Genomic DNA, 42,698 nt, shown 5'->3' on the forward strand with positions numbered 1-42,698 from the left:
CCTCGGCAGCGGCGAAAATTACACGAAGGTTCTGGAGCCGCTCGCCGACAAGCTCAACGCCGCACTGGGCGCGTCGCGGGCGGCCGTGGACGCGGGCTACGTGCCCAACGATTACCAGGTTGGCCAGACCGGCAAGATCGTTGCGCCGCAGTTGTATATCGCGGTCGGCATCTCGGGCGCGATCCAGCATCTCGCGGGCATGAAGGACTCGAAGGTGATCGTGGCGATCAACAAGGACGAAGAAGCCCCGATCTTCAGCGTGGCCGATTACGGCATCGTGGGCGATCTGTTCACCGTCGTGCCGGAAGTCGAGAGCGCCCTTTAATAGAGCGCGGGGCCGCCTGCAATGGCAGCGCGGTTGGTTGGAGTGGTGGGTGGGGCAGAGTCTGATTAGCCGCGCGCCGCCGCTGTCCCGTGCCTTTGCGCAGGTAACGGGTTCACATCGAATCAGGGCGAGCGTCGTTCCTCCGGGCGCTGCGAGGCGCTTTGCCGCCTGGACGCGGATTCCGGAGAATGGGGAGGGCGCGCCGCCCGCTCACGGGCGGCGCTAACGTGACGCGCGTATCAGGGCGCCGACGCAGGCTGCGCGGGCGCCGCCGCTGCGCCTGGCGCCGAAGCGGCCTGTGCGGGCGCAGTGGCCGAAGCCGCCACGGGCGCGGAAGCCGATTGCGCGGCAGCCGCAGCGGAAGCCGGTTGCGCGGGCGCCGCTGCCGCCGCGCCGCTCGCCGCCGTTGCCCCAGCCGCACCAGCCGCACCCGACGTTTCACCTGGATCCTCGTAGTTCGGCAGCCCGTTGTTCGAACCGCCCGATCCACCTGGAGCGCCCGGAGCGCCTTGGGCACCCGAACCACCCGACTCACCCGGATCCTCGTAATTCGGCAGCCCGTTGCCCGACTTCCCAGCCGCCCCTGCGGCACCTGTGGCCCCTGCGGCCCCGCCCGACGTGCCCTCGCCACCCTCGGCACCCGGCTCTTCGTAATTCGGCGGCGGCGCATTGTTGTTCTGCGAGCCGCGAATCAGCGATTCGCGTTGCTGGCGGTACGCGTCACGCACGAACGAATACGGGTCGAGCGCCGCCTGCTTGAGCAGGTCGGTGGCGCCGAGCAGGTCGGAGCGCACGCTCACGAACTGCGCGAAATACATCGGGTTGCGCACCGCGGGCTCGATGTAGTTGAGGACGTTGAATTTCACGTCCACGCCCATGCCGATGCCATCGCGAACGTCGCTCGGCCCGAACAGCGGCAGCACCAGGTAGGGGCCGGCCGGCACGCCGTAGTGGCCCATCGTCAGGCCGAAGTCCTGATGGTGCTTCGGCAGCCCGGCGAGCGTGGCGAAGTCGATCAGGCCGCCCAGACCGAAGGTCGAGTTCATCGCGAGACGCATGAGGTCTTCGGTGGCGTCGGTGATCTTCAGCTGCAGCAGGTTGTTGGCGAAGTTGCTGACGTCGCCCAGGTTCGAGAAGAAGTTCGAGATCGCCTGGCGCAGCGGCTGGGGCGTCACCTTCTGATAGCCCTTCGCGATCGGCTGCGCGACGTAGGTATCGAGCTTGTCGTTGAACGTGAAGATTGCGCGATTCGCGGGCTCGAACGGGTCGCCCGGCTTGCGCTCGGGACCCGTGGCGCAGCCCGACGTCACGAGGAGCGCCAGGCTCGCCGCCGCCATGGTGAGCGCGGCTTGTTTCTTAATCATTGATCGATCCCCTGGATTTGCGATCGTGCGCGTTTTGCGCGCGGCTTGCCCATCAGCACCGGCTGGAACACCACGGCGCCAATCAGCGTACAGAACAAGGACAGCGCGAGCAGCTTGCCCATGCTCGAGGTGCCCGGATGATGCGAAAGCCACAGGCTGCCGAACGCCGTGGCCGTGGTTGCGGCCGAGAACAGCACCGCATGTGTGAGGCTCGAATGCAAGAGGCCGGTCTGCCCCGCGCGCCAGGCCATCACAAAGTAGATTTTGAACGCCACGCCCACGCCTAGCATCAGGGGAAGCGCGATGATGTTGGCGAAATTGAGTTGGATACCGAACACAACACACAACTCGAGCGTCACGAGCGCCGATACCAGCAGCGGAATCAGCGTGCGCAGCACGTCGCCGAAGTGGCGCAGCGTGATCCACAGGAGCGCCGTGATGAGCAGTACCGACCAGCCCGCCGCCTGGAAGAACGCGAGGATGATCACGTTGGCCGAATGCAGGACCGAGATCGGGCCGCCGATGGCGTTCGGCTCGGCCTTTTTCACCGCGTGCGCGAAGCGCGCGAGCATGGTGTCGTCGTTGGGATCGACGCCCGCCGGCACGCGCGGCGCGATATCCACGATCGCCTGGCCCGTGATGGGCGAGACCCAGTCGTCCACCATGGCGCGCGGCAGGTTCTCGCGCGTGATGGGCGAAGGCTGCAGCAGCCGCGCGAGCTGCGCGAAAGCGAGCTTGAGCGGCAGGCTGAAGGCCGCTTCGGCGCGATCGCGCGTGGCGGCGTTCGCGTTGGCGAGCTTCATGAGGCCGTCGGAGAGGTGTTTCGCCTCGGCGGCGCCCGGCCCCGGGTGATCGCCTGCCGCGAGCGCGAGCTGGTTGGCCGCGCGCTTGAGGATGTCCACGCGCACGGCGTCGGTGACGGGCGTGGACGGCTGCTGCGTGAGCGCGGGCAGCAATTGCTGCGCGGCGCTCGCGATCAGCATGAGCTTTTGCTGCTGGTCGTCCGGGATCAGCGCGCTGAGCGTGGTGGCGCGGGCCACTTCGGGCAGCTTGGCGAGCTTCGCGGCAATTTTGTCGGCTTCGGCCAGGTTGGGCGCGAGCACGCTCACATCGTTGATCGAGATGACCGGCGAGTTCTTGAGCGCGATGAGCGTCGCCATCGACTCGGTATGCGGATCCTTAAGATGCAGCGGATTGAAGTCGAAGCGCAGATGCAGCAGCAGCGGCGTCGCGCCCAGCACCACGATGAGCGTGCCGATCAGCACCGGTTTGCGATGCTCCGCGAGCCACCTGTCCACGGGCGCGAGGAACGCGAAGCCGGGCGAGGCGCGCTCGCCCTTGGGCTTGAGCAGGCGGATGAGCGCGGGCAGCACCGTCATGTCCGCGAAGTACGCGACGAACATCCCAACGCCCGCGATCTGGCCGAGCTCGGAGAGGCCTTTGTAGGCGGTGGGCAGGAACGAAAAGAAACTTTCGGCGACGGCGATGGCGGCCAGCGTGAGCGGCACGCCGATGGTGCGCGCGGTCTTCAGGAGCGCGGCGTCGAGGCGGTCGTCCTCGAAGCGTTCCTCGCGGTACTTCACGCCGAACTGCACCCCGAAGTCCACGCCGAGGCCGACGAACAGCACCATGAACGCGACCGACAGCATGTTCAGCGAGCCGATCATCTTGAGGCCGAGCGCAGCGGTGATGACGAGGCCGATCACGAGCGTGATGAGCACGGCGGCGATCAGGCGGCCCGAGCGCAGCGCGAGCCAGAGGATCACGAGCACGACGACGGCCGTGATGGCGCCGTTCAGGGCGGCGCCGTCCTGCACCGAGGCGAACTCTTCGTCGGCGAGCGGCTGCTCGCCGGTCAGGCGCACGCGCGCGCCGAATTCGCTGTCCAGATGCAGCGAAGCGGCAGTGTCGCGGATCGCCTGCGAGGCGCTCGCGCCGGCTTTGAGCGCCTCGAAGTTCAGCACCGGCTGAACAGTGACGAACGCGAAGGCGGGCTTCGCGGCGGCATCCTGGTCGACGAGCGCGCGCCACGAGAACGCGGCCGGCTTGCCGGCGAGCACCTGGTCGACCACGTCGGCGGCGCTGCCGAGCAGCGAGGCCATTTGCGGCAGCTTCACCTGGCCGATCGTGAGCGGCAGCTGCAGCGTGGTCGTGAGCGTGCTGGCGAGGCCTGCCAGGCTCGGATCCTTCGCGAGCTGGTTCACGAGCGGGCGCGCCTGCACGAGCTGGCCGGTGGTAGAGAGGACCGTCTGGGTGGACGGGAACAGCAGCCCGTTGTGCTCGAAGAACGGGCCGCCCGCGGGCTGCGAAACGGCGCTGAATTCGCGCGAATCCTGCTTGAGGGCTTCAGCGAGCTTGTCGGCGGCGGCATCGGCGAGCTCGGGCGCCTGCGCCTCGACCACCACGAGCAGCGACGAACTGCCGTTCGGAAACGCCTTGTCCTTGGCGTCGCCGAGCACGGCCCATTCGCCCTTGTTTTCGACGAGGCCGCTCACGTCCGTGTTGATCTTGAAATGCTTCGCGACGTACACGCCGCTCACCACGGCGAGGACGAGTGCGATTGCGATGACCCACGCCGCGCGGCGTACCGACCAGGCGACGAGGTGAATGATGAATGGCTTCAGCATAAAGGCGAGGAGGCCTTGTCTATTGACTGTTCTTGACGGGAAGCGCTCAAGTATACCGGCCCCGCTCATCGCGGCGCGCCTCGCGCACACGAGCCCATGCGCCAAAGCCGTTATACTGGCCCGGTCGGGGCGGGATCGGGCCTCGGGTGAGGCCGCCGATCGAAGCTTTTTGCGTGCTGCCGTGCCGGCGCCCGTTACTCACTGTTCGAAGACGCGTATGAAACGTTATCTGACCGCATTCCTCGCCGCCGCTTTCCTGTCGGGCGTTTCTGGCGCCGCCCTCGCGCAGTCCTCGCCGGACGCCATCGTCAAAAGCGCGGTGGAAGGCACCGTGAAAGCGATGCAGGCCGACCCGCAGGCGCGCGGCGGCGACATGAACAAGATCACGAGCGTGGTCGAGACCCATTTCGTGCCGGCCACCGACTTCCAGCGCACCACGCGCATCGCGATCGGCAAGGCATGGACCACGGCCACGCCGGAGCAGCAGCAGAAGTTGTATGAGCAATTTCAGCTCCTGCTCGTGAAGACCTACGCGTCGTCGCTTTCGCAACTGCGCGACGCCCAGGTCACCTTCAAGTTCTCGCCGTCCAACACGGGCGGGGGCGCGAAGGACACCGTCGTGCAATCGCACGTGATCAGCAACGGCGGCGACGACGCCATCGATTATCGCCTCGCGCGCACCGCCAACGGCTGGAAGATCTACGACATCAACATGATGGGCGCGTGGCTCATCCAGGTCTATCAGACCCAGTTCGCCGACCAGATCGCCAAGGGCGGCATCGACGGGCTCATCAAGTACCTCATCGAGCATAACGCGCGCAGCTAAGGCGTCGCGCTCGCGCGGCGGCTGCCACGCCGCTTCGCGCTTTGCTCGTGACAGACGGCGCGTCCTCCGCAAGAGGCGCGCCGTTTGCATTTGCTGCGAGTACGGGCCGTGGCGTTCAGGCGCCTTCAGGCGCCTTCAGGCACCCGCGCGCTTCCTGCGGTTCTCCACCGCGAACTTGATCAACTCCGCCTGACCTTCGATGTCGAGCTTGCGCTTGAGATTGAGCCGGTGCGTCTCGACCGTGCGCACCGAAAGCCCGGCGCGCTGCGCGATCTGCTTGCTCGACAGGCCTTCGGCGAGGGCATCGAGAATGTCCAGCTCGCGCGGCGTGAGGCGCTCGATGGGCGTCTCCTTGAGCGATGCCTGGAGCATGCGCGCGCCCAGTCCCGCGCTGAAGTAGGTCTGCCCCGCCAGCACCGCCTCGATCGCGCGCACGATCTCGGTGGCCGGCGAGTCCTTCAGCACGTAGCCGCTCGCGCCCGCGCGCACGGCTTGCGTCACGTACTCGACGTTCTCGTGCATCGAGAGCATCAGCACGCGGATGGCCGGAAAGCGCTCGTGAAAGATGCCCGCGAGCGCAATGCCGTTCATGCCGGCCATGCCCACGTCCATCAGCGCGAGATCGGGCTCGAGCGCGGCGGCGAGCTCGATGGCTTCGTCGGCGTTGCCCGCCTCGCCCGCGACTTCGAGACCCGGCACGGCTTCGAGGCGCGCGCGCAGGCCGTCGCGCACAAGCGGATGATCGTCGACGAGCACGAGGCGCGCCGGTTTGCCTGGTTCGTTCATGGTGTCTTTTCTTCTCTTGTAGCGTCGTTCAGGGCGTCTCGCGCGATGCCGCGCCGGCGGCCTGCGCCGTCGTGTGTGCCGTAGCGTTTGCCATGCCGGCGGGCCGCATCGGCACCCAGGCGGCGACCACGGTGTGGCCCGGCTTCGAGCTGAGCGAGAGCCGCCCGCTAAGCGGCTCCAGCCGCTCGCGCATGTTGCGCAGGCCCATGCCCGCGCGCGGATCGGCCAGCGCATGCGCCACGTCGAAGCCGCGGCCATTGTCGGCGATGGTGAGCGTCACGCTGTTCTGCGCGATCTCGAGCGTGAGCGCCGCGCGGCGCGCGCCGGCATGCTTCACGATGTTGGTGAGCGCTTCCTGGGCGATGCGGAACAGCACCGTGTTCACGGCGTCGGGCAGGGGCGCCGCGCCCATGTTCGTGCGCGGGCCGCCGCCGGAGCGGGCGCCCGACTGCGTGAAGCCGATCTCCATCTCCGACTCCTCGGCCAGCTCGCGCGTCAGTTGTTCGAGTGCGGCGGCAAGGCCGAGGTCGTCGAGCATCGCGGGGCGCAACGCGTGCGAGATGCGGCGCACTTCGCGCAGCGTGTCCGAGAGCCGCGCGAGACCGGTGGACAACGAGGCTTCCGCCGCGGGGACGCGCGCCTCGCCGCGCTCGAAGCGCGCGAGCGCCGACTCCAGCAGCAGCTTCGCGGAAACGAGCATCTGGCTGATGCCGTCGTGCAGCTCGCGCGACAGGCGCGCGCGCTCCTGCTCCTGCGATTGCACCACTTGCTGCGCGAGGCGCTTGAGCTTCGCGTCGGTGCTGCGGTACTCGCTCACGTTGAGCACGAGCGCGCCGAGCGCGAACACGCCCACGCCCGCGAGGGCGATGATGCCGAGCCACTGCAGCGTGCGCTCGATATTGGCCGAGGCGCGCTCGTCGATATGCGCGAGCGCGGAGTCGACGTCGTCGAGATAGATGCCGGTGCCGATCATCCAGCCCCAGCGCGGCAGCGCGACCACGTAGCCGAGCTTCGGCGCGAGCTTGCCTGTCGACGGCCGGTGCCACATGTAGCGCACGAAGCCGCCGCCATGCGAGGCGGCGCTCACGAGCTGCTGAATCGTGAGCGCGCCTTGCGGGTCGCGCAGGTTCCAGAGATCCTGGCCGACGAGGCCGGGCTCGCGCGGATGCATGAGCGAGCGGCCGTGCATGTCGTAGACGAAGAAGTAGCCGTCCGGCCCAAAGTCCAGCTTCTGCAGCACGGCGAGCGCGGCGCGCTGGCGGGCGGCGAGCCCGGCGGGCACGGGCAGCGCGGGCATGGGTAGCGCGGGCACGGGTAGCGCGGGCACGGGTAGCGCGGGCACGGGTAGCGCGGCGGCGCTGGCTGCGGAGGCGGCATCTGCGGAATTGACGGCATTGACGGCATTGGCGCCTGGGGCGGCTTTATCGCCAGCATCGGGCGCATACAACGGCGCGATCGCGCTCGTCGCGAGCTCGACGTAGTGGCGCAGCTCGACTTCCTTGCTCGACAGATATGCCGCCTGCATCGTGGCATGTTGCGTGCGCGCGAGCGCGGTCGCCTGCTGCCGCACGCCGATCCCGATGCTGGCAATGGCGGCGAGAAACGGCACCACCGCGAGCAGGAAGATCTTCGTCTTCAGGCGGTCGTTGAAGAAAAATGGGGCGGGCATGGCGGCGTTCGAATGCTGAGTCTGCAAGCATACCCGGCGGCGGCGCGCGGGCCTCGCGACGTGCGTCGCGCACCCACATTTTTCAAGATTGCCGGGCGGGCGATGATGGCGGGCGGCGGCGAGCGGGGCGCTGCGTGACCTCTCTCGCCGCGCCGAACGGAAGCAGCGCCGCTCGTGCCTCCGTCGCAGGCATCGTTCGATGCCGGCTGGGTTCTTCTTCCACCGAGCGGCCCCGACTCCAAAGCACCATGACACGACAAACAACAACGATCCACGCCCTGCTCGCTGCCGCCGGCGCCGCGCTGTTGCTCAACGCCTGTGGTGGCGAATCCGAGGCCCGCACGATCACGCAAACGGACCTGGCCGTGCCGCAAGTGATCGCCCATCGCGGCGGCACGGGCGACGCGCCCGAAAACACGCTGGTGGCCATCCGCGCGGCGCTCGCCCATCGCGCCGACGCCATCTGGCTCACCGTGCAATTGAGCAGCGACGCCGTGCCGGTCCTCTACCGCCCCGCCGATCTCTCCGCGCTCACCGACGCGCGCGGCACGGTGGCCTCGAAGACCGCCGCGGAGCTCGCGCGCGTCAACGCGGGCTGGCAGTTCAAGATGCAGGACGCCACCGGCCACGACGTCTATCCCTACCGCAGCGCGCCGGTCGGCATTCCCACGCTCGCCGAGGCGCTCGCCGCGATTCCGGCTGACGTGCCCGTGATCCTCGACATGAAGGCCTTGCCCGCGCAGCCGCAGGCGGCCGCCGTGGCGCGCGTGCTGGACGAAGCCGGCGCGTGGGAGCGCGTGCTGCTCTATTCGACCGATGCGAGCTACCAGCAGGCCTTTGCCGCCTGGCCTCGGGCGCGCCAGTTCGAGTCGCGCGATGCAACGCGCGGGCGTCTGGCCGAGGTCGCGCTCGCGCATCGCTGCGAGGCGCCGCCGCCCGCGAATGCGTGGACCGGCTTCGAATGGCGTCGCCAGGTCGATCTCGTCGAGCAGTTCACGCTGGGCGAAGCGCGTTCGACCGTCGCCGATGCACAACTCTGGACAACGCCGGCAGTCCAGTGCTTCCGCACCAATCCGGGCGTGCACATCGTGGCGATCGCCGTGAACACCGAAGCCGACTACAAGGCGGCGGCCTGCGCGGGCGTGGACGCGGTGCTGGCCGACTCGCCACGGCAGATGGTGCCGCTGCGCGAGGCCTTGCGACGCGGCTACACCTGCCCTTGAGGACGCAACGACCTACGTAGTTGTACGTAGGTCGCTTACGTAGTTGTGCGCTTGTGGCAGGCGGTGCGAAGGCGAATACTACACGGCCATGCAGTGGGCATTGATCACCCATCGACCTAAAACCATAAAACAGGAACAGGAGACGGCATGAGTCGGACATCCAGCCTTATCGTCTGGACGCTAGTCGCGCTGCTTGGCGCGTTCGCGTTCGGCACCATCGCGCTCGCGCACGGCGAGCGAATCAGCGCACTATGGATCGTGATCTGCGCCGTGTGCGTCTACCTGATCGCGTATCGCTTCTATAGCCGCTTCATTGCGAGCACGGTGCTGCAGCTGGACGGCTTGCGCATGACGCCCGCCGTGCGCCACAACGACGGGCTCGACTACGTGCCCACCAACAAGTACGTGCTGTTCGGCCATCATTTCGCGGCGATCGCAGGCGCGGGCCCGCTGGTGGGCCCGGTGCTGGCCGCGCAGATGGGCTACATGCCCGGCATGCTGTGGATACTCGCGGGCGTGGTGTTCGCGGGCGCGGTGCAGGACTTCGTGGTGCTGTTCCTCTCCACGCGCCGCGATGGCCGCTCGCTCGGCGACCTCGTGAAGATGGAGCTCGGACCGATCCCCGGCGTGATCGCGCTGTTCGGCACCTTCCTCATCATGATCATCATTCTCGCGGTGCTCGCGCTGATCGTGGTGAAGGCGCTCACGAACTCGCCGTGGGGCACGTTCACCGTGGCCGCGACGATTCCCATCGCGATCTTCATGGGCCTCTACGTGCGCTACATTCGCCCGGGCAAGATCGGCGAGATCTCGATCATCGGCTTCGTGCTGCTGATGGCGTCCATCGCGTTCGGCCAGCATGTGCACGATTCGCCCACGCTCGCCGCCATGTTCACGTTCACGGGCACGCAGCTCACGTGGATCCTGATCGGCTACGGCTTCGTGGCTTCCGTGCTGCCGGTATGGCTGCTGCTCGCGCCGCGCGACTACCTCTCGACGTTCCTGAAGATCGGCACGATCCTCGCGCTCGCGATCGGCATCCTGATCGTCGCGCCGGAGCTGAAGATGCCGGCCTTCACGAAGTTCATCGACGGCACGGGCCCGGTCTGGTCGGGCAACCTGTTCCCGTTCCTCTTCATCACGATCGCGTGCGGCTCGGTCTCGGGCTTCCATGCGCTGATCTCGTCGGGCACGACGCCCAAGCTCCTCGATAACGAAGCCAACGCGCGTTTCATCGGCTATGGCGCGATGCTGATGGAGTCGTTCGTCGCGATCATGGCGCTCGTGGCCGCCTCGGTGATCGAGCCGGGCGTGTACTTCGCGATGAACGCGCCGCTCGCCGTGCTCGGCACGACGCCCGACGCCGTCGCGCATACGGTGGGCCAGTGGGGCTTCATGCTCACGCCGGAGATGCTCACGCACACCGCGCAAGCCGTGGGCGAGACCACCATCGTCGCGCGCGCGGGTGGCGCCCCCACGCTGGCCGTGGGCATGGCGCAGATCCTGCATCAGGTGATCGGCGGCGAAGCGATGATGGCGTTCTGGTATCACTTCGCAATCCTCTTCGAAGCGCTCTTCATCCTGACCGCCGTGGACGCGGGCACGCGCGCGGGCCGCTTCATGCTGCAAGACCTGCTCGGCACGTTCCACCCGGCGCTCAAGCGCACGGAGTCGTTGCCCGCGAACCTGATCGCGACCGGCTTGTGCGTGGCCGCCTGGGGCTACTTCCTCTATCAGGGCGTGGTCGATCCGCTCGGTGGCATCAACACGCTGTGGCCGCTCTTCGGCATCTCGAACCAGATGCTCGCCGGCATCGCGCTGATGCTCGCGACCGTGGTGCTCTTCAAGATGAAGCGCGAGAAGTTCGCATGGGTCACCGCCGTGCCCACGCTGTGGCTGCTCATCTGCACGCTCACGGCGGGCTGGCAGAAGATTTTCGACAGCAATCCGAAGGTGAGCTTCGTCGCGCACGCACAGAAGCTTTCGGCGGCCATCGCGGACGGCAAGATCGTCGCGCCCGCGAAGTCGCTCGAGCAGATGCAGCGCATGGTCTTCAACGACTATGTGGACGCGGCGCTCTCGGGGCTCTTCATCTTCGTGGTGGTGAGCATCGTGGTGTATGGCCTGATTGCGATTGCGCGCGCACGCCGGATCGACCGTCCGACCGTGCAGGAAACGCCGTATGAAGCGATGCCGGCGGGCGGCGCGGCAGTCGCGGCGAATCGCGTGCATTGAGCCAGCGCCACGGACTAGACGGAGCACATCATGTTCTCGGAACTTCGCGACAACGTGCAGACGGCGGGCCGCTATCTGGGCCAGGCCATGCGTCTGATGGTGGGGCTGCCGGACTATGAGGGCTACGTCGCGCACATGCGCGCGACGCATCCCGACCAGCCGCCGATGACCTACGAGGCGTTTTTCCGCGAGCGGCAAAACGCGCGCTATGGATCGGGCGCGGGGAAATGCTGCTGAGGGCCGATTGAACGCAGACGTTCGCTAACCTGACCACCTGGCCATGTACGATACGAAGCGCGACGGCGAAGGCCGTCGCGCTTTTTTATCTTCGGGGCGAATCGCCACCGAAGCGGCGCGTGCTTTTGCGAATCGGCGCGCTTTTGAAGAACGCCGTGGGCTGAGCTTGCCGCGTCGGCACGCATCGGCGCGAAGCGGCATGACAACGGCGCTACGCCAGCGCGAACGGCGCGCTCAATTCCCGCAGCACTTCGCCGTTAACCTGAACGAGATTCCACACCCATTCGACGCGTGACGCCGCGCCTGGCGTCATGCAGGGATTCGAATCGTCGGGAAAGCGGATTGCAAGTTTGCCGGGGTCGGCAACACCTCACCTTGAACGCCTGCGTAGCACGGCGTCCTATGAAGAACTCACTCATGGTCCTGCATCGACTGGGCGCCGCATGGCTTGCGCTCATCCTGGCCGCAACGGTCGCACCCGTTTGCGAAGCTCAATACACCACCGACTGGGTGGCCAACACTTACGGCACGAATGCGACCCGCGTGGGCAACGTCGCCCGCTCGATGTGGGTAGCACCCGAAGGCATGATCTACACCTCGTCGATGTGGGACGAGAACGAGGGCGGCGTTGCCCTCTACCAGAACGGCCAGAGCCAGGGCTCGATTGGCGGCCACGGCGATTTCCAGGGCGGCGCGATCACGGGCAACGCCACTTCGTTGTTCGTCGCGATGCAGTACAACACCAGCTACGGCAGCGGCAACGTCGGCCGCTACAACCGCGCGAGCGGCACACGCGATCTGCTGATCGGCGTGAGCGCCGACACCACCGAAAAACTCGCCGATGTCATCACCGGTCTCGCGACCTCCGGCTCGCTGCTCTATGCAAGCGACTTCCCCGGCAACCGCGTGCGCGTGTACACCACGGCTGGCGTCTGGCAGAGCGACATCGGCGTGGCGGGTCCGGGCGCGCTCGCCGTGGACGCGGGGGGCAACCTCTGGGTCGCGCAAAAGGGCGCGGGCGCAGTGCTCGAATTCAGCGCGGGTGGTCAGCTTCTGAACACCATTCAGCTGGCGTCCACCGCGCGGCCGTCGTCGCTGTATTTCGATTCGCAGAACTCACAGTTGATGATCGGCGACTCCGGTCCCGACATGAACATCAAGATCTACAACGTGACTGGCACGCCTGCTCTTGCCGGCACGTTCGGCATTCAGGGCGGCTATCTCGACACGACCGCCGGCATCAAGGGGCAAGTCGGCGCCAAACGCTTTACGCGCGTAGCCGGTATCGGCAAGGACGCCGCGGGGAACCTGTACGTGCTGAACAATCCGTGGGGCGGCTCATGGGATCTCGGCCGCAACGGCGGCACCGACCTGCACGCTTACGATGGCAGCGGCAATCTGCGCTGGATGCTCCAGTCGGTTAACTTCGAAGGCAACGCGGTGCCGGACCCGGCCACCGACGGTGCGCTGTTCTACAGCGGCATGAACATCTATTCGGGCACGGGCGGGGGCACCTTCGTGGCCAACACCATCGACCCGATCACGTATCCGAACGACCCGCGCATCAATCTCGCCGATCCGGCGCGCGGCGAGCATTTCGCGCAGTTCGCGAACGTGGGCGGACAGCGCATTCTCGTGGCCGCCGGCCAGAACCCCGATACGTTCTACTTCTTCCATTTCAACGCGGCGAGCGGCTATATCGCCATTCCCGACTACACACTGCCGGGGCCGGCGTTCAACACGACGGCGCCGGTCCGCAATGGCTTTTGCCTCGATAGCAAGGGCGATCTCTGGGTGGGGCTCGACAAGACCAACGTCATTTCCCACTATCCACTGACCGGTTTCGATGCGAGTGGCCAACCGCAATGGGGTGCCGCGATCACCACGCCGACACCGGGCACGCTCTCGCGTCTCACGCGCATCATCTACCTGCCCGAAAGCGACACGATGATCCTCGCGGGCATTACCGGCAGCACCGACTGGACCGCGGTGGGCTCGCGCGTCGAGGTCTATCACGGCTGGCTCGCCGGCAATACGAGTGCGCCCAATCCGGTGATCAACCTCACGAGCGCGAATCCCAAGTCGATTACGGCCGCCGGCAATGAGCTGTTCGTGGGCTACGTGCACACCGTGCCCAATATCGATGCCTTCAACCTCACTACGGGCGCGCTCGATACCACGCTCATCGACAGCAGCCCGAATACGGTCTACGTGGGCAACGACGTGGACTCGATGTATGGCCTGCGGGCCTGGCTGCGCTCGACCGGCGAGTATGTCGTGACGAAGGACAACTACAACGGCTCGAGCATCGTGGTGCAGCGCTGGACGCCGCCCGCCGCGAGCACGTCCGCGGCCGGCGTGAGCGCGGCCATGGCTGTGGCGAAGGCGGCGAAGGCGGTGAAGGTGTTGAAGGCGATGCTGGTTTCGCCATTCAGCGCGAAGTAACTTCGTCGCAATGCGCGTGCCACATCTGCCGATACGCGCTTTCGATATTCGCGGCAAAGCTTGGCGCATCCATGAGCGGCGAAGCTTCCATGCGCGCGCGCAACCCCGCGCGCAGCGCGGCCAGCCGCGGCAGATCGCGCGCCAGTTCGACGGCGATGCGCACGAACGCTTCGTCCGTGTGCGCGACGAGCTCGGGCACCCCGAGATTCGCCGCGATGCTCCAGCCGCCACGGCTTGCCGCCGAGCGGCCCGTGCGCGTGACGACGGGCACGCCCATCCAGAACGCGTCGAGGCTCGTGGTGTGGCCGTTGTACGGAAACGAGTCGAGCGCGAGGTCGATGCGGTGGTAGGTCTCCAGATACAGGTGGCGCGTCTGATGGCCGACGAACGCCACGCGCTCCGGGTCGATGCCCTGCGCTTGCGCGCGCGCGCTGAGCGTCTCGCGCGGCAAGCCCGGTGGCGCGAGCAGCAGCAGGCGCGCATGCGGCACGGCGGCCAGCACGCCGCTCCACAGACGCAGCGCGTGGTCGGTGATCTTGGCCGGATTGTTCAGGCAGCCGAAGGTGAGCGGCGCGCCCGCCGCTGCCGGCAGGGCGTTGACCGCGAGGCCGGCGATCTGCGCCTCGTAGCACCAGAACGCATCCGGCAGGCGCAGCGAGCGCTCGCTATAGAGCGCGTCGCGGCCGGGCTCGTCGGCAGGGTCGAGCCATGGGTCGGTGAGCCGGTAGTCCATCGCCGTGCTACCGGTCGTGCCCGGGTACGCGAGCCACGCGAGCTGCACCGGCGCGGGCCGCCGCGCGAACAGCAGGCGTCGTCCGGAGGCCATGTGCATCGTGAGGTCGACGAGGATGTCGATGCGGTCGTCGCGGATCTGCTGGGCGAGCGCTGCGTCGTCGAGCGTGTGCACGTCGCGCCAGACATCGACGAGTGACTTGATGTGCTGCGTCATGGCGTCGGGTTTCGCGACGCTCGCATAGCAGACGATCTCGAACGCCGCGTGGTCGTGATGCGAGAGCAGCGGCACCGTGAAAAGCGCCTGGCAATGCGAACGAAAATCGGGCGAGACATAGCCGATGCGCAAGCGCCGCCCCGGCGCGAGCTCGTCGTCGCGCGGCGGCGGCGCATCGTGCGGCTGGGTGCGCGCCGCTTCGAGCAGCGGCGTCTCGAAGCGCGCCGCGAAACGCCGGCACTCGTCGAGCAACGCCTGCGGGTCGTCGGTCTGGAAGGCGAGCGCGAAGATCAAATCGTAATGCGCGATGACGATGTCGCTGCTGCTGTCGTTGCTGGCGCTGGCGAGCGCAAGCGCCTCCCGATACGAGGCCACCGATTCGTCGAGCCGCCCCATGTCGAGCAGCACATTGCCGAGCACCGCGTGTCCGGCCGGGTCCGTGCGATCCAGCTCGATCGCGCGGCGCAGCGCCGCTTCGGCCTCGTGCAGCCGCTCGCCCTTCAGAACGAGGCCGAGGTGATGCCACGCGAGCCGGTGATCGGGCTGCAGCGCGACGGCGCGGCGCAGTGCGCCGGCGGCCTCGTCGGGCTGCGCGACGCCGATCAGCGTGCCGAGGTTGTAGTGCGCATCCGCGAGGCCGGGGTCGAGCGCGACGGCCTGGCGCGCCGCGGCTTCGGCTTCCTCGCGATGCGTTTTCGCGAGCGTGTGGGCGAGATTGACCCAGGCCACGGCGAAGTCCGGCTGCAGCGCCACCGCGCGTCGCAAGGCCTGCGCCGCAACATCTGGGCGGCGCTCGCAGAGCAGGTTGCCGAGATTGAAGTGCGCCGCGGCGAGCTCGGGGTTCAGCTCGATCGCGCGGCGCAGCGCGGCTTCGGCTTCGTCGGGGTGCGCTTCGGCAAGCAGGTGCCCGAGGCGGTTCCACGCGGGCGCGAAGCTCGGGTCGAGTTCGAGTGCGCGGCGCAGCGCGGCCTCGGCGGCGCCAGGCTGCGTGGACACGAGCAGCGTGCCGAGGTTGAAATGCGCTTGCATGAAATCGGGGCGTAGCTCGATCGCACGTTCGAATGCCGCTTGCGCCTCTTTGGGCCGCGTCGCGCGCAGCAGGTTGCCCAGATTGTTGTGCGCTTCCGCGAGCGCCGGATCGAGGCAGAGGGCCGCGCGCAGATGCGCGTCGGCCTGCGCGGCGTCATCGGGGCCGAAGGTGTTGGACAGATAGAAGTGTGCGTTGGCCAGCGTGGGATCGAGCGCGAGCGCGCGGCGCAACGCGGCGCGCGTGTCGTCGATGCGGCCTTGCATGCGCAAGGCGGTGGCGAAATCGACGAGGCGCTGCGCATCCTGGTGCGGGGCGAGCGCTTCGCGCAACAACGCTGCGGCCTCGGCCGCGCGGCCCTGCTGGTGGGCGATCAGGGTGCGCAGGTGCAGCGCTTCGGCGTGCTCGGGCGACTGCGCGAGCACGGCGCAGCAGTGCTCATCGGCAGCGGCCAGTTGCCCGGCGCGCCAGGCGGCGAGTGCGGCTTCGTACATGGTGGCGATCGGCGCGGCCAGGCCGGCGGCGCTCGCGCGCATCGCCGGGCCGGGCGCGGCATCCGGTGGATGGAAAACCCGACATTGTGGTGGCGCCGCCATCCCGAAAACGCTCGCCGTCGCGCCGCCGCGATCTGCCGCAACAAAAACAGAAAGGGCGCAACGGCGTGAACCGTTGCGCCCTTTCGAGCCGTGCAGAGGCCGTCGTCCTTGCGGAGGCGGCCTGGGCCGCTTAGCCTGCCGCGACGGTCGCAGCCTTTTTGGTCTTGGCCGCGTTCTTGATCTCTTCGAGCTTGATCTCGACGTGACGCGAGAACACGTACTCGGCCGGACGCTGGCGGTCGAGCGGGATGTCCTTGGCAAACGCGCCTTCGGTCTTCGGGCCGCTCATCGCGATCTTCATGGCCTTGAGCGGATGCGCGACCGTGTCCAGCACGGCGGTGGCCTCGAAGCCGCAGTGAACCATGCAGTTCGCGCACTTCTCGTACTTGCCCGTGCCGTACTTGTCCCAGTCGGTGGTTTCCATCAGCTCCTTGAAGGTCTTCACATAGCCTTCGCCGACCAGGTAGCAGGGCTTTTGCCAGCCGAACACCGTGCGCGCCGGGTTGCCCCACGGCGTGCATTCGTAGGTCTGGTTGCCCGCGAGGAAGTCGAGGAACAGACTCGACTGGCTGAACGACCACTTCTTGCCGTTGTTGCCGCGCTTGAAGATCTCGCGGAACAGGTTCTTGGTCTTCTCGCGATTCAGGAAGTGCTGCTGGTCCGGCGCGCGCTCGTAGGCATAGCCCGGCGAGACCGTGATGCCATCGACGCCGATATCGCCGACCGTGTCGAAGAACTTCGCCACGCGCTCGGGCACGGCGTCGTTGAACAGCGTGCAGTTGATGTTCACGCGGAAACCGCGGCGCTTGGCTTCCTTGATGGCCGCGACAGCCTTGTCGTAGGTGCCTTCCTGCGAAACCATGTGGTCATGCGTTTCGCGGTCGCCGTCGAGGTGCACCGACCAGACGAAGTACGGGTTCGGCTCGTAGTCGTCCATCTTCTTTTCCATGAGCAGCGCGTTCGTGCACAGATACACGAACTTCTTGCGCGCCATGATGCCCTTGACGATCTGCGGCATTTCCTTGTGCAGGAGCGGCTCGCCGCCGGCGATCGAGACCACGGGCGCGCCGCACTCATCGACGGCTTCGAGGCACTCTGCCAGCGACAGGCGCTGGTTCAGGATGGGATCCGGATAGTCGATCTTGCCGCAGCCATTGCAGGCGAGGTTGCAGCGGAACAGCGGCTCGAGCATGAGCGCGAGCGGATAGCGCTTGTTGCCGCTGAAATGCTGGCGAAAGATGTACGAGCCAACGCGGACTTTTTGTAGCAGCGGAATAGACAAAGCGTGTCCTCCTTAAACTTCGCGTGCGACGAGCGGTTGCAAGAGCTTCGACGGCAGCTTGAATTCGACTTTTTCTTCCTGGCCCGCCATCGTCGACACCTCGACAGGCCCCAACGCGCGCAGCGCGTCGATCACGTTTTCCACCATTTCCTCGGGCGCCGATGCGCCGGCCGTGATGCCGACGGTTTGCACGTTGGCGAACCACTCGGCCTTCACTTCCGAGCCGTCCGCCACGAGGTAGCTCGGCACCCCCGTTTCGCTGCCGATCTCGCGCAGGCGATTCGAGTTCGAGCTGTTCGTCGCGCCCACGACCAGCAGCACTTGCACTTGCGTGGAGAGCTCGCGCACCGCGGCCTGACGGTTCTGCGTGGCATAGCAGATGTCACGCGTGTCCGGCCCGACGATGTTGGAGAAGCGCTTGACCAGCGCGTCGATGATGCCGCGTGTGTCGTCCACCGAAAGGGTGGTTTGCGTCACGTACGCGAGCGGCGCGTCGAGCGGCAAGTCGAGCTTCGCCACGTCCGCCTCGCTCTGCACCAGCAGCACGGTGCCGGGAATCTGGCCGATCGTGCCTTCCACTTCCGGGTGACCGGCATGGCCGATCAGGATCAGCGTGCGGCCCGCCCCGACGTACTGGCGGCCCTGCACGTGCACCTTGGTGACGAGCGGACAGGTGGCGTCCAGCACGTCGAGGCTGCGTTCCTCGGCGGCGCGCTCGACGGTCTTGGCGACGCCGTGCGCGCTGAAAATGGCGACCGCGCCCTCGGGCACTTCGTCGAGCTCTTCCACGAAACGCGCGCCCTTGTCGCGCAGGTTCTCGACCACGTGGCGATTGTGGACGATCTCATGGCGCACGTAGACGGGCGCGCCGTGCTTCTGCAATGCGCGGTCGACGATCTCGATCGCGCGGACGACCCCCGCACAAAAGCCGCGGGGTTGGGCAAGGATGACTCGCATAAGGTGGCGAACTCCGACTGCCGCGGACTCCGAAAGCGCCGTAAAAGACCCGTTCGCCGCGACCATCATATTAATAAAGTGCTGATATCTGCATGCATCCGCCAGAAGGGGGCGGAAAAAGCCAGACGCGCATTCTAACCCCTTCGCCGCCGCTTTGCTGCGTGACGAACGGGAAGGTGCGGCGCGCACGCGACGCCAATCGGAATCGGCCCCAAAATCGGCCCCATTTTTGCGGCGTTCCGGCAGCGGGGTTGCAGGCGAAACAACCTGTGACAGTCTTCGGGGTATCGCGCAGTGCAACACGGTGCGGGAACCCTTAAACTAACGTCCCCCGTACCAGGCCGCATTGCGCCTTGCGGGACCGACCCCATTCTGGACGCTTCATGGAACCCGATCAATACGACGATTTTCCGGTAGCGCGCATTTTGCTGCCGAAGGCGCTCAGAGCGCCTGTCGGCGTGATCTACCATGTCGCGCGCACCCTCGATGACATTGCCGACGAAGGCGACTGGAGCGCCGAGGAGCGCCACCTGCGCCTCGCCGACTTTCGCGCCGGGCTCGACGCCGTGGCGCAAGGCCGTCTCGCGCCTGTGCATCCCGCGCTGTTCGCGAAGCTCGCGAAGGTGATGGTCCAGTGCCGGCTGCCGCTGCAGCCGTTCTACGACCTGGTGTCGGCGTTCGATCAGGACATCGACACCACCCGCTACGCCGACCGTTTCGAGCTGCTCGACTTCTGCCGCCGCTCGGCGAACCCGATCGGTCACCTGATGTTGCATTTGATCGACGAGGCCACGCCCGAGAACCTCGCGGATTCGGACGCCATCTGCACGGCCTTGCAGCTCATCACCTTCTTGCAGGATGTGCCCGCCGACTGGAAACGGGGCCGCATCTATCTCCCGCAGGCCGACCGCGAGCGCACGAAGGTGAGCGAGGCGCAGATCGCCGCGGGCAAGGTGGATGGCGCCTGGCGCGCGCTGATGCAGCACGAAGTGGCGCAGGCGCGCGCGCTCATGGTGAGCGGCGCGCCGCTCGCGCTGCGTGTGCCGGGCCGCTTTGGCCTCGAGCTATGCAGCGTTGTGCACGGCGGCCTGCGCATGCTCGAAGTCATCGAGCGGGCGGACTACGACGTATTTCGCGCGCGGCCCCGGCTGGGCGCCGCCGACTGGGCCGTGGTGCTGATGCGCACGGCGGCCATGTGGCTGTCGCGCCGCGTGGGTGCGCGCATGCCTTCGATCGAGAGTAACAACGCATGATGACAACAATTTTCTTTGCCGTGTCCTGCCTATCGCTTGTGATCTGGCTCGTCCTGCTGTTCGGCCGCGGCGGCTTCTGGCGCGCGCGTCCCGCCGCGCCGCTGCCGCTGGTCGAGCCCGCGGCGGGCTGGCCGGCGGCGTGCGCCGTGGTGCCGGCGCGCAACGAGGCGGACGCGATCGGCGAGGCCGTCACGTCGCTGCTCGAGCAGGACTACGGCGGCGAGTTTCACGTCATCGTGATCGACGACCACAGCACCGACGGCACTGCCGAAGCCGCGCGCGCCGCCGCGCTTGCACTGAAGTGCCCGGAGAAGCTCACCGTGGTGAGCGCCAAGCCGCTGCCCGCGGGCTGGTCGGGCAAGGTGTGGGCGCAGTCGCAGGGCATCGAGGCCGTGCGCACGCTGGGCCTGAACGCCGACTACCTGTTGTTGACGGACGCCGATATCGGCCACCCGCCCGACGCCCTCGCGCAGCTCGTGGTGCGCGCGCAGGCGGAGAAGCGCGACCTCGTCTCGCTGATGGTGCGCCTGCGCTGCGACTCGTTCTGGGAGAAGGCGCTGATCCCGGCGTTCGTGTTCTTCTTCGCGAAGCTCTATCCGTTCTCGTGGGTCAACAATCCGCGCAACAAGACGGCGGCGGCGGCCGGCGGCTGCATGCTGGTGCGCCGCAAGGCGCTGGAGGAGGCGGGCGGCATCGAGTCGATCCGCGCCGAGCTCATCGACGATTGCAGCCTTGCCGCGCGCATCAAGCATCGCGGCGACGGGCGGCATCCGATCCGTCTCGACGTGGCCGCGAAGAGCGTCTCGCTGCGCCCGTACGACTCGTGGAAAGACATCTGGAACATGATCGCGCGCACGGCGTTCACGCAGCTCCATTACTCGGCATGGCAGCTCGCGGGCACGATCGTCGGCATGACGGTCATCTATCTCGCGCCGCCGGTGGTCGCGCTCGTGCTCGGCCCGCTCGGCTGGCCCGCGTGGGTGGCCTGGGCGCTCATGTGCTGCGCCTACGCGCCGATGCTCGCGTACTATCGCCGCTCGCCGCTGTGGGCGCCGTTCCTGCCGCTCGTCGCGCTGTTCTACGTGGGCGCGACCTTCGCTTCGGCCTGGCGCTTCTGGCGCGGCAAGGGCGGGCAGTGGAAGTCGCGCGTGCAGGCGCCCGCGCAGGGGCGCTGAGGCGGCATCGCGCGGGCCTCCAACGGCGCGCGCAGGACGCAAAAAAAAGCCGCCGCGGTCGACCGCGGCGGCTTTTGCTTTTGGTGCGTGCGCTGCTTGAGCGCCCGGCTGTCGGACGCGCCGGAGCTTAACGCTGCGTCAACATCATGTACATCTGCACGACCATGTCAGGCGAGAACACGAACGGCACCCAGCCGTGCCCCGTGTGCCGCAGCACCAGCAAGCGGTCGCCGTTGGACTGCTTCTGCACGGCCATCATCGGATTCTTCGTCGATGCGAAGCGCCAGCCGGGCGGAATCGCGGGCGGCGGCTCGGGCTGCATGGAGGCGCGCGCGTTCGCGAGTTCCTCGATCAGCTGGCCAACCTGCAGCGGATGCAGCGACACCGTCTGGCCGCCGATCGACATCGTGATCTCGTTCTGCGACGGCCGCCCGACTTCCAGCGTGACGTTGCGGGCTTCGGCTTCCTGCACGGGGTGCGCGGGTTGCGCGGCGCCGACCGGTTCGGAAGCGGTTGCCACCTCGGGCGTGACTTCGGCCACAACTTCAGTCGTCACTTCGGCCGTGACGGCTTCGGCTTCAGCTTCGCTCTCGGCTTCGACTTCGGCTTCAGCTTCGGTCTCGACGACAGCCGCCTGCGGCTCGTGCGGATGCGCTGCCGCAACGGCTGCCGTCTGCGGCGCGAGTTCGGCATGTCGCGTGGCCGCTTGCGGTGCGGATACCTCCGCGGTGTGGGTCTGTTCGGGAGCCGCTGCAACGACAGCGCGCGGCACGAGGGCGGCGCTGGCGGCCTGAATAAGCTGATCGACGCCCGCTTCGAGCGCGCCGATCTGGTCTTGAAGATTCATGCGAGGCTTCTCTGATAAGACCCGCGATTTTACCCATAGCGCACGCGGCTGTCCCGCGCAGCGTTGTAAGCAGGTCTCAACAAAAGTTGTAACAATTTGCTCTCGCATTGAGCAGCAGTAGCGCGCCAGGGTCTGAGAGCGCCTATAAAGCCTGCCTAGGAGCGGGTGCGTGACAGCACACGCAAATCTTGTTTCCCTCTGGATCCCGGAAATACGCGCCGTAATAGTCCGGGTGGTAGTGCGTTCTCAAACCGGGTGCGCCTTCGCACGAGCCGCCGTTCGCCAGCGCGCTGGCGTGCGCGTTGTCGACTGATTGCCGGTCAGGCGCAAGCAACGCCACCATTTGACCGTTTCCGCATGCCGCGGCGTTGCCATCGTATGGCCTGCCGACAATGAAGAGCGGACGTGGCGTGCCCTCGGCCATCCAGCCTGCCCATGGCTTGGCGGGCTCACAGAACTTCAATTGATGCCCCAGTTCATTCATGACGGCCGAATAGAACTCGAAGGCACGGTCAAAGTCGTTAGCACCTACAAAAACATGCGAAATCATGTTGTTGTTCCCTTGGGCAGCCGGCGACGGTCGTCCAGGTTACCACGACGCAGATCCATCGGGCACGCGCCACGCGCCGCACAAAGCGGCCTCGCGCGGCGCTTACTTCGTGCCCAGATACCCTGCCTCGCGGAACCACGCGAGCGCATCTTTGAGGCCCTCGCGATAGGGCCGCGCGCAGTAGCCGAGCTCGCGCTCCGCCTTCGCCGACGTGAAATACATCTTGTTCTTCGACATCTTGAGCGCGTCGACGGTCACGAACGGCTCGCGCTTCGTGAAGCGCGCCACGGCCTCGGCGCCCATGGCGAGCGGGTAGAGCGGCCAGCGCGGCAGCGCGATGGTGGGCGGCTTGCGGCCCACCATGCCCGCGATGTCGCCGAGCATTTGCTGCAGCGGCAGGTTCTCGCCGCCGAGGATATAGCGCTCGCCGATGCGCCCGCGCTCGAGCGCGAGGAAGTGGCCGTTCGCGACGTCGTCCACGTGCACGAGATTCAGGCCCGTGTCGACGAACGCGGGAATCTTGCCCGTGGCCGCCTCCACGATGATGCGGCCCGTGGGCGTGGGCTTCACGTCGCGCGGCCCGATCGGCGTGGACGGATTGACGATCACGGCGGGCAGGCCGTCGCGCTCGATCATGCGCTCCACGGCGCGCTCGGAGAGCACCTTGCTGCGCTTGTACACGCCAATCGCCTGCTCGGCCGTGAGCGGCGAGGTTTCGTCGGCGGAATTGCCCGAGCTCGTGACCTTGAGCGTGGCCACGCTGCTCGTGTAGACGATGCGCTCCACGCCCGCGTCGAGCGCGGCGCGCATGGTGGCTTCGGCGCCTTCGAGATTGGCGCGCTCGATCTCGTGCGGATCGGGCGCCCACAGCCGATAGTCGGCGGCCACGTGGAAGAGATAGCGCACGCCTTCGAGTGCGCGGCGCATCGAGGCGGCGTCGCGCATGTCGCCCGTAACGATTTCGGCGTCGAGCGCCTCGAGATTCTTGCGCGGGCTCGTCGCGCGCACCAGCACGCGCACGGCATAGCCCTTTTCCTGCGCGATGCGGGCGACGGCCGAGCCGACGAAGCCGGACGCGCCGGTGATCAGCACGAGGTCCTTGTTGGCGCGGGAGGTGTCGGTCATTCGAAATTCGCTTTTCAGTTCGGATGTCGGTGCGGCGCGCGGTGCGCGCTGCTGGCGTGGCACGGATTGTACGTGGGGCGCGGCGATGCAGTAACGGCGGCGGGCTTGCGGCGCGGGTGGGGCATAAGGCGGGCGCGAAGCGAGACACGAGACACGGGACACGGGACACGGGACGAGGGACGAGGGACGCGGGACGAGGGACGAGGCGCACGGATTGCGTGCCGTGCGAGCGCGAGCGCACGGCGACGCCCGTGCGCCATGACGTCTACAATGCCTGGCGTACCGGATGCACCGGAAGAGAAGAGGGAGATTGAACGATGAGCGAACCGGATCTGGATGCACGCCTGGAGACGTATTACGTGCGCGTGCGCGGAACGGTGCAGGGCGTGGGCTTTCGTCACGCGACGGTGCGCCAGGCGCACGCGCTGCGCATTCGCGGCTATGTGACCAATCTGGAGGACGGCTCGGTGGAGGCCGTGATCCAGGGCACGGCGAATCAGGTGGACCGCATGCTCTCGTGGCTGCGCCACGGCCCGCCCGCGGCGCGCGTGATCTCGGTGGAGAGCGAGGAGCGCCGCACCGAGAAGCGCTACGAGCGCTTCGAGCAGCACTGAAGCTGCCACCGGGAAAAAAGCGGAGCGCCCTGAAAAAAGCGCTCCGCTTTTTGTTTGCCTGACCGTTTACCTGACGTTTCGATTACCTTGCGTGCGAAAGCCCATCGGCCCTGAACAGCGGTCTGGGCCCAGCCTGGCCTCGGCTCACACCGCGCTCAGCAGGCTCTCCGCGAATCCCCATTCCGTCTCGACCCACTGACGCGCGCATTCGAAGCCCGCATCCGCTGCGATCGCGGGGATTTCGTCGGCGTGGTACTTGTGGCTGCTCTCGGTCCAGATGGTCTCGCCGGCCTCGAGCTCGACCGCGAGCCGCGCCGCGCCCACCCGCGCGCTGACATGGCGTCTCGCGCGCAGATGCATCTCGACGCTGCGCGCATCGGGATTGAAGCGCGCGACGTGCTCGAAGTCGCGCAGGTCGAAGTCGCCGTCGAGCTCGCGGTTGACGCGCGCGAGCAGGTTCAGATTGAATGCCGCGGTCGCGCCGATGGCGTCGTCGTAGGCGGCTATCAGCGTGGGCACGGGCTTCACGAGGTCGGTGCCGAGCAAGAGCGTGTCGCCCGGTCGCAGCATCGCGCGGATGTCGCGCAAAAAGCGCGTGGCCGCGAGGCGCGCGAAATTGCCGATGGTGCTGCCGAGAAAGAGCACGCAAAGGCGCTCGCCGTCCTTGCGCTGGCGGCTGACCTCGGCGAGCCCGGCCAGATAGTCGCGCTCATAGCCGACGATGGAGATGCGCTCGATGTCGGCCAGTTCGCGCCGGCACAGCTGCAAGGCGGTGCGCGAGATCTCGATCGGGCAATACGAAGTGGGCGAGGTGGGGCGCTTGCGCGAGAGCGCTTCGAGAATGCGGCGCGTCTTGCGGCCACTGCCGCTGCCGAGTTCGGCGACGACGACGTCGGCCGGCAGCGCCTCGACGATTTCGGCGGCGTAGCGCGTGAGCAGGCGTTCCTCGGCGCGCGTGACGCCGTATTCGGGCAGCACCGTGATCACCTCGAACAGCGCCGAGCCGACTTCGTCATACAGATACTTCGACGGCAGCTCTTTTTGCGGCGCGTGAGTGAGGCCCGCGCGGACTGCGGCGGCAAATTCGGCAGCAAAGCCGGAAGGGGCATTCGGCTGCAGCGTGGTGCGGGACGCAGATCGGGTCATTCGCTCTCCTGTCGGCCAGAGTTAGCGCTTTAGCTGTCGACCGGAGTTAGTGCTTTAGCACTTACTCCGGTCCCATGCAGAGCTCTTACTCTGGCCCCATGCTTCGCGGTCGGCCAGAGTTAGTGCAAAACGCCTCGCTCTCGCCTCATGCAACTGGGTTGCAGTGTGGTTGGACGGCAGGCCGCCGGTGCGCCGAATGCCTGCTTCGCGCGCGCCACGGCCATCGGGAGACTCCGCAGCAAGATTTACGTTCTAGTCCATCGCGGCAAGCAATTCACGGACTAAATCGCGGATCTCGCCGCGCCGGCTGTGCCAGCATCGCCCGTGCCCGCCGTACCAGCGGGGCGTGCGGCGCATTAAAATTCTGGCTGGCAGCGCCGCTTCGCGAGCCGCCTTTTATTCAATAACCGATTCAAATGACAACGTTCTTTCCAGCCCCTCCGGGACTTTTCATGAAGACCGCCACCACGCGGCTCGCCGCGCCGTTTGCCTTTCGCGCGCGCACTTGCGTCCCGGCTTGCTCCCACCCGCGCGGCGCCTCGACATGTCGGTGAATACCTACGAGCCCAAGCGCGGCATCACGCTTTCCGTGAGCGCGTCCACGCTGTTCGCGCTGATGTCGGCGTATACCCTGCTGCTCGCGCCGCTTGGCGGGCTCGACATCTTCGCCTGGCGCGTGATCTGGACCGCGCCAGGCGCGCTCGCGCTGGTACTCCTGCGCTCGCGCGCGCCGCAACTCGCGCAACTGGTGGCGCGCGCGTTCAAGGAGCCGCGCGTCGCGCTCATGCTGGTGGGCAGCGCCGCGCTGCTCGGCATGCAGCTCTGGGTGTTCCTCTGGGCGCCGCTGCACGGCCGCCTGCTGGAAGTGTCGCTCGGCTATTTCATGCTGCCGCTCGTCATGGTGCTGGTGGGGCGCTACTACTACCACGAGCGGCTCGAAGCGCTGCAATGGATTGCCGTGGCGTGCGCCGCCGTGGGCGTCGCGCACGAGTTGTGGGTGACGCACGCGTTTTCGTGGCCGACGCTGCTCGTCGCGCTCGGCTATCCGCCGTACTTCGTATTGCGCCGCAAGATTCACGCGGATTCGCTCGTGACCTTCTCGGTCGAAATGGCCCTGCTGCTGCCCGTGGCCGCCATCGAGGTGCACGCGGGCGGCTCGCTGAAGCTGCTCGGCGCGCATGCGCTGCTGGCCTGGGTGCTGCTGCCGGGGCTCGGCGTGCTGAGCACGGTGGCGCTCGCGTGCTATCTGAAGGCGAGCCGCCTGCTGCCGATGGCACTCTTCGGCATCCTCGGCTATGTCGAGCCGGTGCTGCTCGTGCTCGTCTCCGTCGTGCTGCTGCGCGAGCCTTTTGGGCTGCGCGAGCTGGGGACCTATGTGCCGATCTGGATTGCCGTCGCGTTGACGGCGTTTCATGGCGCGCGGCTCGTGAGGCTCGCGCGCTAGGTGCGGGCCGCTCGCGCCACCCGGACCACGCGCAGGGACGGCTTCATGCTCCCTGAGCGGCCAGCGTGATGCGCGAGGACTCAGCGAGGCTCAGTGCCGGGCCGCATGCCCGCGTGAGGGATTGATGCGCGTCGGTCCGGCCTTGGCCTCGATGGCCGCGCGCAGGGCCGGGCGCCAGCCGAGGCCGAACAGCGCTTCGGCGAGCACGAAGAGCGGGCCGACGACGAGGCCGATCAGATCATCGGCAAAAGCGGGCTTGCGGTGCTCCCACGCAATGTGCCCGACGAACTGGAAGATCCACCCCACCACGAACAGCCCGATGCCGCCCGCGAGCCAGGCCGCCGTGCCTTGCTGCGCGAGCCACGCGCCGAACCCGAGGCAGGCCGCCGAGATGGCGGCCATCATGAGGCCGAGCGGCACGTCGAGCCTGAGGTAGTAGAGCGTCGTGGCGCCGAACAGCAACCAAGCGGGCGAGAGCGGCACGCCATGCAGCGGCCACGCGGCGACCCCCACCCAGGCGGGCCGCGAAAGCAGCACGGCGAGCGCGAGCACGATCATCGGAATGCCGACGAAGTGCGTGGCGATATTGCGGGCATCGCGATGGTATTCGGCGTATTGGGTGAGCTGCTCGGTCAGGTTTCTCATGGATGCCTCCCTGTCTCCAAAATGATTATGATCCCGGGACGCAGCGCCCAAGACCTTCGGCTAGCCGACAATTGGTGTAGTCAGGGTGTAGTCGGCGCAATGGCGCGCTTGCCATCCGCTTGCAATCATTTTTCGCCGATGCGCGTATGGGTTCCGCCTGTGCCGCGCCCAAACCTTCGATGACCTCACGTCCCGTCTCTGCTGCCTCCCCCGCCTCCGTCGACGCGCTCCCCGGCGCCGCCTCGCCCTCCGTGTCCGCGGTGACGGCACTGCTGGAGCGCAGCGCATGGTTCGCCGGTGCGCCCGAGGCGCTGCGCGCCAGCTTGCGCGCAGCGGGCCGCGTGCGCACCCTGTGCGCGGGCGAGCGCCTGTTCCTGCGCGGCGACCCCGCCGACGGCATCTATTGCGTGCTCGAAGGGGCGATGCGCGTGGGGGCCGCGAGCGCGGCCGGACGCGAGGCGTTGCTGGCCGTGGTCGGGCCGGCGCAATGGTTTGGCGAGATTGCGCTATTCGATGCGGGCGTGCGCACGCACGATGCCTATGCCGAGCGCGACGCCATGCTCTTTCACGTCCCGCGCGCGGCGCTGGCGGCGCTGCTGGACGCCACGCCTGCCTGGTGGCACGCGTTCGGTCTGCTGCTCGCACAAAAGCTGCGGCTTGCGTTCGACGCCATCGAGGAGAATGCGCTTCTGCCCGCGGCGCCACGCGTGGCGCGGCGTCTGCTGTTGCTGGCCACGGGCTATGGGCAGGCGGGCCGCGAGAGCGGCCACGATGTGGCGCACAAGATGGGCGTGGTGCGCGTGCCCCAGGAGGACCTGGCGCTCATGCTCGCGCTTTCGCGCCAGACGGTGAACCAGATCCTGCGCCAGTTCGAACGGGACGGCCTCGTGGCGCTGCGCTACGGCGAAATCGAAATCGTCGATGCGGCGCGGCTCGAACAGCACGCGCAGTGAAGCCACCCCGTGAGCCACGTGGCGTGCCGCGCAATGAGGCAGGGCCGGGCGGCAGTGCGCCCGCATCGTGCCGCGCCTCGATCGCATGTATCGATATTGATCGATAGCATCAACATCGATACATGAAGCGTGGCTATGGGCGTGGGCGAGTCGCCGCGCCATTGCGGCAGTGCGCCGTTTGCGCCGACAATGACGCCGGCTTGCATCGGGCTTGCGCTGCCGGCCTTGCTCGAGTGCGCGCGTGCCGCGCTACCCCTAACCTCACGCCGCTGACCGTGGCGCTTTCCGTGTCCCGCCTCATGAACGACCGCGTCGTAGCCGCCTTCGATTTCGACGGCACCATCACCACGTCCGATAGCTTCCGCGCCTTCATGCTCGATGCCGCCGGCAGCACCCGCTTCGCGCTCGCCGCGCTGCGCTGCCTGCCGTGGCTCGCCGGCATCGCGCCCGGCTGGGCCGACCGGGGCCGCACCAAGGCGCGCTTCCTGTACGCCGCGCTCGGCCCGGTGCGCCGCGAGGCGCTCGAAGCCGCCGCGCAGCGCTTCGTCGACACGCGCCTGCCCAGCTTGCTGCGCCCCGAGATGCTCGCGCGCATCCGCGAGCACCAGGCGCTCGGCCACGAGGTGGTGCTCGTGAGCGCATCGCCTTCGGTGTATCTGCGCAAGTGGGCACCGAGCGTGGGCATCGGCACGGTGCTCGCGAGCGAGCTGGAATGGCGCGATGGGGTCTACACTGGGCGGCTTGCGGGCCGCAATTGCTGGGGCCCGGAAAAGGTCGCCCGGCTGCGCGCATGGTGGGGCGAGCGCGCGCCCGCCACGCTCTACGCCTATGGCGACAGCCGCGGCGACCGCGAAATGGCCCAGCTCGCGAATCACGCGTGGATACGCGGCGAATCGGGGTTGCCGCCGCTCGCGGCCGCGGGCGGTTTTGGCGCGCCGGCCTAGGCTCTCTTTCGTGTGAACGGGCCCGCAGACGCTGCGCGCCGCCGGCGAAACCGCTTACCCGTCGATCCCGACGAGCAGCCGAGCGCAAGAAGACAAGGAGACAAGCTCATGAACGGACAATGGACCGAGGTGAAGTCGCGCGACGGCAGCGAATTCCGCGCCTACACGGCGCTGCCGCCCGAAGGCAGCGGCCCGGGCCTCGTGCTGCTGCAGGAGATCTTCGGCGTGAACGCATCCATGCGCGCGCTGGCCGATCGTTACGCGGAAGAAGGCTACGTGGTGATGGTGCCGGACCTCTTCTGGCGCCTGGAGCCCGGCGTCGACCTGGGCTACGAGGGCGCCGACATGGCGAAGGCGCTCGACTTGCACGACCGCTTCGACGTCGACCTCGCGATGGACGACGTCGCACAGACGCTGGCCGCGCTGCGCGCGCATCCTTCACAGCGCGGCAAGGTGGGCGCGCTCGGGTACTGCCTGGGCGGCCGGCTCGCGTACCTGGCGGCGGCGCGCACCGATGTCGATTGCGCGATCGGCTATTACGCCGTGGGACTCGAAAACTATTTGAACGAAGCCGATACGATCCGCTGCCCGCTCATGCTGCACTTCGGCGCGATTGACCGCTGGTGCGACGCCGCCACGCGCGAGCGCATCGAAGCGGCGCTGGCGGGCAAGCCGGGCGTCGAGCTTTACACGTATCCCGGCTGCGATCACGCGTTCGCCGCGCCCTCGCGGCCCCAATACGACAAACCGGCGGCGATGATGGCGTACTCGCGCTCGCTCGCCATGCTGCGCCGCGTGCTCGGCCCCATCTACGACTTCAACGCGCTGTGGGAGGAGCACTGCTACCACGAATTCGTCACGCGCACGCCCGACGACGTCATGCCGACGATGGTCGCGCAGCCCTACGTCAACCACATCCCGACGATGACGGGCGGCGTGGGCCACGACGAGCTCAAGCGTTTCTACACGCACCACTTCGTGCATTCGAATCCCGCCGATACGCGCCTGATCCCGATCTCGCGCACGATCGGCTCGGACCGCGTGGTGGACGAGTTCATCTTCTGCTGCACGCACGACCGCGAGATCGACTGGCTGCTGCCGGGCCTCGCCCCCACCGGCAAGTACTTCGAAGTGCCGATGCTGGCCGTGATCTGCTTTCGCGGCAGCAAGCTCTATAACGAGCACATCTATTGGGATCAAGCTTCGGTGCTCGCGCAGATCGGCGCCATCGATCCGACTGGCCTCCCCATCGCGGGCGCCGCGAGCGCGAAGAAGCTGCTCGACGAAACGCTGCCGTCCAACACGCTCATGCCCGCGTGGAAGACGAGCGAAGGCAAGCCGTTCTAGCACGGCTTGGCGGGTCGCCGGCTGCAACGCGGTGACCCGCTGGCGCGGCGATCAGTTAAACGGATTGTCGACGACGCCGGGCTTCGCGTCCGGCTCTTCCTTGACCAGCGCGGGCAGGTGCGGATCGGCCTGCAGTTTCGCGACCACGCTGTCGAGCGCCGCCTTCAGCGCGAGCGCGGCGGCGAGGCCGCGCTTGTCGCGCGTGAGCGCGAGCGTGCCCGAGAGCGTTACGCGCGTGGTGCCGTTGGTGAGCGTGAGCGCGTCGCCTTGTACGTTCAGGACGTCGTCGTCGTTTGCGTATGCGTCGAACACCTTGAGTTCCTCCTTGAGCGTGATGCGCCGCGGCACGAGGCCGTGCCGCGCGGGCTCGCATTATAAGAAGCGGGCCGCCACGTCATCAATTGTCTTCCCAAAACCCGGCGCATTCCGAATCCGGCGCGCGTGAATGTGAAACCCGCGTTACGGGTGCCGTGCCGCACGCCGTTCACTTTGACGTGAATCAGAACCGGCACGCGAATCTGCTGCACTTCGCGGCAAACCCATGATCATGACGCACCTGCGCCGCGCGGCGCAGGCATCCCAGCAGGTCGAACAAGGAGCGCGTCATGGGAATTCTAGACAAGGGCGCCGGCATTGCCGTCGCCGTGGCCGCAGTCGAGGCACGCATGCAACTCAACCGCCAGGCGTCGCCGCTGGCCGGCGACAGGGTTGCCACGAACGGTTGCGGCGACCCGCGCGCTCGGGCGCAAGCCTCGCGCGCCGAAGCGAAGCCGCACGAGGCGGGCGCGACCCACGCGGCCGGCCAGCGAGTCTGACGATGCGGACTCTGCGTTTACCGCTTGCGCAGCGCGCATGCGCACTGGCGATCGCCGCGGCGGCTGTCTCGATGCTGGGCGCCTGCACGGTCACGCCGTGGCACTCGTCCGCGCAACGAGGCGAAGACGTGCCAGTTGCCGACGGTGGGGCCGCTGCGTCATCGACTACCCCAACCGAAACGCCGATCGAGACACAGGCTCCGGTCGTCGTTGCCGAGGTGCCTGCGTCCAGCGCCAGCGCCGATTTTTATCGCGTCAAGGCCGGCGATACGCTCAACCGCATCGCCGCCTCCCACAAGCAACGCGCCGCCGATATCGCCGCCTGGAACAAGCTGCCTGCCTCGGGCGCGGTGAAGGTGGGGCAACTGCTGCGCGTGGCCCCCCCGGCGAAAGAGCCGGCGAAGCTGCCTGCATCCGTGCCCGCAACGGCAGCGGCAACGGCAGCGGCGAAAGGCGTGGCGGCGACCGCTTCCTCTGCGGCCCCGGCAACGGCGCCCGCGGCGTCCGTCTCATCGGCGCCTGCTGCTGCGCCTTCTTCTACCGCGCGTTCTCCCTCAACGCCGTCCGCCACCGCGCCTTCGGCCTCGAACACGCCCGCGCCGGCCGCTGCTGCGCGCGCCAACGCCCGCCTCGCCTGGCCGGTGAGCGGTAGCGTCGTCACGCCGTTCGCGGCGGGCAAGTCGCGCAGCATCGTCATCGCGTGCGCGCCGGGCGCGCCCGTGAAGGCCGCCGCCGCAGGCCGCGTGATGTACGCGGGTAGCGGCATGAAGGGCTACGGCAAGCTCGTCATCGTCAAGCACGACGCGCACCTGATCACCGCCTATGGCCGCAACGGCAGGCTGCTCGTGAAGGAGGGCGAAACCGTGAAGCTGGGCCAGCAGATCGCCACGAGCGGCGCGGACGCCACGGGCGTGGGCGCGCTGCTCTTCGAAGTGCGCGAGAACGGCAAGCCCGTTGATCCAGTCGCGCAACTGCCGCGCAAGCAGCCGTAGTTGAATGGGAGTGCGAAGCAAAATGAACAGAAGACAATTTCTTGCGGCCGGCGGCAGCGCCGCCGCTTCGCTGGCGGCGCTGGCGGGACTCCCGGCGCTGAGCGCCTGCACGGTGACAGGTTCCGGCAGCAGCGGCAACACCGCCGAAGCCGCACAAGAGAACGCTCGCCGGCGCCGCGAGATCGATGCCGATGTCGATGCGGCACTCGAGCGCCTCTATGGCACGGTGAAGGGCTCGCGCGAGCTGATCGGCAAGTCCAGCGCCGTGCTCGTGTTTCCCGACGTGGTCGGCGCGGCCATTGGCGTGGGCGGCCAGTACGGCCGCGGCGCGTTGCGTGCCGGCGGCCGCACGGTAGGCTATTTCAGCACGACGGCCGGCTCGTTCGGCTTCCAGATCGGTGCGCAGTCACGCGCCATTTACTACGCCTTCATGACCCAGGGCGCCGTCGAACGCTTCAAGCGCAGCAGCGGCTGGAAGGTGGGGGCGGACGCCTCCGTCGCGCTCGTGAAGATGGGCGTGAACGGTCAGGTCGATTCGTCCACGGCCGTCAATCCGATCGAGGCCTTCGTGCTCACCAACGCCGGCCTGATGGCCGGCGCCTCGCTCGAAGGCTCGAAGGTCTCGCGGCTGGATTTGTAGTGGCGGGGGGCGCTTAGATCATCGAGGTCATGCGGGCGCGGCGCGCGAGTGTGTCGCGCCTCGCCTTGCCCTCGCTCTCGCCGATTTCTACCACCCCCATTTGCGCACGGCAAACGCTCGGCCGTTGAACGACACCTTCGTTTGCGCGGCCACGTTCGCGGGAATGCCCGGGAACGCAATGCCGCTTTGCGCTTCGAGATCGCGCACCGAGCGGACCTCGTAGCGATCGGCGCTCGCGTTGTCGGCCACGATGGCGAACGCGAGCTGCTGCGAGGGCACGTACACCACCTTGAAAATCTGCGTGGGCACCAGCACGCGCGACGCGCCGATCGTTTGCAACTGCGCGCCCGAAAAGAGCGGGCCGGTCACGACATAGGCGTCGCCGTACTTCGTCGCGAGCTTGCGCACCGCCGTTTCGATATGCGACCACAGGCGCTGATTGTTCTCGCGGTTCTGCGGCACCACGTTCGCGAGCGAGAACGATTCGGCCATGGCCTGCGGGTTCCAGCGGTTGCCCGCGGGACTCATGTGGCCGCGGTCGAAGCCGCTGCGCTTGTAATCGGCGAGCGTCGCGCCATCGCCTTCGGGCAAGCGGTCGTCTTCGAAGAAGCGGTTCGTGCGCGTCATGTCCTTCGCGGCTTCGAGGTGATCGCGCGTGATGTGCTCCGCCGACCAGAGCGGCCCGTGCGTGACGCCCGAGTGCAGCACCACGTAATCGGAATAACAGAGCATGTGCGTCTTCGGCGCCATGCGCTGGTTGGTCAGCGTGGGGAACTGGCCTTCGGGAACGAACTGGGCACAGGCGGGCGCGGCGGGTGCGGCGGGTGCGGCGAACGCATGGCCGGCAAGGGCCATGGCAAGGCAGGCTAACAGCTTCTTCATCGGCAAATTCGGCAAATCGGCGAGTCGGGAATGGCCAGGGAGCGCACAAGACGCGCGTGTCGCGCGCGCATTGTCGTGTTCCTGAAAGGACATGAAAGGGCGTGAAAGTATAGCGGGCGCGATCGCGCACGGCCACATCGAGCAGAGGCCGCATGGAATGCCGATCGAGACGCCGACTCAGACGCCGATCGAGACGCCGATTGCGATGACGCCAGCGCATGCCGACGACGGGCGCCGGCAATGCGAGCGCTCACTCACGCGCCGCGCGTGCGTTCAAAGCGCGCGAGCCAAAACAAAGCGGCGCCGCCGTAATGGCGACGCCGCATCATGGGAAGAGGGACGGAATGAATAAGCGCGCCGGCCTGGCGCGGCGCCGTTAGCCTGCGAACAGCGCGTTTTCGGCGTGGACCATCTTCCGGTCCACGGCCTGCAGACGCCATTGACCTTCCATCGGCTCGTGCGATGTCTCGCACGACCACGTGGCGTCGCCGTGTGCCGAGCTGATTTCCTGGCGGCGGTTCACGTGAAGGCCGCGCAGGGTGCAGAGGGGGGAATTGTCGAGCGGCGCGCACAGCGCCGTTACACCGTTTGCATCGCGCATCTCGCCCCAGGCAGGGAGGTCGATGCCTTCGTGCGACTCGCGCGACCAGCGTTGCTGGTCAGTGTCGAGCCAAAGCACGGCGTAGTCATGGTTGACGGTCGGGTCAGGGCCGTTGATCAAAATGGTCAATCGCATGTGAGCTCCGAAAGGGCGTCGAATGGGCGCGCCGGGCGGGGCGCGCGAATCTGGCCGAAGTCTTAGTGTAGGACGATTGGAACCGGGTTCAAGGCGTTTATACATATATTGAGACAGGTCCGCCGTATGCGCTGGCCACATAAGGGTTCCCGCGCGTGCGGCACGGCGTCGCCCGGGCGGCCGACCGGCCGGTTGGGCGACGGGCTATCGGCGGGATTGAAAATCACAATTGGGAACGCAAAGGACATTTCCTAGATTGATAGAGCGGCGTAGTCCGCACTCATGTTCTGCTGCACCGCACGAAGATGCGCAGCGCCGCGTCCCCCCAAATCCGGAAGATTGAAGGAGGCATAGATGGCACAGCTCAAAGGCTCGAAGACGGAACAAAATCTCAAGGACGCCTTCGCAGGCGAATCGCAGGCGAACCGCCGCTACCTCTATTTCGCGGCCAAGGCCGACGTGGAAGGCCAGAACGACGTCGCCGCGCTGTTCCGCTCGACCGCCGAAGGCGAAACCGGCCACGCGCACGGCCACCTCGAGTATCTGGAAGCCGTCGGCGATCCGGCCACGGGCCTGCCCTTCGGCAGCTCGCGCCTGAACCTGCAGTCGGCGATCGCGGGTGAAACGCACGAATACACCGACATGTACCCGGGCATGGCCAAAGTCGCGCGCGACGAAGGCTTCGACGAAATTGCCAACTGGTTCGAGACGCTCGCCAAGGCCGAGCGCAGCCACGCGAACCGCTATACGAAAGCACTGGAAGTGCTGGCCGACTAGGGCCGGCCGCATACGGCCTGCGCGGGCATTCGCGCGGGCGCCTGCACGCCGCGCGCGGCAAGCGCCCGCGCGCGTGCGCTCGCGCGTGTCGTCGCGCGAACGCTCCCTTATAACCAGAAGAAACAACTAGAACTGGAGACGTCATGCCCCACAAGGAAGGCAGTCTCGAAGCGCCGACTCGCCACCCGCTCGACTGGCGATCCGACGCGTTCTACGACCAGGCGCAACTCGATACCGAGCTCGCCCGCGTATTCGACATCTGCGCGGGCTGCCGGCGATGCGTCTCGCTGTGCGGCGCGTTTCCCGCGCTCTTCGATCTCGTCGACGAAACCGATAGCGGCGAAGCCCACGACGTCGACAAGGCCCAATTTCCGAAAGTGGTCGACCAGTGCTATCTGTGCGACCTCTGCTACATGACGAAGTGCCCCTATGTGCCGCCGCATCCGTGGAACGTGGATTTCCCGCATCTGATGCTGCGCGCGAAGGCCATTCACTACCGCAACGGCGAGGTGCAGTTGCGCGACCGCGTGCTCTCGAACACCGACGCGCTCGGCCATCTCGCGGGCATCCCGGTGGTTACCCAAACCGTCAACGCCGTGAACGGCACCAAGGCGATGCGCGCCGTGATGGAAGATGCGCTCGGCGTGGACCGCCACGCGTGGCTGCCGTCGTTTGCCACGCGCAAGTTCCGCAGCGCGGCGCGCAAGGCTGCGGCCAGCGAGGTGCGCGACGGCGAGCGCACGCCGGGCAAGGTCGCGATCTACGCCACCTGCTACGTGAACTTCAACGAGCCAGGCATCGGCCACGATCTGCTGGCGGTGCTCGATCACAACGCCATTCCCTACGTGCTGATGAAGAGCGAGGCGTGCTGCGGCATGCCGCTGCTCGAACAGGGCAACCTGGAGGGCGTGGCGAAGAAACAGGCCGTGAACATGCCGGTGCTCGCGCAGTACGCGCGCCAGGGCTACGCGCTGCTTGGCGCGGTGCCGAGCTGCGTGCTGATGTACAAGCACGAGCTGCCGCTGATGTTTCCCGACGACGCCGACACGCGCGCGGTGAGCGAAGCGTTCTGGGACCCGTTCGAGTACTTCGTGGCGCGCAATCGCGACGGCCTGCTCAAAACCGATTTCCGCACGCCGCTGGGCAACGTCTCGTATCACGTGCCATGCCACGCGCGCGTGCAGAACATCGGCCGCAAGACCTCCGACCTGCTCTCGCTCGTGCCCGAAACCAAGGTCAACGTGGTTGAGCGCTGCTCGGGGCACGCGGGTACGTTCGGCGTGAAGAAGGAATTTCACGCGATGGCGATGAAGATCGGCACGCCCGTGTTCAAGCAAATGGCGCAGGGCGAGCCCGATTTCATCTCCTCCGATTGCCAGCTCGCGGGGCATCACATCGAACAGGGTATCGACGAGAACAAGCTCGGCAACGCGCAGGGCGGCCCGCCGCTTGCGCATCCGCTCACGCTGCTGCGCCGCGCTTACGGAATTTGATGAGGATAACCATGTAAATTGGCTCCGGCGTATCGGGTCGGGCCGAATTACTCACGCATGAGGCACACTTGATGACGATCGCAAGAAATTCGCTGCTCTCGCTGGAAACCTATGCAAAGCAGCGCACCGAGATGCGCAACCGCATCATCGAGCACAAGAAGCGCCGGGCCGTGGCGCTGGGCAATCACCTCACCTTTCTCTTCGAAGACGAAGCGACGATCCGCTATCAGATCCAGGAGATGCTGCACATCGAGAAGATCTTCGACGAAGAGGGCATCCAGGGCGAGCTCGACGCCTATCTGCCGCTCGTGCCGGACGGCAGCAACCTGAAGGCGACCCTGCAGATCGAGTACGAAAACGAGATCGAGCGGCGTGCGGCGCTTGGGCGGCTCATCGGCATCGAGGACCGTGTATTTCTGCAGGTGGACGGCGAGCCGCCCGTCTACGCCATCGCCGACGAAGACCTCGAGCGCGACAATGCCGAGAAAACCTCGGCTGTGCACTTCGTGCGCTTCGAGCTCACGCCGGAGATGAAAAAGCGCCTGCGCGAGGGCGCTGCCCTCACGATCGGCTCCGATCATCCGAACTATCGCGTGCCGGACCAGGTCATCGGCGGCGAGGTGCGCGAATCGCTCTTGAGCGACCTCCGTTGAGACCGCACGCGCCTCACACGTTCTTGCGGTACATGACGAAGCCCGGCTTTTCGGCGACGCCGTCGTAAAGGCGCATCGCCGTGTGATTGGTCTCGTGAGTGTGCCAGTAGACGCGCGCGGAGTTCGAAGCCTTCGCGTGCGCATAGACCGCTTCGATCAGCGCGCGGCCCACGCCCTTGCCGCGCGCGTCCTCGCTCGTGAAGAGATCCTGCAGATAGCAGATCGGGCCGTCGAGCGTGGTGCTGCGGTGATAGAGGAAGTGCACGAGGCCGACCACGCGCTCGCCTTGCAGCGCGACGAACGCGTGCATGGGCTCGTAGCCGTCGAAGAAGCGCATCCATGTGGTCTGCGTGAGCGCCTCGGGCAGCGCGGTCGGGCCGAAGCGGCCGTAGAAGCGGTTATAGCCGTCCCAGAGCGGGCGCCATGCGTCGTAGTCCGCAGGCGTGACGGGGCGTACGTGGATCGTCGTGCTCAAATTCGTTCTCCTTGGTTTCGTGTGTTCGTATCGGCGCCGACGCGCTAGTGTCAACGCTTTGCCGCGCAATCGGTCAGTGTTTCGAGTGCCTGCTCGCGGCGCCTTGCATCCTGGGCGTGCAAGGCGCTCGCGGCGTCGCCCGCACAGGCGCGGTACGCTTCGCGCGCCAGCGCAGCCGGGTCCGCACGCCAGTACGCCAGCGCCACAAGCCCAAGCGCGATGACGATCGCCCACGCCGTGCGCGTGCCGGCGTGACGGCGGCGAGGCGCCGTTTGTGCGCCGCTTGCGGCGGTGGGCGTAATCTCCATGGCATTCTCCACTCGAAGACAGGCATCAGCGTAAGCGTTTTGTGGCACCATTGTTAGTCCCACTCAAGCCACAAAACATGGAGCCACGAGATTGGACTACGCGCTGATGATGTCGGCTTACGAGCGCCGTGCGCGCGCGAGCGCGTCGCGACGCCTCACGCAACAGGACTTGCTCTACGAGAGCTTGCGCCGCGCGATTCTCGACGGCGATATCGTCTGCGGCACGCGCCTCGCTTCGAGCCGCACGCTGGCCGAGGAGCTTGGCATCGCGCGCAATTCGGTGCTCTACGCGTATGAGCGGCTGGTGGAGGAGGGTTTTGTCACGGCCACGCGCCATGGCTCCATCGTCAACCACGTGAAGCCCGCGGCTGCGCAGCCGGCCGCGCGCGCGGAGCCGCGCGAAGACACCGCGCGCCTGCTCTCGCGCCGCGTGCGCGAGCTGCCGCCGCGCCGCGCGTCGGGCGACGCGGCAACGGCGCTGCGGCCCGGCACGCCCGCGCTCGACGCCTTTCCGCTCGCGCAGTGGCGCACGGCGCTCGAGCGCGCCATGCGCGAGGTGGACGCGAGCGAACTTGGCTATGGCGACAGCGCGGGCCTGCCGGCGTTGCGCCACGCCATCGCGCAATACGTGCGCGTCTCGCGCGGCGTGCGCTGCCGGCCTGACCAGGTGTTCATCACGGACGGCACGCAAACGAGTCTCGACCTTTGCGCGCGCTTTTTCGCGGACGCGGGCGAGCGCGTCTGGATCGAGAATCCCGGCTATATGGGCGCGCGCGTGAATATGCAGGCGGCGGGGCTCACGCTGGTGCCGGTGCCCGTGGACGCCGCGGGCATGGCCGCGCGCGAAGAGGACTGGCGCGAGGCGCCGCCGCGTCTCGTGTATCTCACGCCCTCGCATCAATATCCGCTCGGCTGCGTGCTGAGCCTCGAGCGGCGGCTCGCGCTGATCGAACACGCGCGCGCGTGCGGCGCTTGGATCATCGAAGACGATTACGACAGCGAGCTGCGCCACGACGGCCCGCCGCTGCCGTCGATCCAGGGCCTCGCGGACGACACGCCCGTGATCTATCTCGGCACCTTCAGCAAGACGCTCTTTCCGGCGTTGCGCATCGGCTTCATGATCGTGCCGCGCCAGGTGGTGGCGCAGGTGGCGACGGCGCATCGCACGCTCATGCGCCAGGGCCGCGTGGCCGAGCAGGCCGCGCTGGCGGATTTCATCGAAAGCGGCCGCTATGCGCGGCATCTGCGCCGCATGCGCAAGCTCTACGAAACGCGGCGCGATGGCCTCGTGGCCGCGATCGAGAAGCATCTGGCGGGGCTCATCACGGTGTCCGCCGACGCGGGCGGCATGCACCTGAGCGTGCGTCTGGACGCGCCGCTCACCGACGTGGCCGTGAGCGAGGCGGCGCGCTCGCACGGCCTCGCGCTTTCGCCGCTCAGCGCGTTTTGCCTCGACGGCCCCGATGGCCGCGAGCCAGTGCGATACAACGGCTTCCTGCTCGGCTATGCAGAGGCCACGCCGGAGGCGTCGGATGCGCTCATGGCGACGCTGGCGGGGGTGTTGAGGGCGATGCTTTAGTGTGCCACGCAGGATTGCTGAGTGGTCCTTCAGAACATCTCCATCACCCGGTGATACATCATGCCGATCTCGAGCGCGGGTCTGCGCCATGCGGGGCCGCCGGGGAAACGCGCATGGCGCACGCGCGAAAACAGATCGAACGATGCTCGCTCGCCCGCGATGGCCTGCGCGACCACGCGCCCGGCGATGCCCGTGAGCGCCACGCCGTGCCCCGAAAAGCCCTGCACATAGTAATAATTCGGATCGACGGCGCCGAAGTCGGGCGCGCGATTGCGCGTGACGTCCACGAAGCCGCCCCACGCGTATTCCACGCTCACGCCTTCGAGTTGCGGGAATACGCCGGTCATGCGCTGCTTCATGGCCTCGGTGAGTTGCGCGGGCGCGGCGCCCGTCGAATCGGCGCGGCCGCCGAACAGCAGGCGGTCGTCAGCGGAAAGGCGGAAGTAGTCGAGAAAGAAGTTGTTGTCGCAAATGGCCGAGCGGCCGGGAATCAGCGCATCGGCGCGAGCGCGTCCGAGCGGCTCGGTCGCGATGATGTACGACGCAATGCGCGCGATACGCGCGGCCACGGGCGCGGGCAGCACGCCGCCCGGGGCCGCATTGCAGCACGACACCACGAAGCGGCAGCGCACCTCGCCGCGCACGGTTTTCACGACCGGCCGCGCGCCGCGCACCACGTCGAGCGCGCGCGAGTGCGCAAATAGCTGAGCGCCTTCCTTGCGCGCGGCATCGGCCAGACCCAGACAGTATTTGAGCGGATGCAGGTGCCCCGAGACGGGATCGTAGACGCCCGCCAGATAGCTCTGCGAATTCACGCGTGCGCGTGTGCCATCCGTGTCGAGCCATTCGAGCTTGTCGTAGCCCCAGCGCGTGCGCGCGGCGTCCATCCATGCGCGCAGGTCGGGTACGCGCTTCGGTTTGGTCGCGACCGTCACATAGCCCGGCGTGAAATCGCAGTCGATGCCGTAGCGCGCGATGCGCTCGCGCACCAGCGCCACGCCCTCGATGGACAGCGCCCATGCCGCGCGAATGCCCGCTTCGCCAAGCTGCTTTTCGAGCACTTCGTCTTTTGCGAAGCCCACGAGCGTCTGTCCGCCGTTGCGCCCGGACGCACCCCAGCCGGGCCGATGCGCGTCGAGCACCACGACCGAGAGCCCGCGTGCGCGGCACTCCAGCGCCACCGAGAGGCCCGCGAAGCCCGCGCCGATCACGCACACGTCGGCGTCGATCGTGCCTTCGAGCACGGGATCGTCGGCGGCGGGGCGCGTGGCGGTGGCTTCGTAGTACGAGTGGCGGGTGAGCACGTCCGCCTGGGCGTCGAGGTCGAGTGTCATCAGAGCAGATCCTTCATTCGATACCAGGCCATCGCGAGCACGAGAGCCGGGGTTCGCAGTGTAGCGCCGCCGGGGAAGTCGCGGTGACGGATCTTCCCGAACAGGTCGAAGCGTGCGGCCTGGCCGTGAATCGCGTCGGCGATCAGCGTGCCGGCGAGGCCGGTGGTATTCACGCCGTGCCCCGAAAAGCCCTGCGCGAAATAGACGGTGGGCGAGAGGCGGCCGAAGTGCGGCGCGCGGTTCATCGTGATGTCGACGAAGCCGCCCCACGCGTATTCGACCTTCACGTCGGCGAGCTGCGGGAAAGTCTTGAGCATGTCGTTGCGCATCGCCTCGCCCAGGTTGCGCGGCGCCAGCTTCGAATAGCTCACCTTGCCGCCCCACAACAGGCGCGTGTCGGGCGCGGGTCGGAAGTAGTCGAGCACAAAGCGGCTATCGCAGACGGCGGCCTGCGCCGGCATCAGCGTCGCCATGCGCGCGGCGCCGAGCGGTTCGGTCGCGATCACATAGGTGCCCACAGGCATGATCTTGCGCGCGAGTTGCGGCGCAAGCGCGCCGAGCCAGGTGTTGCACGCGAGCACGACGAACTTCGCGCGCACCTGGCCCTGCGCCGTTTCGATCGCATGGCCGCCATGCTCGTCGCGAATGCGCGTGACCGCGCTGTCTTCGAAGATCTGCACGCCCGCCTCGCGCGCCGCGCGCGCAAGCCCGAGCGTGTAGTTGAGCGGATGCAGATGCCCGCTATCGGGATCGTAGAGTCCGCCCGGATAGCGTGCCGATTTCACGTAGTGGCCCACGCCGGCGCCATCGACATAACGGAACCGTTCGTAGCCGAAGCGCTTTGCCGCTTCATCGCGCCAGCGCTTGAGCTCGTCCACGTCGCGCGGCTTGTTCGCTGCGGTGAAGTAGCCCGGCGTGAGCGCGCAATCGATCTTGTGCTTTGCCACGCGCGACTTCACGATGTCGAGCGTTTCGAGGCCCATCGCCCAGATCTGCTTGACCTCGCCCTCGTTCATGAATTGCGCGAACGTATCCATGCCGCACGCGAAGCCGCCGATCAACTGGCCGCCATTGCGTCCGCTAGCGGCCCATCCGACTTTCGACGCCTCGAGGACCGCGACCCGATAGCCGCGTTCGGCGAGATTGAGCGCCGCCGAAACTCCCGTGAGACCCGCGCCGATCACGCAGACGTCGGCATCCAGCGTGCCTTGCAGGGCGGGGTGGTGAATCGTGTCGTTGACCGTTGCCGCGTACCACGACGGCGCATGAGGCTGATTGGCGAATTTGAGCATAGGGAAAGCGTACAGGGAAATGCGCGCGGCGGCGCGCGGGTTGTGAGCCCGCGCCTCCCGCCGCGCACTCGTCAGAACGCGTAGATGAACTGCGCGCCCAGCAGGTCGTTGCTCTTGCTGTACGAGCCGTC

General features: G+C 67.3%; 39 protein-coding genes. 20 read left to right on the forward strand and 19 right to left on the reverse strand.

Annotated elements, in window-relative coordinates:
* The coding region (locus EYW47_RS41990) for an electron transfer flavoprotein subunit alpha/FixB family protein (RefSeq protein WP_240763845.1) at nucleotides 1-325 on the forward strand (325 nt) is incomplete at its 5' end.
* A gap of 239 nt (nucleotides 326-564) precedes the next feature.
* Here the strand turns inward: EYW47_RS41990 and EYW47_RS22135 are convergent.
* On the reverse strand, nucleotides 565-1,689 hold the full coding sequence (locus EYW47_RS22135; protein WP_240763846.1) for an MlaA family lipoprotein: 1,125 nt from the start codon (nucleotides 1,687-1,689) through the stop codon (nucleotides 565-567).
* Nucleotides 1,686-4,316: a hopanoid transporter HpnN gene (gene hpnN / locus EYW47_RS22140; RefSeq protein ID WP_133196966.1), complete on the reverse strand. Its 2,631-nt coding sequence runs from the start codon at nucleotides 4,314-4,316 to the stop codon at nucleotides 1,686-1,688. Before hpnN ends, EYW47_RS22135 begins: the two co-directional genes overlap by 4 nt.
* A gap of 217 nt (nucleotides 4,317-4,533) precedes the next feature.
* Here hpnN and EYW47_RS22145 point away from each other — a divergent pair, with 217 nt between their 5' ends.
* On the forward strand, nucleotides 4,534-5,142 hold the full coding sequence (locus tag EYW47_RS22145; RefSeq protein ID WP_133196967.1) for an MlaC/ttg2D family ABC transporter substrate-binding protein: 609 nt from the start codon (nucleotides 4,534-4,536) through the stop codon (nucleotides 5,140-5,142).
* A gap of 135 nt (nucleotides 5,143-5,277) precedes the next feature.
* Here EYW47_RS22145 and EYW47_RS22150 read toward each other — a convergent pair whose 3' ends face one another.
* Both EYW47_RS22150 and EYW47_RS22155 read right to left on the reverse strand, forming a co-directional pair.
* The gene (locus EYW47_RS22150) at nucleotides 5,278-5,928 is read right to left on the reverse strand and encodes a response regulator (RefSeq protein ID WP_133196968.1); all 651 of its coding nucleotides are present in this window, start codon (nucleotides 5,926-5,928) and stop codon (nucleotides 5,278-5,280) included.
* Between the two features lie 28 nt (nucleotides 5,929-5,956).
* A complete protein-coding gene (locus EYW47_RS22155) occupies nucleotides 5,957-7,597 on the reverse strand; it encodes a cache domain-containing protein (protein ID WP_240763847.1) in 1,641 nt (546 codons plus the stop codon).
* Between the two features lie 248 nt (nucleotides 7,598-7,845).
* Between EYW47_RS22155 and EYW47_RS22165 the strand changes: the two genes are divergently transcribed.
* The 4 genes from EYW47_RS22165 to EYW47_RS22180 all read left to right on the forward strand — a co-directional run bounded on the left by EYW47_RS22165 (nucleotide 7,846) and on the right by EYW47_RS22180 (nucleotide 13,737).
* The gene (locus tag EYW47_RS22165; protein WP_133196969.1) at nucleotides 7,846-8,820 is read left to right on the forward strand and encodes a glycerophosphodiester phosphodiesterase family protein; all 975 of its coding nucleotides are present in this window, start codon (nucleotides 7,846-7,848) and stop codon (nucleotides 8,818-8,820) included.
* Between the two features lie 147 nt (nucleotides 8,821-8,967).
* Nucleotides 8,968-11,055, forward strand: coding sequence for a carbon starvation CstA family protein (locus tag EYW47_RS22170; RefSeq protein WP_133196970.1), 2,088 nt, complete (start codon nucleotides 8,968-8,970; stop codon nucleotides 11,053-11,055).
* 30 nt (nucleotides 11,056-11,085) lie between these two features.
* The gene (locus EYW47_RS22175; protein ID WP_133196971.1) at nucleotides 11,086-11,292 is read left to right on the forward strand and encodes a YbdD/YjiX family protein; all 207 of its coding nucleotides are present in this window, start codon (nucleotides 11,086-11,088) and stop codon (nucleotides 11,290-11,292) included.
* Nucleotides 11,293-11,709: 417 nt separating this feature from the next.
* A complete protein-coding gene (locus EYW47_RS22180) occupies nucleotides 11,710-13,737 on the forward strand; it encodes an SMP-30/gluconolactonase/LRE family protein (protein WP_133197019.1) in 2,028 nt (675 codons plus the stop codon).
* Here the strand turns inward: EYW47_RS22180 and EYW47_RS22185 are convergent.
* The 3 genes from EYW47_RS22185 to ispH form a co-directional block, all read right to left on the reverse strand.
* Nucleotides 13,724-16,249, reverse strand: coding sequence for a tetratricopeptide repeat protein (locus tag EYW47_RS22185; protein WP_240763848.1), 2,526 nt, complete (start codon nucleotides 16,247-16,249; stop codon nucleotides 13,724-13,726). The two genes, EYW47_RS22180 and EYW47_RS22185, sit on opposite strands and share 14 nt — an antisense overlap.
* A 190-nt stretch (nucleotides 16,250-16,439) precedes the next feature.
* Nucleotides 16,440-17,591 (reverse strand): adenosyl-hopene transferase HpnH, encoded by a 1,152-nt coding sequence (hpnH, locus tag EYW47_RS22190; protein ID WP_133196972.1) that lies wholly within the window; start codon nucleotides 17,589-17,591, stop codon nucleotides 16,440-16,442.
* A gap of 12 nt (nucleotides 17,592-17,603) precedes the next feature.
* Complete coding sequence (ispH, locus tag EYW47_RS22195; RefSeq protein WP_133196973.1) at nucleotides 17,604-18,548, reverse strand: 4-hydroxy-3-methylbut-2-enyl diphosphate reductase; 945 nt, start codon at nucleotides 18,546-18,548, stop codon at nucleotides 17,604-17,606.
* A gap of 383 nt (nucleotides 18,549-18,931) precedes the next feature.
* Here ispH and hpnC point away from each other — a divergent pair, with 383 nt between their 5' ends.
* Nucleotides 18,932-19,801, forward strand: a complete 870-nt coding sequence (gene hpnC / locus EYW47_RS22200) for a squalene synthase HpnC (RefSeq protein ID WP_133196974.1) — start codon at nucleotides 18,932-18,934, stop codon at nucleotides 19,799-19,801.
* Nucleotides 19,798-20,976 (forward strand): glycosyltransferase, encoded by a 1,179-nt coding sequence (locus tag EYW47_RS22205; RefSeq protein ID WP_133196975.1) that lies wholly within the window; start codon nucleotides 19,798-19,800, stop codon nucleotides 20,974-20,976. Before hpnC ends, EYW47_RS22205 begins: the two co-directional genes overlap by 4 nt.
* A gap of 127 nt (nucleotides 20,977-21,103) precedes the next feature.
* On the opposite strand, the gene EYW47_RS22210 is transcribed toward EYW47_RS22205, so the two are convergent.
* The 3 genes from EYW47_RS22210 to hpnA form a co-directional block, all read right to left on the reverse strand.
* Entirely contained in the window at nucleotides 21,104-21,823 is a 720-nt protein-coding gene (locus EYW47_RS22210; RefSeq protein ID WP_133196976.1) for a hypothetical protein, read from the reverse strand.
* 142 nt (nucleotides 21,824-21,965) lie between these two features.
* A complete protein-coding gene (locus EYW47_RS22215; protein WP_133196977.1) occupies nucleotides 21,966-22,373 on the reverse strand; it encodes a VOC family protein in 408 nt (135 codons plus the stop codon).
* A 102-nt stretch (nucleotides 22,374-22,475) separates the two neighbouring features.
* Nucleotides 22,476-23,498 (reverse strand): hopanoid-associated sugar epimerase, encoded by a 1,023-nt coding sequence (gene hpnA, locus EYW47_RS22220; protein ID WP_133196978.1) that lies wholly within the window; start codon nucleotides 23,496-23,498, stop codon nucleotides 22,476-22,478.
* A gap of 317 nt (nucleotides 23,499-23,815) precedes the next feature.
* On the opposite strand from hpnA, the gene EYW47_RS22225 reads away from it, so the two are divergent.
* Nucleotides 23,816-24,112: an acylphosphatase gene (locus tag EYW47_RS22225; RefSeq protein WP_133196979.1), complete on the forward strand. Its 297-nt coding sequence runs from the start codon at nucleotides 23,816-23,818 to the stop codon at nucleotides 24,110-24,112.
* A 144-nt stretch (nucleotides 24,113-24,256) separates the two neighbouring features.
* On the opposite strand, the gene egtD is transcribed toward EYW47_RS22225, so the two are convergent.
* Nucleotides 24,257-25,258 (reverse strand): L-histidine N(alpha)-methyltransferase, encoded by a 1,002-nt coding sequence (egtD, locus tag EYW47_RS22230; protein WP_133196980.1) that lies wholly within the window; start codon nucleotides 25,256-25,258, stop codon nucleotides 24,257-24,259.
* Between the two features lie 544 nt (nucleotides 25,259-25,802).
* Between egtD and rarD the strand changes: the two genes are divergently transcribed.
* Nucleotides 25,803-26,702: an EamA family transporter RarD gene (gene rarD, locus EYW47_RS22235; RefSeq protein WP_205710122.1), complete on the forward strand. Its 900-nt coding sequence runs from the start codon at nucleotides 25,803-25,805 to the stop codon at nucleotides 26,700-26,702.
* Between the two features lie 90 nt (nucleotides 26,703-26,792).
* Here the strand turns inward: rarD and EYW47_RS22240 are convergent, their stop codons facing one another.
* Nucleotides 26,793-27,347, reverse strand: a complete 555-nt coding sequence (locus EYW47_RS22240) for an Mpo1 family 2-hydroxy fatty acid dioxygenase (protein WP_133196981.1) — start codon at nucleotides 27,345-27,347, stop codon at nucleotides 26,793-26,795.
* Nucleotides 27,348-27,526: 179 nt separating this feature from the next.
* Between EYW47_RS22240 and EYW47_RS22245 the strand changes: the two genes are divergently transcribed.
* The 3 genes from EYW47_RS22245 (at nucleotide 27,527) to EYW47_RS22255 (ending at nucleotide 30,591) form a co-directional block, all read left to right on the forward strand.
* Entirely contained in the window at nucleotides 27,527-28,300 is a 774-nt protein-coding gene (locus EYW47_RS22245; RefSeq protein ID WP_133196982.1) for a Crp/Fnr family transcriptional regulator, read from the forward strand.
* Nucleotides 28,301-28,599: 299 nt separating this feature from the next.
* On the forward strand, nucleotides 28,600-29,244 hold the full coding sequence (locus tag EYW47_RS22250) for an HAD family hydrolase (RefSeq protein ID WP_133197022.1): 645 nt from the start codon (nucleotides 28,600-28,602) through the stop codon (nucleotides 29,242-29,244).
* Between the two features lie 108 nt (nucleotides 29,245-29,352).
* On the forward strand, nucleotides 29,353-30,591 hold the full coding sequence (locus EYW47_RS22255) for a dienelactone hydrolase family protein (protein ID WP_133196983.1): 1,239 nt from the start codon (nucleotides 29,353-29,355) through the stop codon (nucleotides 30,589-30,591).
* Between the two features lie 51 nt (nucleotides 30,592-30,642).
* Here EYW47_RS22255 and EYW47_RS22260 read toward each other — a convergent pair whose 3' ends face one another.
* Nucleotides 30,643-30,903, reverse strand: coding sequence for a hypothetical protein (locus tag EYW47_RS22260; protein WP_133197023.1), 261 nt, complete (start codon nucleotides 30,901-30,903; stop codon nucleotides 30,643-30,645).
* A 293-nt stretch (nucleotides 30,904-31,196) separates the two neighbouring features.
* Between EYW47_RS22260 and EYW47_RS40980 the strand changes: the two genes are divergently transcribed.
* Genes EYW47_RS40980 through EYW47_RS22270 form a run of 3 tightly spaced genes read left to right on the forward strand, consistent with a single transcriptional unit; the run spans nucleotide 31,197 to nucleotide 33,038 of the window.
* On the forward strand, nucleotides 31,197-31,406 hold the full coding sequence (locus tag EYW47_RS40980) for a hypothetical protein (RefSeq protein ID WP_165976646.1): 210 nt from the start codon (nucleotides 31,197-31,199) through the stop codon (nucleotides 31,404-31,406).
* A 2-nt stretch (nucleotides 31,407-31,408) separates the two neighbouring features.
* Nucleotides 31,409-32,398 carry a peptidoglycan DD-metalloendopeptidase family protein gene (locus EYW47_RS22265; protein ID WP_165976647.1) on the forward strand — a complete coding sequence of 330 codons (990 nt, stop codon included), beginning with the start codon at nucleotides 31,409-31,411 and terminating at the stop codon, nucleotides 32,396-32,398.
* 22 nt (nucleotides 32,399-32,420) lie between these two features.
* Nucleotides 32,421-33,038, forward strand: a complete 618-nt coding sequence (locus tag EYW47_RS22270; protein ID WP_133196985.1) for a BPSL1445 family SYLF domain-containing lipoprotein — start codon at nucleotides 32,421-32,423, stop codon at nucleotides 33,036-33,038.
* A gap of 87 nt (nucleotides 33,039-33,125) precedes the next feature.
* Here the strand turns inward: EYW47_RS22270 and EYW47_RS22275 are convergent, their stop codons facing one another.
* Both EYW47_RS22275 and EYW47_RS22280 read right to left on the reverse strand, forming a co-directional pair.
* Nucleotides 33,126-33,920, reverse strand: a complete 795-nt coding sequence (locus tag EYW47_RS22275; RefSeq protein ID WP_133196986.1) for a DNA/RNA non-specific endonuclease — start codon at nucleotides 33,918-33,920, stop codon at nucleotides 33,126-33,128.
* A 376-nt stretch (nucleotides 33,921-34,296) separates the two neighbouring features.
* Entirely contained in the window at nucleotides 34,297-34,656 is a 360-nt protein-coding gene (locus EYW47_RS22280) for a DUF3564 domain-containing protein (protein WP_133196987.1), read from the reverse strand.
* A gap of 354 nt (nucleotides 34,657-35,010) precedes the next feature.
* Here EYW47_RS22280 and EYW47_RS22285 point away from each other — a divergent pair, with 354 nt between their 5' ends.
* The 3 genes from EYW47_RS22285 (at nucleotide 35,011) to EYW47_RS22295 (ending at nucleotide 37,579) form a co-directional block, all read left to right on the forward strand.
* Complete coding sequence (locus tag EYW47_RS22285; RefSeq protein WP_028218209.1) at nucleotides 35,011-35,433, forward strand: rubrerythrin family protein; 423 nt, start codon at nucleotides 35,011-35,013, stop codon at nucleotides 35,431-35,433.
* A gap of 143 nt (nucleotides 35,434-35,576) precedes the next feature.
* Nucleotides 35,577-36,926, forward strand: coding sequence for a heterodisulfide reductase-related iron-sulfur binding cluster (locus EYW47_RS22290; RefSeq protein WP_133196988.1), 1,350 nt, complete (start codon nucleotides 35,577-35,579; stop codon nucleotides 36,924-36,926).
* A 71-nt stretch (nucleotides 36,927-36,997) separates the two neighbouring features.
* On the forward strand, nucleotides 36,998-37,579 hold the full coding sequence (locus EYW47_RS22295; RefSeq protein ID WP_133196989.1) for a DUF3501 family protein: 582 nt from the start codon (nucleotides 36,998-37,000) through the stop codon (nucleotides 37,577-37,579).
* A 13-nt stretch (nucleotides 37,580-37,592) separates the two neighbouring features.
* On the opposite strand, the gene EYW47_RS22300 is transcribed toward EYW47_RS22295, so the two are convergent.
* Nucleotides 37,593-38,054 (reverse strand): GNAT family N-acetyltransferase, encoded by a 462-nt coding sequence (locus tag EYW47_RS22300; protein WP_133196990.1) that lies wholly within the window; start codon nucleotides 38,052-38,054, stop codon nucleotides 37,593-37,595.
* Between the two features lie 50 nt (nucleotides 38,055-38,104).
* Complete coding sequence (locus EYW47_RS22305) at nucleotides 38,105-38,362, reverse strand: hypothetical protein (protein ID WP_133196991.1); 258 nt, start codon at nucleotides 38,360-38,362, stop codon at nucleotides 38,105-38,107.
* Nucleotides 38,363-38,453: 91 nt separating this feature from the next.
* On the opposite strand from EYW47_RS22305, the gene pdxR reads away from it, so the two are divergent.
* Nucleotides 38,454-39,941, forward strand: a complete 1,488-nt coding sequence (pdxR, locus tag EYW47_RS22310; protein ID WP_133196992.1) for a MocR-like pyridoxine biosynthesis transcription factor PdxR — start codon at nucleotides 38,454-38,456, stop codon at nucleotides 39,939-39,941.
* Between the two features lie 29 nt (nucleotides 39,942-39,970).
* Here the strand turns inward: pdxR and EYW47_RS22315 are convergent, their stop codons facing one another.
* Nucleotides 39,971-41,275 carry an NAD(P)/FAD-dependent oxidoreductase gene (locus EYW47_RS22315; protein WP_133196993.1) on the reverse strand — a complete coding sequence of 435 codons (1,305 nt, stop codon included), beginning with the start codon at nucleotides 41,273-41,275 and terminating at the stop codon, nucleotides 39,971-39,973.
* On the reverse strand, nucleotides 41,275-42,567 hold the full coding sequence (locus EYW47_RS22320) for an NAD(P)/FAD-dependent oxidoreductase (RefSeq protein WP_165976648.1): 1,293 nt from the start codon (nucleotides 42,565-42,567) through the stop codon (nucleotides 41,275-41,277). The genes EYW47_RS22315 and EYW47_RS22320 overlap by 1 nt, the downstream gene beginning before the upstream one ends.
* Between the last annotated feature and the right edge of the window lie 131 nt (nucleotides 42,568-42,698).

The organism is Paraburkholderia silviterrae (assembly GCF_004353915.1).
Classification (GTDB): Bacteria; Pseudomonadota; Gammaproteobacteria; order Burkholderiales; family Burkholderiaceae; genus Paraburkholderia; species Paraburkholderia silviterrae.

Coding starts and splice junctions, on each gene's coding strand:
- EYW47_RS22135 (WP_240763846.1), bottom strand. CDS start 1,689: ATGATTAAGAAACAAGCCGCGCTCACCATGGCGGCGGCGAGCCTGGCG.
- hpnN (WP_133196966.1), bottom strand. CDS start 4,316: ATGCTGAAGCCATTCATCATTCACCTCGTCGCCTGGTCGGTACGCCGC.
- EYW47_RS22145 (WP_133196967.1), top strand. CDS start 4,534: ATGAAACGTTATCTGACCGCATTCCTCGCCGCCGCTTTCCTGTCGGGC.
- EYW47_RS22150 (WP_133196968.1), bottom strand. CDS start 5,928: ATGAACGAACCAGGCAAACCGGCGCGCCTCGTGCTCGTCGACGATCAT.
- EYW47_RS22155 (WP_240763847.1), bottom strand. CDS start 7,597: ATGCCCGCCCCATTTTTCTTCAACGACCGCCTGAAGACGAAGATCTTC.
- EYW47_RS22165 (WP_133196969.1), top strand. CDS start 7,846: ATGACACGACAAACAACAACGATCCACGCCCTGCTCGCTGCCGCCGGC.
- EYW47_RS22170 (WP_133196970.1), top strand. CDS start 8,968: ATGAGTCGGACATCCAGCCTTATCGTCTGGACGCTAGTCGCGCTGCTT.
- EYW47_RS22175 (WP_133196971.1), top strand. CDS start 11,086: ATGTTCTCGGAACTTCGCGACAACGTGCAGACGGCGGGCCGCTATCTG.
- EYW47_RS22180 (WP_133197019.1), top strand. CDS start 11,710: ATGGTCCTGCATCGACTGGGCGCCGCATGGCTTGCGCTCATCCTGGCC.
- EYW47_RS22185 (WP_240763848.1), bottom strand. CDS start 16,249: ATGCGCGCGAGCGCCGCCGGCCTGGCCGCGCCGATCGCCACCATGTAC.
- ispH (WP_133196973.1), bottom strand. CDS start 18,548: ATGCGAGTCATCCTTGCCCAACCCCGCGGCTTTTGTGCGGGGGTCGTC.
- hpnC (WP_133196974.1), top strand. CDS start 18,932: ATGGAACCCGATCAATACGACGATTTTCCGGTAGCGCGCATTTTGCTG.
- EYW47_RS22205 (WP_133196975.1), top strand. CDS start 19,798: ATGATGACAACAATTTTCTTTGCCGTGTCCTGCCTATCGCTTGTGATC.
- EYW47_RS22210 (WP_133196976.1), bottom strand. CDS start 21,823: ATGAATCTTCAAGACCAGATCGGCGCGCTCGAAGCGGGCGTCGATCAG.
- EYW47_RS22215 (WP_133196977.1), bottom strand. CDS start 22,373: ATGATTTCGCATGTTTTTGTAGGTGCTAACGACTTTGACCGTGCCTTC.
- hpnA (WP_133196978.1), bottom strand. CDS start 23,498: ATGACCGACACCTCCCGCGCCAACAAGGACCTCGTGCTGATCACCGGC.
- EYW47_RS22225 (WP_133196979.1), top strand. CDS start 23,816: ATGAGCGAACCGGATCTGGATGCACGCCTGGAGACGTATTACGTGCGC.
- egtD (WP_133196980.1), bottom strand. CDS start 25,258: ATGACCCGATCTGCGTCCCGCACCACGCTGCAGCCGAATGCCCCTTCC.
- rarD (WP_205710122.1), top strand. CDS start 25,803: ATGTCGGTGAATACCTACGAGCCCAAGCGCGGCATCACGCTTTCCGTG.
- EYW47_RS22240 (WP_133196981.1), bottom strand. CDS start 27,347: ATGAGAAACCTGACCGAGCAGCTCACCCAATACGCCGAATACCATCGC.
- EYW47_RS22245 (WP_133196982.1), top strand. CDS start 27,527: ATGACCTCACGTCCCGTCTCTGCTGCCTCCCCCGCCTCCGTCGACGCG.
- EYW47_RS22250 (WP_133197022.1), top strand. CDS start 28,600: ATGAACGACCGCGTCGTAGCCGCCTTCGATTTCGACGGCACCATCACC.
- EYW47_RS22255 (WP_133196983.1), top strand. CDS start 29,353: ATGAACGGACAATGGACCGAGGTGAAGTCGCGCGACGGCAGCGAATTC.
- EYW47_RS40980 (WP_165976646.1), top strand. CDS start 31,197: ATGGGAATTCTAGACAAGGGCGCCGGCATTGCCGTCGCCGTGGCCGCA.
- EYW47_RS22265 (WP_165976647.1), top strand. CDS start 31,409: ATGCGGACTCTGCGTTTACCGCTTGCGCAGCGCGCATGCGCACTGGCG.
- EYW47_RS22270 (WP_133196985.1), top strand. CDS start 32,421: ATGAACAGAAGACAATTTCTTGCGGCCGGCGGCAGCGCCGCCGCTTCG.
- EYW47_RS22275 (WP_133196986.1), bottom strand. CDS start 33,920: ATGAAGAAGCTGTTAGCCTGCCTTGCCATGGCCCTTGCCGGCCATGCG.
- EYW47_RS22280 (WP_133196987.1), bottom strand. CDS start 34,656: ATGCGATTGACCATTTTGATCAACGGCCCTGACCCGACCGTCAACCAT.
- EYW47_RS22285 (WP_028218209.1), top strand. CDS start 35,011: ATGGCACAGCTCAAAGGCTCGAAGACGGAACAAAATCTCAAGGACGCC.
- EYW47_RS22290 (WP_133196988.1), top strand. CDS start 35,577: ATGCCCCACAAGGAAGGCAGTCTCGAAGCGCCGACTCGCCACCCGCTC.
- EYW47_RS22295 (WP_133196989.1), top strand. CDS start 36,998: ATGACGATCGCAAGAAATTCGCTGCTCTCGCTGGAAACCTATGCAAAG.
- EYW47_RS22305 (WP_133196991.1), bottom strand. CDS start 38,362: ATGGAGATTACGCCCACCGCCGCAAGCGGCGCACAAACGGCGCCTCGC.
- EYW47_RS22315 (WP_133196993.1), bottom strand. CDS start 41,275: ATGACACTCGACCTCGACGCCCAGGCGGACGTGCTCACCCGCCACTCG.
- EYW47_RS22320 (WP_165976648.1), bottom strand. CDS start 42,567: ATGCTCAAATTCGCCAATCAGCCTCATGCGCCGTCGTGGTACGCGGCA.